Here is a 57671-nt window from a genome sequence, read left to right on the forward strand (position 1 = left end):
AGATGAGATTTCCCATAGCGCAAGCTAGTAAGATCCCTGAAAGATGATCAGGTTGATAGGTCAGAGGTGGAAGCGTGGCGACATGTGTAGCTGACTGATACTAATCGATCGAGGACTTAACCAAACTTTTAAAAGCGTAAGCTTTACTCAGCAAACAGTTATCTAGTTTTGAGAGAACAATCTCTTGTCTGGTGGCGATAGCGAAGAGGTCACACCCGTTCCCATACCGAACACGGAAGTTAAGCTCTTTAGCGCCGATGGTAGTTGGGACTTTGTCCCTGTGAGAGTAGGACGTTGCCAGGCCAATAAAAAGACTAGTCATTCAATGACTAGTCTTTTTTGTTTCTAAAAATTACAGAGTGAATTTAACTTTTAAATTATGTTACACTATAGTGGATTCATTTAATTTTTTATTATAAAAGTTCTTTTTGACGTTGTAAGAAACTTCTTTCAAACTGGAGGCTGCATTTTGGGTAAGAAATCAAAAAAAGTACTATACGAATTACAGGAAAATGAAACAATCGCAAGTTGTTTAGATCGGATGAAAAAAGATGGGTATATGCCCGTTCGACGCATGGAAAAGCCTATCTTTGAAGAAAAAGAAATAAATGGTAAAAAAGAGTATGTTCCGGTAAAGCAACAGATTATTTTCGAAGGGAAAAGTCTCTAAATACGAACATTTTAATGATAAAAATAGTAAATATTCGATTTTTAGGTTGACTTTTTTCCGGTTTGGCTGTTATTATTAAGTTGTCAATTGAGATATCCGAAACCTCATATAATAGTGGGAATATGGCCCACGAGTTTCTACCCGATGACCGTAAATCATTGGACTATGAGGAGAGTACAATTACTAAATAGGTAAACATGATTCCTTTTCAAAAGGAATGTTGATACATGAAACCTAGGGTAGTTGTGGCTTTCCTTTAGTGAGCCATAACTTTACCCTAGGTTTTTTTATAACGTGAAAAAGGAGCTTTTATTCATGAATGTAAAAGTTGCTGTTGTGATGGGCAGTCAGTCAGACTGGAGTACTATGAAATATGCGTGTGACATTTTAGATGAATTAAATATTGAATATGAAAAGAAAGTTGTATCAGCACATCGAACGCCGGATTATATGTTTGAGTACGCTGAAACTGCTAAAGAACGAGGGATTAAAGTTATTATTGCTGGCGCTGGTGGCGCTGCTCACTTACCTGGTATGATTGCTGCAAAAACAATTTTACCTGTAATAGGTGTACCGGTTAAATCAAGTAACTTAAACGGTTTAGATTCACTTTTATCGATTGTTCAAATGCCAGGCGGCGTACCGGTAGCTACAGTAGCTATTGGAAAAGCTGGTTCTACGAACGCTGGCCTGCTAGCAGCACAAATCTTAGCAACACAGGATCCAACGTTAAGTGATCAACTTGAAAATCGTAGAGAGTCTATTAAATCATCTGTGTTAGAAAGTAGTGATCAACTTGTCTAATTTACTTATACCTCCTGGTAAAACAATTGGAATCGTAGGCGGTGGACAGCTAGGAAGAATGATTGCACTATCTGCTAAAGAAATGGGTTATTACATTGCAGTGCTTGAACCAACAGAAGATTCTCCTTGCGGTCAAGTAGCAGATATTAAAGTCATTGGCAACTATGATGATAGAAAAGCGGTTGAACAGCTTGCTGAAGTGTCAGATGTCATCACCTATGAATTTGAAAACGTTGATGTTGAGATGATGAAATGGCTAGAAACAAAATGCTACGTGCCACAAGGCAGTCATTTACTAGCCATCACACAAAATCGTCGTTTAGAAAAAGAAATGATTACAAAGCTTAATCTAGACGTTCCTGATTACTCAATCGTTACGACTGAAGAAGAACTTTTAAAAGCTGTCGAAACAATTGGTTATCCATGTGTTGTAAAAACTTGCCGAGGCGGATATGACGGTAAAGGGCAAGTTCTAGTGAAAAATGAGAATAATATTCGTGAAGCAGCTGAGCTATTAGCACAGTCGGAATGCATTGTAGAACAATGGATGAACTTAGATAAAGAAGTATCAGTTATTGTACACCGCAATGCAAAAGGCGAAACGGTATGTTTACCAGTAGCTGAGAACATTCATAAGCATCATATTTTGCACCAAACGATTGTTCCGGCACGTATTACAGCAGATCAAGAAGCGAAAGCTCTTCAATATGCGCAAGAAATAGCAAAAGGATTAGATTTAGTTGGTACATTAGCAGTTGAAATGTTCCTAACTGAAGAAGGTCAGCTTTATATAAATGAAATGGCACCTAGACCTCATAATTCAGGTCATTATTCAATCAATGCTTGTGATCTTTCTCAATTTCAGCAGCATGTAAGAGCCATTTGTAACTGGACCCTAGCACAGCCGACTTTATTAAAACCTGCTGTTATGGTTAACCTATTAGGGGAACATATTGAGAACACAATGGCAAAAATCGAATGTTTAGATGATATGCACTTGCATTTGTACGGAAAAAAAGTTGCAAAAGAGAAGAGAAAAATGGGACATATCACGGTATTAGCTGATAAGATAGATGAGGCGATAGAAAAAGCCGAATCTCTAGGAATTTGGGAAAGAACGGAGGACGTAACAACATGATTGAACGTTATACAAGACCAGAAATGGCAGCTATTTGGACAGAAGAAAATAAATTTAAAGCTTGGTTAGAAGTTGAAATTCTAGCTTGCGAAGCATGGTCAGAATTAGGACATATTCCGAAAGAAGATGTAAAGTTAATTCGTCAAAATGCATCTTTTGATATTAACCGCATCAATGAAATTGAACTAGAAACGCGTCATGACGTAGTAGCTTTCACTCGTGCAGTATCTGAAACGCTTGGTGAAGAGCGCAAGTGGGTACACTACGGTTTGACTTCAACTGACGTAGTTGATACAGCTCTATCTTATTTATTAAAGCAAGCTAATGAAATCTTGCTAAGTGACGTAGAGCGCTTTGTAGAAGTACTAAAGGAAAAAGCTCAAGAACATAAGTATACGGTTATGATGGGACGTACGCACGGTGTACACGCTGAGCCAACGACATTTGGTTTGAAAATGGGATTATGGTACGAAGAAATGAAGCGTAACCTAGAGCGTTTAAAACGTGCTGCAGCTGAAGTGGAATTCGGTAAAATGTCAGGAGCAGTTGGAACGTTCGCTAACATCGATCCTTTTGTTGAAAAATACGTATGTGAGAAGTTAGGAATTTCACCAGCACCAATCTCTACGCAAACATTACAGCGTGACCGTCATGCACACTATATGTCAGTACTAGCGTTAATTGCGACATCTATTGAGAAATTTGCAGTAGAAGTTCGCGGTCTTCAAAAGAGTGAAACACGTGAGGTTGAAGAGTACTTTGCAAAAGGTCAAAAAGGATCATCTGCAATGCCTCATAAACGTAATCCAATCGGTTCTGAGAACGTAACGGGACTTGCTCGCTTAATTCGCGGCTATATGGTTACAGCTTATGATAATGTACCGCTTTGGCATGAGCGTGACATCTCTCATTCATCGGCAGAGCGTGTCATCTTACCTGATGCAACGATTGCTTTAAATTACATGTTAAATCGTTTTGCAAACATTGTTAAAAACTTAACAGTATTCCCTGACAATATGAAGCGCAACATGGATCGTACACTAGGATTAATTTACTCACAGCGTGTACTGTTAACACTAATCAATAAAGGCATGGTACGCGAAGAAGCATACGACTTAGTACAGCCAAAAGCAATGGAAGCATGGGAAACGCAAGTTCCTTTCCGTTCTTTAATTGAAGGCGAAGAGCGCATTACTCGCCACTTATCACCAGAAGAGATTGAAGATTGCTTCGATCATAAGCACCATTTAAAAAATGTAGATATGATCTTTGACCGTTTAGGTCTTTAATAAAAAAGGCAAGGCACGTCCTTGCCTTTATCTAAGAAAGTGTATCTGAATATTCTGTATGTAGAGGTGACAGCATGGAAAAGCAAGAGTTACTTTATGAAGGAAAAGCGAAAAAAATTTACGCTACTGATGAGCAAGATGTATTGTGGGTTGCTTATAAAAATGAAGCTACAGCATTCAACGGTCAGAAAAAAGCGGAGATTAGCGGAAAAGCACAGTTGAACAATCAAATTAGTAGTTTACTATTTTCAATGTTACATGAGCAAGGGATTACAACTCACTTTGTGAAGCAACTTTCAGATCATGAACAAGCGGTTAAGAAAGTAGAAATTGTCCCGCTTGAAGTTGTTGTACGAAATGCTACAGCAGGAAGCCTTGCGAAGCGAATTGGCGTAGAAGAAGGTATTCGTTTTGAACAGCCAATCGTTGAACTTTATTACAAAGACGATGCGCTTGGTGATCCATTAATTCTTGCAGAACATGCGATTTTCCTTAAGGCTGCAACTCAAGAAGAGATTGATAGTTTAAAGGCACAAGCACTTCAAATCAACGAAATATTATCGAAATTTTTCAAAGATAAAGATATTTTCTTAGTAGATTTTAAATTAGAATTCGGCCGTACTTCTCAAGGCGACATTATTTTAGCGGATGAAATTTCACCTGACACTTGCCGCTTCTGGGATGTTCATACGAACGAAAAATTAGATAAAGATGTATTCCGCAGAGATTTAGGCGGTTTAACAGAAGCATACGAAAAAATCTTACAGCGAATCGGAGGATAACCCAACCATGTATAAAGTAAAAGTATTTGTCACATTAAGAGAAAGTGTATTAGACCCTCAAGGAGTAGCCGTTAAAAATTCATTGCACCGTATGTCTTATGAAGAAGTAGAAGAAGTACGCATCGGTAAATTTTTAGAGCTAACAATCGACAGCACAGATTCATTAGATGAACGCGTAAAAGAAATGTGTGAAAAGCTTTTAGTTAATACAGTAATTGAAGATTACCGTTACGAGGTTGAGGAGGTTGTCGTACAGTGAAATTTGCTGTAATTGTTTTTCCAGGATCAAACTGTGACGTCGATATGTATCATGCTATCAAAGATGAGCTTGGTGAAGAAGTAGATTACGTTTGGCACGATACAGAATCATTAGATCAATATGATGGTATCTTGCTTCCAGGTGGTTTCTCATATGGAGATTACCTTCGTTCAGGTGCTATCGCTCGTTTCTCAAATGTAATGGACGCTGTAAAAAAAGCAGCAAGCCAAGGAAAGCCAGTACTAGGTGTATGTAATGGATTCCAAATTTTATTAGAAGCAGGATTACTGCCAGGTGCTATGCGCCGTAATGAAAACTTAAAATTCATCTGTAAAACAGTGAATTTGAAAGTAGCTAATAACGAAACAATGTTTACAAATGCTTATGGCAAAGATGAAGTAATTGCTATTCCAGTGGCACACGGTGAAGGCAACTACTATTGTGATGAACACACGTTACAAAAATTGATTGAAAACAACCAGATTCTTTTCCAATACGCAGGTGATAATCCAAACGGAAGTCTTCAAGATATTGCAGGGATTACGAACGAAACAGGCAACGTATTAGGAATGATGCCTCACCCAGAAAGAGCGGTAAGCGATCTTTTAGGAAGCGCGGACGGACTTAAATTATTTCAATCAATCGTAAAGCAGTGGAGGGAACAAAATGTCGTTACTTCTTGAACCAAATGTAGAGCAAATTAAAGAACAAAAGTTATATCGAGACATGGGATTAACAGACGAAGAGTTTGCGAATGTAGAGCAACTGCTTGGTCGTACTCCTAATTATACAGAAACAGGCTTATTCTCTGTTATGTGGTCAGAGCACTGCAGTTATAAAAACTCTAAGCCTGTACTGAAAAAATTCCCTATCACGGGTGAAAAAGTATTACAAGGTCCTGGTGAAGGAGCTGGTATCGTTGATATTGGTGACAACCAAGCCGTTGTATTTAAAATCGAAAGTCATAACCATCCATCAGCGATTGAACCTTATCAAGGAGCAGCAACTGGTGTAGGTGGTATCATTCGTGACGTCTTTTCAATGGGAGCAAGACCGATTGCACTTTTAAACTCTTTGCGTTTTGGTGAATTAACATCTCCAAAGGTTCGTCATTTGTTTGAGGAAGTAGTAGCGGGAATCGCAGGTTACGGTAACTGTGTAGGAATCCCAACAGTAGGCGGAGAAATTCAGTTTGAAGCTTCATATGAAGGAAATCCGCTTGTTAACGCTATGTGTGTGGGTTTAATTAATCACGAAGACATTCAAAAAGGTCAAGCTAAAGGCGTTGGCAACACGGTTATGTACGTAGGAGCAAAAACAGGCCGCGACGGCATCCACGGCGCAACATTTGCTTCTGAAGAACTATCTGATCAGTCAGATGAAAAACGTCCTGCTGTACAAGTAGGAGATCCATTTATGGAAAAACTTCTTCTTGAAGCTTGCTTAGAACTTATCAAGTGTGACGCTTTAGTCGGTATTCAAGATATGGGTGCTGCGGGCTTAACAAGTTCTTCAGCAGAGATGGCAAGTAAAGCGGGTTCTGGTATTGAAATGAACCTTGATCTTGTACCTCAGCGTGAAACAGGTATGACACCATATGAAATGATGCTTTCAGAATCTCAAGAGCGCATGCTTATCGTTGTTGAAAAAGGCCGTGAAAATGAAATCGTAGAAATCGTAGAAAAATACGGATTAGAAGCTGTTTCAGTTGGTCATGTAACCGACGATAAGCGCCTTCGTTTAACTCACAACGGAGAAGTAGTAGCAGATGTTCCTGTAGATGCATTAGCAGAAGATGCACCGGTATACCACAAGCCATCTCAAGAACCAGCATACTATCGTGAGTTCCAAGAGCAGTCAGCATATGCTCCTACTGTTGAAAATCACAGTGATATGTTAGTAACACTTTTAAAACAGCCTACTATTGCAAACAAAGAGTGGGTTTACAACCAATATGACTATCAAGTACGTACAAACACAGTTGTATCTCCTGGATCTGATGCGGCGGTTGTTCGTGTACGTGATACAAATAAAGCATTAGCGATGACAACAGACTGTAACTCTCGCTATTTATACCTAGACCCAGAAGTAGGCGGCCGTATTGCAGTAGCAGAAGCTGCTCGTAACCTTGTATGTTCAGGTGCCCAGCCTCTTGCAATTACAGACTGCTTAAACTTCGGTAACCCTGAAAAACCAGAAATCTTCTGGCAAATTGAAAAAGCAACAGACGGTATGAGCGACGCTTGCCGTGAGCTATCGACTCCGGTTATCGGCGGTAACGTATCTCTTTACAATGAAACAAAAGGTGAAGCAATTTACCCAACTCCTGTTATCGGAATGGTTGGTTTGATCGACGATCTCAACCATATTACAACTCAATATGCGAAGCAAAAAGATGACTTAATCTATGTGATTGGTAAAGCTGAAGCAGAATTCGCAGGTACTGAGCTTCAAAAAGTACTAGAAAACGGTACGGTATTTGGGCATTCACCTAAATTAGATTTAGCAGTTGAAAAAACACGTCAAGATCAGCTTCTTCAAGCAATTCGTGAAGGTGCAGTTCAATCTGCTCACGATATTGCAGAAGGAGGATTCGCGGTAGCCCTAGCTGAAAAAGTGATGAACGGCAGCGGATTAGGTGTGGACGTAACGGTAGACGGCGAAGCAACAGCAGAGCTATTCAGTGAAACACAATCGCGTTTTATCGTAACGGTTTCTCCAGAGAATAAAGAAAAATTCGAAATGCTTGTACAAGATGTAACATTAGTAGGACGCGTAACAGAAGACGCAACATTAACTGTTAAACATCAAGAAAATGTTCTTGTTCAATTATCAGTTGAAGAATTAACTACTGCTTGGAAAGGAGCGCTTCCATGCTTGCTGAAATCAAAGGCTTAAACGAAGAATGTGGCGTATTCGGTGTATGGGGACATGAAAATGCAAGCCAGATTGCTTATTACGGTTTGCATAGCTTGCAGCACCGCGGACAAGAAGGCGCTGGTATTGCTGTAACAGACGGAGAAAAAGTGACAGTAATGAAAGGTGTCGGTCTTGTTAACGAAGTATTTGGCCACGGAGAGTTAGAGCAACTAAACGGTAAAGCAGCAATTGGACACGTTCGTTATGCAACAGCTGGAGGCGGAGGGTTTGAAAATGTTCAACCCCTTCACTTCCGCTCTCATAGCGGAAGCCTTGCGTTAGCTCATAATGGAAACTTGGTTAATGCAAATGCATTAAAGCATCAGCTGGAAAACCAAGGGAGTATTTTTCAATCAACATCGGATACAGAAGTACTTGCTCATTTAATTAAACGAAGCGGCTATGAAGATATGAAAGATAAAGTAAAAAATGCTTTATCAATGGTTAAAGGCGCATACGCATTCGTTATCTTAACAGAAGATACGATGATGGTTGCACTTGACCCTCACGGATTGCGTCCGTTATCAATTGGACGATTAGGTGATGCTTATGTAGTAGCTTCTGAAACATGTGCGTTCGATATCGTTGGAGCAGTTCATGAGCGTGATGTAGAGCCGGGTGAATTACTCATTATTAACGATGAAGGTATTCAATCAGAACGTTTCACATTAAATGTAAACCGCGCAATTTGCAGTATGGAATATATTTATTTCTCAAGACCAGATAGTAATATTGATGGAATCAATGTTCACTCTGCTCGTAAAAACCTTGGGAAACAACTTGCAGTTGAGTCACCGATTGAGGCAGACGTTGTAACAGGCGTTCCTGATTCAAGTATTTCAGCAGCGATCGGTTTTGCAGAACAGTCAGGAATTCCATACGAATTAGGTTTAATTAAGAATCGATACGTAGGCCGTACATTCATTCAGCCTTCACAAGAATTGCGTGAACAAGGTGTAAAAATGAAGCTGTCTCCTGTACGTAAAATTGTAGAGGGTAAACGTGTTGTCATGGTAGATGATTCTATCGTTCGCGGCACAACAAGCCGTCGCATTGTTCGTATGCTTCGAGAAGCAGGAGCAACTGAAGTACATGTACGCATCAGTTCACCCCCTATCAAAAATCCATGTTTTTATGGAATTGACACGTCGTCATCCTCTGAGCTAATTGCTGCTACGCGCTCTGTTGAAGAAATTCGTGAATTGATTGAAGCTGATTCACTTGTTTTCTTAAGCAACGAAGGGTTAGTAGATGCAATCGGCAGACAGTATGAAGGCAACGGCGGACAGTGTATGGCATGTTTCACTGGAAAGTATCCAACTGAAATTTATCCAGATACTGTACACCCTCATGAAAAGGTAACTTGTTAGTTTTAACGTAAAAAAGGAGTGACAACATGTCATATTCATATAAACAAGCTGGAGTTGACTTAGAAGCAGGATATGAAGCTGTTTCACGTATTAAAAAGCACGTAGAACGCACTGCTCGTGCAGGTATTATGGGAACAGTCGGCGGCTTTGGCGGAATGTTCGATTTATCTACATTGAATTTAAAAGAGCCTGTTCTTGTTTCTGGTACAGATGGAGTAGGAACAAAATTGAAACTTGCTTTTCAGATGGATAAGCATGACACAATCGGTGTGGATGCAGTGGCCATGTGTGTAAACGACGTTTTAGCACAAGGAGCAGAGCCTCTTTACTTCTTAGATTATATTGCTTGCGGGAAAGCAGTTCCTGAAAAAATTGAATCGATTGTAAAAGGAATTGCAGACGGCTGTGAACAATCCAACTGTGCGTTAATTGGCGGAGAAACAGCTGAAATGCCAGGTTTATACGAAGAAGATGAATATGATCTTGCAGGGTTTACAGTAGGAGCAGTAGAAAAGTCAGAAATTATTACTGGAGATGAGATTAAAGCTGGACAGCTGTTAATCGGTATTTCATCTAGCGGTATCCACAGCAATGGCTACTCTCTTGTACGTAAAATCGTTGATGATCAAGGATTAAATCTTCAAGAAACTTACGCTGGTTTTAACGAAAAGCTTGGAGTTGAGTTATTAACACCAACAAAAATATACGTGAAGCCGGTCCTAAAAGCATTACATGCAGCTAAGATTGCAGGTATGGCTCATATTACTGGAGGCGGATTTGTTGAAAATATCCCTCGTATGCTTCCTGAAGGTTTAGGTGTAGAAATCGATTACGGTTCTTGGCCAATTCCATACGTGTTTGATTTCCTTGAAGAGCAAGGCAAGCTAGACCGTAAAGAAATGTTCGAAGTATTTAACATGGGAATCGGATTTGTTTTAGCTGTTGAACCTGAAGATATGAATAAAGTCATTGAAGCAATTGAAAACGAAGGCGAAAAAGCATTTGTTATCGGACGTGTCAAAGAAGGAACAGGTGTTGAATTTGCTGGAGGGACGTTTGCATGATAAATATTGCAGTGTTTGCTTCTGGAAACGGCAGTAACTTTCAATCCGTCTACGAAGCGACTCAGTCAGGTCGATTAAAAGCAAATATCGCGCTTGTTGTTTGCAATAAACCCGATGCATACGTAATTGAACGAGCAAAAGCATGTGGAATACCATGCTTTGTTTGTTCGCCTAAAGACTATGAAAATAAAGCAGCGTATGAAGCAGCAATTCTTGCAGAGCTTACATCAGCTAAAGTAGAATTTCTTGTTTTAGCAGGATATATGCGATTAGTTGGTTCGACGTTGCTTAAGCCATACAAAAATCGTATTGTTAATATTCATCCGTCGCTTTTACCTGCATTTCCTGGGATTGATGCTATTGGTCAAGCTTTTGATGCAGGAGTAAAAGTGATTGGAATTACCGTGCATTTTGTAGATGAAGGAATGGATACAGGACCAATTATTGATCAGCAGGCTATTCGCATTGAAAAAGGCGATACAAGAGAAACAGTCGAGGCCCGCATTCATGAAATTGAACATCAATTTTATCCCGCGGTACTAAATGAATTATTTGAACAAGCCGCAGTTAAATAAATAGGATGTAACCTTGTCAAAAAAGTTTTAATCCTTTACTATGGTAGAGTAGTAGTGAAAGAAAGATTTTAAATGAGAGATCGGATCAGGAGGAGTTTACAAAATGACAGCAAAACGCGCACTTATTAGCGTATCTGATAAAGAAGGTATTGTTTCATTTGCACAAGAATTAAAGGACTTAGGAGTAGAAATTATTTCAACTGGCGGTACAAAACGTACACTAGAAGAAAACGGCATTGACGTTATCGGAATTTCTGAAGTAACTGATTTCCCAGAAATTTTAGACGGTCGTTTAAAAACATTGCATCCTAACGTTCACGGTGCTTTATTAGCGTTACGCGATAACGAAGAGCATCAAGCACAAATGAAAGAGCATAATATCTCGCCAATCGACTTTGTAGTTGTAAACTTATATCCATTTAAAAAGACAATTGAAAAAGAGGATGTAACGCTTGCTGAAGCGATTGAGAATATTGACATCGGTGGACCTACAATGCTTCGTTCAGCTGCGAAAAACTATCGTTCTGTCTCAGTTGTAGTAGATCCAAGCGATTACGCAACCGTAGTAGAAGAGTTAAAAGCTGATGGCAATGTTTCATTTGAAACCAATCAACGATTAGCAGCAAAAGTATTCCGTCATACGGCAGCTTATGATGCATTAATCGCTGAATACTTAACAAACATTACAGGTGAAACAACTCCTGAGAAATTAACAGTAACGTATGAGCGTGTTCAAGGCTTACGATACGGAGAAAATCCTCACCAACAAGCTTCTTTCTATAAAAAGCCGTTAACACAAAAAGGTTCTATTGCAACAGCTACGCAGCTGCATGGAAAAGAGTTATCATACAATAATATCAACGATGCAAATGCAGCTCTTCAAATCGTAAAAGAATTCAAAGAGCCGGCTATCGTAGCGATCAAACATATGAATCCTTGCGGTGTAGGTGTGGGTGAAACAATTGCTCAAGCTTATCAAAAAGCATACGAAGCGGATCCTACATCTATCTTTGGCGGTATCGTAGCAGCTAACCGTCCTATCGACCGTGAAACGGCTATTCAGTTAAAAGAAATTTTCTTAGAAATCATCATTGCGCCTGCGTTCGATCAAGAAGCATTAGATGTATTAACAGCTAAGAAAAACCTTCGTTTACTAACGATAGAGCTTGATGAAAAAGCAGAAAAAGAAGCTTTCTTAACATCTGTAAAAGGCGGCGTTCTTGTTCAGGATGAAGATGTGTTCGGATTTGATGATGCAACGATTACTGTTCCAACGAAACGCGAGCCAACAGAAAAAGAGTGGGCAGATTTAAAATTAGCATGGAAAGTTGTTAAAAATGTTAAGTCTAATGCTATTGTACTTGCAAAAGATGACATGACAATTGGCGTAGGGGCTGGTCAAATGAATCGTGTAGGCGCTGCAAAAATTGCGATTGAACAAGCTGGTGAAAAAGCACAAGGTTCAGCTTTAGGTTCAGATGCGTTCTTCCCAATGGGCGATACAGTAGAAGCAGCAGCTAAAGCAGGAATTACAGCGATTATTCAGCCAGGCGGATCAATTCGTGATGAAGAGTCAATTGCAAAAGCAGATGAATACGGCATTGCAATGGTATTTACAGGCGTAAGACATTTTAAACATTAATGAGGTGAAGAACGTGAATGTTTTAGTTATTGGAAAAGGCGGAAGAGAGCATACAATTGCATGGAAAGCTTCAAAAAGTCCACTTGTTAACGAAGTGTTTGTAGCACCAGGAAATCCGGGCATGAGAGATGTGGCAACGATTGTACCAATCGATGAAAGCAGCCAAGAAGAGCTTGTGCTATTTGCAAAAGAAAACAAGATTGGATTAACAATTGTTGGACCAGAAAATCCGCTAATTGAAGGCATTGTTGATCGATTTGAACAAGAAGGTCTTCCAGTCTTTGGACCGCGCAAACAAGCAGCGATGATTGAAGGAAGCAAAAGCTTTGCAAAAGAGCTCATGAAAAAGTATGATATTCCAACCGCAGCGTATGAAACATTTACGTCTTACGAGGAAGCAAAAGCATATGTGGAAAAGCAAGGCGCTCCAATTGTTATTAAAGCAGACGGCTTAGCGGCTGGTAAAGGTGTAACTGTTGCTTTAACAGTGGAAGAAGCTGTAGATACATTACGTGATTTTCTAGTTGACCAAAAATTTAAAGAAGCAAGTGCAAAAGTAGTTGTAGAAGAATTTTTGGATGGTGAAGAATTTTCATTAATGGCATTTGTACGCGGTACAAATGTATATCCAATGGTAATTGCACAAGATCATAAGCGTGCTTTTGACGGCGATCAAGGACCAAACACAGGAGGCATGGGAGCTTACTCTCCTGTTCCGCAAATCAGTGATGCAGAAGTACAAGAGGCTGTAGAAAACATCTTACTTCCAATGGCTAAAGGATTAGCTGAAGAAGGCTGTGAGTATACAGGAATTCTATATGCTGGTCTGATTCAAACACAAAAAGGACCAAAAGTTATTGAATTTAATGCGCGTTTTGGAGATCCGGAAACCCAGGTTGTACTGCCGCGTATGAAAAGCGATTTAGTCGATGTGCTTCTTCGCATTTTGAAAGAAGAAAAAGTAGAAATTGAATGGGATGATGAAGCAGCTATCGGAATCGTATTAGCAGCAGCAGGCTACCCAGAAGATTATCAAAAGGGTGCGCCAATTAACGGATTGGATGCGATTAGTGAAGACGCGCTTGTTTTCCACGCTGGTACAGCTTTAGAAAACGACACATACGTTTCAAACGGCGGCCGTGTTCTATTAGTAGGTGCTAAAGGAGCAACTCTTCAAGAAGCGCAGCAAGAAGTATACAAGCAAATGGCTCATATCGATGTAGAAAAAGGCTTTTTCTATCGTAAAGACATCGGCCATCGTGCATTAACAAAAGCAGCTTTAAAATAAAAAAGGAGAGCTCCGGCTCTCCTTTTTACCTTATGAAGGATTATACGTTTCTTCATTTCCATTTGGATGGTGTTCATGTTCATCATGTTTTTGACATGAATCATATGCGTACGTAAGAGGGCAAAAACGCGTGATGCCTTCTGCCACTTTTAAAGCTCCCATTAATCCTAAGAAGATGTATGAATCTTTGTACGGTCTGCGAGATAAACGAGATGTTGTCCAAGAAAGAAGGGTAAAGCCCAGTGTAAGTCGAATTAATGCGTTAACAATACCGATATTTGGTTTCATGTTTTATCACCTTTATTCATAAAATTAATAACAGTTTCTGAATGCGTTTACATCAAGGATATGTTACGATAAAAATACATAGTAAATTAGGGGGAATTTAGCATGCCGGAACAAAGATACCGCTGGAAAAGCAAACATATTAGACAGCAGCTCTTAGTATTAAACGGTCAAAAAGCACCAACTATTGTCTTAAAAGATGCAACATATTTGAACGCTCGAATGAAGCAGTGGAAAAAAGCACATATTTGGGTTTACCAAGATCGTATTGTATACGTCGGCTCAGAGATGCCTAAGCACACAGACGCTTCTACAGAGATTATAGACTGCAGTGAGAAATATGTGGTTCCTGGGTATATTGAGCCGCATGTTCACCCGTTTCAGTTATATAATCCCCAGACTTTTTCCCAATATGCAGCCAAGCACGGAACAACGACTTTATTTAATGACAATTTAATTCTCGCTTTACAGCTCGAACAAAAAACGGCGTTTTCATTGATTGAAGAAATGAAAACGTTACCACAATCGCTGTATTGGTGGTGCAGATTTGATTCGCAGACGGAAATTGATGAAGAGGCTGACATCTTCTCACATACGAACATTACTTCTTGGCTACAAAATGAAGCTGTCTTACAAGGAGGCGAACTGACAAGTTGGCCGAAGCTTTTAGACGGAGATGATTTAATGCTTCACTGGGTTCAAGAGACAAAACGGATGAGAAAGCACATTGAAGGACATTTTCCAGGGGCGTCAGCATTTACCTTGGCAAAAATGAAATTGCTCGGAGCAGACAGCGATCATGAGTCTATGACGGGGGAAGATGTTGTTGCTCGGTTAACACAAGGCTATGACGTTGCTTTGCGCCACTCTTCAATTCGGCCGGATTTGCCAAAATTGCTGCAGGAGTTAAAAGAGCTGCAGGTAGATTACTTTGACCATATTACGATGAATACAGACGGTTCTCCGCCTTCTTTTTACCAAAATGGCGTGTCAGATATGTTAATTACATTAGCTATTTCAGAAGGGGTTCCCGTGTTAGATGCTTATAATATGGTGTCTGTAAATATTGCTCGCTATTATAACATGGAACATTTGCACGGGCATGTAGCAACAGGCTGTGTGGCTAATATTAATATTTTAGAAGATCCTATGCGGCCTACTCCGGTCTCTGTGCTAGCAAAAGGAAAGTGGATGAAAAAAGAAGGCAAAGAACAAGCATTAGCCTCAGTAGAATTTCCTTGGGAAAAGTTTGGTTTTTCACCGTTAAAGTTGGACTTTGATTTAACGATGGACGATTTTCAATTTTCAATGCCAGTAGGCGTAAAAATGAAAAATGCTGTTATTATGGAGCCGTATTCAATTCACTTGAATGTGAGCGGAGATGTATTAGCCTCTGATCATGATGAAAGTTTTTTAGTGCTTGTGGACCGAGAAGGCAAGTGGCGGATCAATACGCTGTTAAAAGGATTTGCGACAAATGTATCGGGACTGGCAAGTTCATTTTCAAATACAGGTGATTTTATTTTAATTGGAAAATCGAAAAAAGATATGATGTGTGCATTTAAACGTATGAAAGAAATTGGAGGCGGTATTGTCATTACAGAAGATGAGAAAGTAGTATACGAACTGGATCTTCCATTAAAAGGAGTCATGTCGAATCTGCCGATGGAGGAATTAAGTAAACGAGAGGTAGAACTCAAAAAAGTGCTGGGTGAGCGAGGATACAAGCACGATGATCCTGTCTATTCACTGCTGTTCTTTTCGTCTACACATTTGCCCTATATTCGTATCACGCCAGTAGGAATTTATGATGTTATGAATAAAAAAGTACTTTTTCCGTCTATAATGCGTTAAAATATAAAAGTATCAAAGGAATTTGAAATTTGTATGAAATTGGCTGTCTTCATACAGAATGAATGTATGTGCAAATAAATATAGAAACTGTATTTTATAGATAGAAACAACCAGTAAAGAAAGCCAATGATAAAGGAGTTCGATACGATGCAAATCAACAAACTACGAGGAAAAGAATTAGATCAGCTATTTCAAGCGATTTTATCATTAGAAAACCTTGAAGAATGCTATCAATTTTTTGATGACCTATGTACAGTTAATGAAATTCAATCATTAGCACAGCGCTTAGAAGTAGCAAGAATGCTGAGAGAAGGCAACACGTACCATAAAATTGAGACGGAAACTGGAGCAAGCACAGCGACTATTTCCCGTGTTAAACGCTGCTTGAATTATGGAAGCGATGCGTATCAAATGGTGTTAGAACGCCTTCAAGAAGATTCAAATCAAAAGTAAAGCGTATGGCTGAAGCAGCCATACGCTTATTTTTTAATTAAAATTGAGTTGCTTCTTCAATGATATTTTTAAGTTCGCTAATTGCTACACGTTTTTGTTCCATTGTGTCGCGGTTACGGATTGTTACTTGATTGTCCTCTAATGAATCGAAATCGAATGTAATACAGAACGGCGTACCGATTTCATCATGGCGACGGTAACGTTTACCGATTGAACCAGCATCATCATAGTCAATCATAAAGTATTTTGCTAAATCTTCAAAGACAGCGCGAGCTTCGTTAGAAAGCTTTTTAGAAAGTGGCAATACAGCAGCTTTAAATGGTGCTAAAGCAGGGTGAAGCTGCATAACTGTACGAGAAGAGCCATCTTCTAACGTTTCTTCTTCATATGCATCAATCATATAAGCTAATGTTACACGGTCAGCGCCTAAAGAAGGCTCGATGCAGTAAGGTACATAGCGTTCGTTTGTTTCTTGATCAACATATTGGAAGTCTTCTCCAGAGTGTTCCATATGCTGCTTTAAGTCATAGTCTGTACGAGAAGCTACGCCCCATAGTTCTCCCCAGCCGAATGGGAACTTGTATTCAAAGTCTGTTGTTGCATTACTGTAGTGAGAAAGTTCATCATCATCATGATCGCGAAGACGAACGTTTTCTTCTTTCATACCAAGAGAAAGAAGCCATTTGTTACATGTTTCTTTCCAGTAGTTAAACCACTCTAATTCAGTGCCTGGTTTACAGAAGAATTCAAGTTCCATTTGTTCAAATTCACGCGTACGGAATGTGAAGTTACCAGGTGTAATTTCGTTACGGAAGCTTTTACCCACTTGGCCGATACCGAACGGAAGCTTTTTACGCATTGAGCGCTGAACGTTTTTAAAGTTTACGAAAATACCTTGAGCTGTTTCAGGACGAAGGTAAATTTCATTTGTTGATGTTTCAGTTACACCTTGGTGCGTTTTGAACATTAAGTTAAATTGACGAATTTCAGTGAAGTTAGCTGAACCACACTCAGGACATGTAATTTCATGTTCTTTAATTAAGTCAGCCATTGCATCAAATGAAAGGCCGTCTACGATCATTTCAATGCCTTTTTCTTGAAGTTTTTCTTCAATTAATTTATCGGCACGATGACGGGCTTTACAATCCTTACAGTCGATCATTGGGTCATTAAAGTTTCCTAAGTGACCAGAAGCTTCCCATGTTTTTGGATTCATTAAAATCGCAGCGTCTAAACCAACGTTGTATGGAGATTCTTGAATGAATTTTTTCCACCATGCTTTTTTAATATTGTTTTTTAATTCTACGCCAAGCGGGCCGTAATCCCATGTATTTGCAAGACCGCCGTAAATTTCAGATCCTTGAAATACAAAGCCGCGGTGTTTAGCGTGAGATACGATTTGATCCATTGTTTTTGACATTCTAATTCCTCCTGTAAATGGTAGTGATTCAAGCGAAACAAAAAGAGCGGGTACAAAAAAACTCTCGTCCCTGGGCATATCAACAATATGCCCAGGGACGAGAGTTTTTCCCGCGGTTCCACCCTGGTTGATACAAAATGTATCCACCTTCGTCTGTATATACTCCAGATTGCCTTTTCCTTAAACCATTCTCTAGGCTCCCACCGTCCCTAGTTCGCTTTGTGAAGAGGATTTAAGTACTATTGATCCTTCAGCGTATATCATATGAATTTTAGTAGCTATATATTAGCATATCCTATGCAGAGAAACAATAACCTTGTGCAAAATGGGCTTTTTTTGTGATGTTTTCTTCGGGGATTTGAGGATAAAACCATATCTTTTATACATATTTTTTGAAAACAAAAAACGTGATGAAAAGTTCGGTTTTCCTTTCATTTCACCCCCTTAGTTTTGTTATAATGAACAAATGGACAAGCGCGAACTTTTAAGTGTAAAGAAATGGAGGAACATATATGTATGATATTAAAGAGTGGAGACATGTCTTTAAATTAGATCCTAATAAAGAGATTTCAGATGCAGATTTAGAGAAAATTTGCGAATCCGGCACGGATGCGGTTCTTGTCGGAGGATCTGATGGAGTGACTCTAGACAATGTACTGCAGCTGTTAATGCGTATTCGCCGCTACACGGTGCCGTGTGCGCTTGAAGTATCAACAATTGACTCTGTAACACCTGGGTTTGATTCTTATTTTATTCCGACCGTTTTAAACAGCAAGGATCCAAAGTGGATTGTTGATTTACATCACGCAGCTATGAAGGAATACGGAGAGATCATGGACTGGGATGAAATTTTTGTAGAAGGATACTGCGTACTTAACCCCGAAGCAAAAGTAGCTGCGCTAACGGAAGCGAAAACAGATTTGGATGCAGAAGACGTTGTAGCGTATGCTCGTATGGCTGAACGCATGTTTCATTTGCCCGTTTTTTATCTAGAATACAGCGGAACGTATGGAGATCCTGAATTAGTGGCAGAAGTGAAAAATTCACTAAATGAGACGAAATTATTTTACGGCGGAGGTATTGAGACAAAAGAGCAAGCGAGTGAGATGGGAGAGCTAGCCGATACGGTTATTGTAGGAAATGTTATTTATACAAATTTATCGGAAGCGTTAAAAACTGTAAAAGCAGTAAAAAAGAATATTGCACAGTGAAAAATAAATAAAGTAGAATAGAGAATATATGTTCGATATAGGCGGTGAAAACGTGAATTTTTTAAGTGAAAAATTATTAACAGGATTAAACCCTCAGCAACAAGAGGCAGTTAAAACGACAGACGGACCACTATTACTTATGGCCGGTGCAGGAAGTGGGAAAACACGTGTATTAACGCATCGAATTGCGTTTTTAATGGCAGAAAAAGAAGTTGCACCTTGGAATATTTTAGCCATTACTTTTACAAACAAAGCAGCTCGTGAAATGAGAGAGCGTGTTTCAAATATCGTTGGCGGAGTGGCAGAAGATATCTGGATTTCAACGTTCCACTCGATGTGCGTGCGTATTTTACGAAGAGATATTGATCGTATTGGCTTTAATCGTAACTTTACGATTTTAGATTCAACGGATCAGCTGTCCGTTATTAAAAATATTTTAAAAGATCAAAACATCGATCCAAAAAAATTCGATCCGCGCTCGTTATTAGGAAGCATTAGTTCAGCTAAAAATGAACTAAAAGTAGCGGAAGAATTTGATAAAACAGCAGCGGGACCGTATGAAGAAGTTGTAAGCAAAGTCTACAAAGAGTATGAAAAGCGTTTAAAGAAAAACCAAGCGCTCGATTTTGATGATTTGATTATGACAACGATTCAGCTATTTAAACGAGTTCCTGAAGTGTTAACTTACTATCAGCGCAAGTTTCAATATATTCATGTGGACGAGTATCAAGATACAAACCATGCACAGTATATGCTGGTTCGCTTGCTAGCTGCAAGATTTGAAAATGTATGCGTAGTAGGGGATTCAGATCAGTCTATTTACCGCTGGCGCGGGGCTGATATTACAAATATCTTGTCATTTGAAAAAGATTACCCAAAAGCCAAAACTATTTTGCTTGAACAAAATTATCGTTCAACTAAAACGATTTTGGCTGCGGCAAACGGCGTCATTGCAAACAATATGAATCGTAAAGTGAAAAACTTATGGACGGAAAACGATGAAGGTCAGAAGATTTATCATTACCAAGCAATGAGTGAGCATGATGAGGCACAGTTTGTAGCACGTAAAATTAAAGAAGCAGTAGACAGCGGAAAGCGTAAATACAGTGATTTTGCCATTTTGTATCGTACAAATGCACAGTCTCGTGTGATGGAGGAAGTGCTGTTAAAATCCAATATTAATTATACAATTGTCGGCGGCATTAAGTTCTACGACCGCAAAGAGATTAAAGATTTGCTTGCGTACTTGCGCTTAATTGCCAACCAAGATGATGACATTAGCTTAGCTCGTATTGTGAACGTTCCAAAGCGCGGAGTGGGAGCTACTTCAGTCGATAAAGTGGCCAATTATGGAAACGTTCATGACATTTCTATTTTCAAAGCGCTGGATGAAGTAGAATTAATGGGGTTAACAGGCAAAGCAACAAAAGCCCTTCGTGATTTCCAATCGATGATTTCGAACTTAGCTCAAATGCAAGACTATATGTCTGTTACAGAGCTTGTGGAACAAGTATTAGAAAGAACAGGATACCGTGAAGCGCTTAAAGTGGAAAAAACAATTGAAGCACAAAGCCGTTTAGAGAATATTGATGAGTTTTTATCTGTCACAAAAACGTTTGAAGAAGCAAGTGAAGATAAAAGCTTAGTAGCATTTTTAACCGATTTAGCACTTGTTGCTGATATCGATAAGCTTGACGACGAGGAAGAAGAAGAGAACGAACAAGTGATTCTGATGACGCTTCACTCGGCAAAAGGTCTAGAGTTCCCGGTTGTTTTTCTAATGGGTATGGAAGAAGGTGTATTCCCTCATAGCCGATCATTATTCGAAGATAATGAAATGGAAGAGGAACGACGCTTAGCCTACGTAGGGATTACGCGTGCTGAACAAGAATTGTATTTATTAAATGCTCAAATGCGCACACTATTTGGTAAAACAAACGTTAATCCAAAATCCCGCTTCATTGGAGAAATCCCAAGCGAGCTTGTGGAATCTTTAAATGAAGCAATGCGCAAACCTGCTGCTGGTCGTTCAGGGGCTTCAGCTTCGCCTTTTGCAGCGCGCCGACAAGCGGCCGTGGCAAAAACGAAGCTTGTGTCAACAGGCAGTGAATCAATTGGATGGAGCGTTGGAGACAAGGCCGAGCATAAAAAATGGGGAATTGGTACAGTTGTAAGTGTAAAAGGAGAAGGAGATTCAAAAGAATTAGACATTGCTTTTCCTAGTCCTACAGGTGTAAAAAGACTGCTTGCTAAATTTGCCCCGGTTACGAAAGTGTAATCGTGAAAAGGAGCTAGAATATGGAGTTTGAGACAGCAAAATCACGCGTTCAAGAATTACGCGACTTATTAAATCAATATGGCTATGAATATTATGTGTTAGATCAGCCATCTGTTCCAGATGCAGAATACGATAAATTAATGAATGAGTTAATTGAGATAGAAGAATCATTTCCAGAATTAAAAACAGCTGACTCACCTACTCAGCGCATCGGCGGCCAAGTGCTCGATGCGTTTGAGAAGGTTCAGCATCAAACGTCTATGCTAAGTTTAGGAAATGCATTTAATGAAGAAGACCTTCGGGATTTTGATCGCCGAGTGCGCCAAGCCGTTGGAGATGAGTTTTCTTATGTATGCGAACTTAAAATTGACGGCCTTGCTGTATCTCTTCGCTATGAAGATGGATACTTAGTGCTGGGAGCTACGCGCGGAGACGGTACGACGGGTGAAAATATTACTGAAAACTTGAAAACAATTCGCTCTATTCCACTGCGAATTAAAGAACCATTATCAATGGAAGTTCGCGGAGAAGCATTTATGCCGAGAAAATCATTCGAAGCACTTAATGAAGCAAAAATGGAAAGGGATGAAGTTCCGTTTGCTAACCCGCGTAACGCAGCTGCAGGCTCACTGCGTCAGCTAGATCCTAAAATTGCGGCAAAACGTAATTTAGATATCTTTGTATATGCCATGACTGATACAGGAGAATTAGAAATCGACTCTCACAGCGAAAGTTTGAATTTACTCGATGAGCTTGGTTTTAAAACAAATAAGGAAAGACAGACGTGTGAAACCATTGATGATGTGATTGCTTACATCGAAAGCTGGCAAACGCAACGTCCAGAACTATCTTATGATATTGATGGCATTGTTGTAAAAGTAGATTCATTTGATCAGCAGGCTGAGCTTGGAACAACGGCCAAAAGTCCACGTTGGGCTATTGCTTATAAGTTTCCTGCTGAAGAAGTTGTAACCAAGCTTGTAGATATTGAACTGACGGTAGGCCGTACAGGTGTCATTACGCCAACAGCTATTTTGGAGCCTGTTCAAGTAGCAGGTACGACGGTACAGCGTGCGTCTCTTCACAATGAAGATTTGATTCGTGAAAAAGACATTCGGATCGGAGATTATGTCGTAGTAAAAAAAGCAGGAGATATTATTCCTGAGGTAGTGAATGTGATTGAGGAGAAGCGAACGGGAGAAGAGCAAGAGTTTACGATGCCTACTCACTGCCCGGAATGTGAAAGTGAACTGGTGCGTTTAGAAGGAGAAGTTGCGCTTCGCTGCATTAATCCAAGCTGTCCTGCTCAAATTCGTGAAGGACTTATTCATTTCGTGTCCCGCAATGCGATGAACATTGATGGACTTGGTGAAAAAGTTATATCGCAATTATTTCGCGAACAGTTAATTAAAGACGTAGCGGATATTTATACGCTTACAAAACAGCAGTTAATCGAGCTTGAGCGCATGGGTGAGAAATCTGCTGATAATTTGATTGCAGCCATCGAAGCATCGAAAGAAAATTCGCTTGAGCGTTTGCTTTTTGGTTTGGGCATTCGCCATGTCGGAGCAAAAGCTGCAAAGACGTTAGCTCAGCACTTTGAAACCATAGACAAGTTAACAAAAGCAACGTATGATGAATTAGTGGCAATTAATGAAATTGGTGCCAAAATGGCTGATGCTATTGTCGCTTACTTTACACAAGAAGAGGTTCAAGAACTTATACATGAATTAAAAGAGTATGGAGTAAACCTTACATACAAAGGACCCAAGCTTGTAAGTGTAGAAAATGTAGATTCTGTTTTTGCTGGTAAAACCGTTGTATTAACAGGTAAGCTTGAACAGTTATCTCGCAATGATGCAAAAGCACAAATTGAAGCACTTGGCGGTAAAGTCACAGGAAGCGTAAGTAAAAAGACAGACCTTGTTGTGGCAGGGGAAGAGGCTGGTTCCAAACTGACAAAAGCTAACGAGCTTGAAATTGAAGTATGGGATGAGGCAAGGCTACTTACGGAATTAAATAAATAAGAGGTGTGTGTAGTTGAAAAAGATATTGTTACTTTCTCTTGCGGTCATGCTTGTAACTTCAGCGTGTGCACCGAATCTTTCGGACGATAAAGAGACTGTTCAACAAACCAACAATAAGAAAGAAAAAGCAGTTATTCCGAAGTATAGTATTTCAGATGATTATTACCGAACAATTCTTCCATTTAAAGCGGGAGTGGCAAGAGGCTTAGTAGCAGCAAACTTAAACAACCGCTTGGATGCGCAAGAATTTGAAACAGGCTTAATGCGCTTATCGACAGATAGCTATTCTCCGAAAAAATATGTGTATCAAGAAGGCCAGTACCTTGATAAAGATACTATTCGCTCATGGTTAAGCCGTAAGCTGAGCGATAAACAGTTTAAAGATCTTCAAAGCAAAACAAAAGATGATACGGCGAAAAAGAAGCTTAAAAACAATGGATTAAACCCAATCGATACAGAAAAAGGCGATTTGAAAACTCGTAATGAAACAAGTCCAATGTACTTAGCGAACATTACTGAGCAAGACTACCTTATTCAAGACGGAGACGACAAGGTAAAACTTGGAGGCGTCACAATTGGCCTGGCGATGAATTCCGTTCATTATTATACAGAAGAAAATGGTTATGCTCGTGAAGTGAAGCTTACAAATAAAGAGATTGAAGCCCAAGGAAAGCAAATGGCAGATGAGATTGTTAAGCGTATGCGCAACATCAAAGGCTTAGAAAATGTGCCAGTTCGAGTAGCATTATTCAAACAAAGTGCTAAGTCCTCTTTAACACCGGGTAACTTTATAGCTGTCGGAAATGCAGGTTCAAATGATACGGCCGTTGGCAGCTGGGATAATTTAGACGAGCAATATTATTTATTCCCATCATCAGATGCAACAAAAGATCACCGAGATGATGCGATGAAATTTGATGAGTTTAAAGCGCAAATCGAAGACTATTTCCCGAACTTTACAAGCGTAGTAGGGAAAGGGTATTACAAAGATGGACAGCTTCAAAAAATGACGATTGATATTCCCGTACAATTTTACGGAAAAGGTGAAATTGTAGGATTTACTCAGTACGTTGCTGGTTTAATGCTTGATCATTTCCCTTCATATATGGAAACGAGTATCTCTATTAACTCAGTAAGCGGACCGGAAGCGCTCATTGTTAGAAAAGCAGATGAAGACAAGCCGTTCGTTCATATTTACGAAGAGTAAGCAAAAAAAGACACTGCTCAAGCAGTGTCTTTTTTCAATTCTATGAAATTGCCTCCTATGAAGAAATGGCGTGAGAATTTTGTCTCGTAAACTTAGCAAGATAATAAGCAGCAAATGCAAACGCATCTTGTTCGGTTGTCCGCTCTTCATACGGGCGCTTTTTATCCAGCTCAAATTCTTTCTGATAATAAGGGATGTGATCTTGAATATAGTGGCGCAGCTCGTGAAAGATCGTTTCAATAAGCGGAAGATAGTCATCAAATTTAAAAATAAATATAATGCCGACTTCTCGCCAGTAAACGCCTGATGCAAACTGCAGGTATTCTGCTTCTTCTTCTCCAAGAGCAGAGACAATTTTATTGGCTTCGCATGAATCACAAAAAATGATAGGAATATGAAAGGCTTTATTTAAACAAGCAAAAACATCTTTTTGCAAGGTGGGCAAATCCCACTTGAATTCTTCATCTAATACAAACCATCTTCCGCTTTGCTGATACACAGGGCGCTGGTGGATGACTGACTGTATAAGTATTTTATTCAATTTTTATAGCACCTCTTTTACGGTAAAGTAGTTATTCGTTTTCTTTACTTTCCCAAAGACTAGTGAAATTAAAACATGGTGGTGTGTTCATCTGAAGCATGTTTCTCTTTCTATCTATCTTTTCTAAAAAGAAGGTTATTTTATACCTATGCAAGAGAGAAATATTTTATGACGAAGGAAAAGTATGGAATGTTGTTTGAATGAAATAGATTTGGTATAAAATAGAAGTGATAAATGTAAGCCCTGTCTTGCCTGGCGGGGTTTTTAATATTTTAGGAACTAGTCTCAGAAATGTTGCCTGTTGCTAGTGAAGTTTGGTATTATCAGTATATTGTAGTGGGACGAATATTCGGAGGTGAAGGAACATGTCAAGAATTTCTGTTGATCAAGTAAAACACGTTGCAAACTTAGCGAGACTTGCGGTGACGGATGACGAAGCAGAACTATTTACAAAACAATTAGATGCTATTATTACATATGCAGAACAATTAGATGAGTTAGATACTACAAATGTAAAACCAACTTCTCACGTATTGGATATGAAAAACGTAATGCGTGAAGATAAGCCAGCTCAAGGTTTACCAATTGAAGACGTAGTAAAAAATGCGCCAGACCACAAGGATGGCTACATTCGAGTGCCAACTATTTTAGAATAAGGAAGGAGGCTTTACGATGTCTTTATTCGATCGTAAACTTTCAGAACTACATAGCCTTTTACACAAGAAAGAAGTACGTGTACAAGATTTAGTAGACGAATCATATAAACGTATTAATGAAGTAGATGATAAAGTAGGTGCGTTCTTAGCGCTTAATGAAGACAATGCTCGTGCTTATGCAAAAGAGCTAGATGAAGCACTACAAACAAAAGATGAATTTGGCCTATTATTTGGTATGCCAATCGGTGTAAAAGATAATATTGTCACAAAAGATTTGCGTACAACTTGCTCTAGTAAAATTCTAGCAAACTTTGATCCGATTTATGATGCAACAGTTGTTCAAAAATTGCAGGCAGCTGAAGCGGTAACAATCGGTAAATTAAATATGGATGAATTCGCAATGGGTTCTTCAACTGAAAACTCAGGTCTTCAGTTAACGCGCAACCCATGGAATTTAGATTACGTACCAGGTGGATCTAGCGGTGGTTCAGCTGCAGCTGTAGCAGCAGGAGAAGTTCCGTTTTCTTTAGGTTCTGATACAGGTGGTTCAATTCGTCAGCCAGCTGCTTATTGCGGTGTTGTCGGATTAAAACCAACGTATGGTCGCGTATCTCGTTACGGATTAGTGGCATTTGCATCTTCTTTAGATCAAATCGGACCAATCACAAATTCTGTTGAAGATAATGCATACTTACTTCAAGCAATTTCAGGCGTAGACCCAATGGATTCTACTTCTGCTAATGTTGATGTACCGGATTATGTATCTGCTTTAACAGGTGACGTAAAAGGTCTTAAAATTGCTGTTCCAAAAGAATACTTAGGCGAAGGTGTAGGCGAAGAAGCTCGCCAGTCTGTTTTAGATGCACTAAAAGTGTTAGAAGGACTAGGCGCAACTTGGGAAGAAGTATCACTTCCACACTCTAAATACGCATTAGCTACGTATTATCTATTATCTTCTTCTGAAGCGTCTGCTAACTTATCTCGTTTTGACGGCGTTCGCTACGGATATCGTACAGATAATGCTGAGAACTTAATCGAAATGTACAAGCAGTCTCGAAGCGAAGGCTTTGGAAACGAAGTAAAACGCCGTATCATGCTTGGAACATTTGCGTTAAGCTCTGGTTATTATGATGCTTACTACAAAAAAGCACAGCAAGTACGTACGTTAATCAAGCAAGACTTTGAGTCTGTATTTGAAAACTATGACGTTATCATTGGGCCAACTACGCCAACTCCATCATTCAAAATTGGTGAGAAAACAGATGATCCATTAACAATGTATGCAAACGATATTTTAACAATCCCAGTAAACCTTGCTGGAGTACCTGGTATTTCTGTGCCTTGCGGCTTATCAAATGGATTGCCATTAGGGTTACAAATTATCGGTAAGCATTTCGACGAAAGCACAATCTATCGTGTTGCTCATGCATTCGAACAAGCAACTGAGCATCATAAAGCGAAACCAGCACTGTAAGGGGTGAGATAAAGATGAACTTTGAAACGATTATTGGTCTTGAAGTACACGTTGAGCTTAAGACAAAATCTAAAATTTTCTCAGCAAGTCCAAACGCATTTGGTGCGGCTCCAAATGCTAACACAAGTGTAATTGACTTAGGTTATCCTGGCGTATTACCTGTGTTAAACAAAGAAGCAGTTGATTTTGCAATGAAAGCAGCGCTTGCGCTAAACTGTGAAATCGCAACAGATACAAAGTTTGACCGTAAAAACTATTTCTATCCGGATAACCCAAAAGCTTATCAAATCTCTCAATTTGATAAACCAATTGGCGAGAACGGTTGGATTGAAGTAGAAGTTAAAGGTGAAACGAAGCGTATTCGTATCAACCGACTTCATTTAGAAGAAGATGCTGGTAAGCTAACGCATACAGGCGATGGCTATTCACTAGTAGACTTCAACCGTCAAGGTACACCTCTAATTGAGATTGTATCAGAAGCAGATATGCGTTCTCCTGAAGAAGCATATGCTTATTTAGAAAAATTAAAATCAATTATTCAATATACAGGCGTATCTGATTGTAAAATGGAAGAAGGTTCACTTCGCTGTGATGCCAATATTTCTTTACGTCCAGTTGGACAAGAAGAGTTCGGTACAAAAGCTGAGTTAAAGAACTTAAACTCATTTAACTATGTGCGCCGCGGTCTTGAACACGAAGAAATTCGTCAAGAAAAAGTGTTATTGTCTGGTGGCTTAATCGAGCAAGAAACACGCCGTTTTGACGAGTCTACGGGCGAAACAATTCTAATGCGTGTAAAAGAAGGATCTGACGACTACCGCTACTTCCCAGAGCCTGACTTATTAGAATTACACATCGACGAAGAGTGGAAAGAACGTGTTCGTGCTTCGATTCCTGAACTTCCAGATGCTCGTAAAAAGCGCTATGTAGAAGAGCTTGGCTTACCTGCTTATGATGCAATGGTATTAACGCTAACAAAAGAAATGTCTGATTTCTTTGAAGCAACGCTTGCTGCGGGCGGAGATGCGAAGCTATCTTCTAACTGGTTAATGGGTGAAGTTTCTGCTTACTTAAACTCAAACCAAAAAGAACTTTCAGATGTAGCCTTAACACCTGAAGGTCTAGCTGGTATGATTCAATTAATTCAAGAAGGTACAATTTCGTCTAAAATTGCGAAAAAAGTATTCAAAGAATTAATTGAAAATGGCGGAGATGCAAAGAAAATTGTAAAAGAAAAAGGTCTTGTACAAATTTCTGATGATGCAACTTTACGTAAATTCGTAACAGATGCATTAGATGCAAACCCTCAATCTATTGAAGATTTCAAAAACGGTAAGGATCGTGCAATTGGCTTCTTAGTTGGTCAAATTATGAAAGCCTCAAAAGGCCAAGCGAACCCACCGATGGTTAATAAAATTCTTTTAGAAGAAATTAATAAACGCTAAATTTGATAACTAAATGTGAGGTGGATATCCATCTCACATTTATTATGAGTAAGGGCGATCGCGCTGAAGGTATGAATAAAAACCGAAACGTGAATATTGTATATCAAGGTTAATTTCTTTATAATATGTTTGTTCATGCCCCCTCTTGTTGATGATGTAATGTGAGGGGGCATTCTTTCACTGATAAAAGTAGGCAAAGATTTGTGACAAATTATCATTATTAGGATGATGAATATGAAAAGAGCGAGAATTATTTATAACCCGACATCGGGCCGTGAAATTTTTAAGAAAAACTTACCGGAAGTCTTGCAAAAGCTAGAGCAAGCAGGCTACGAAACATCTTGTCATGCTACAACTTGCGCTGGTGATGCAACAGAAGCTGCTAAAGTAGCAGTAGAACGTCGTTTTGACGTTGTAATTGCAGCCGGTGGAGACGGTACCATCAATGAAGTCGTAAACGGTATCGCTGGACAAGACTATCGTCCGCAACTAGGTATTATTCCTGTTGGAACAACCAACGACTTTGCTCGTGCCATTAATGTGCCACGTACGATTGAAGGCGCTATTGATGTCATTGTAGAAGGCGTAACAAAGCCAATTGACTTGGGCTGTGTAACAAACGACGGAGAAACGCATTACTTTGTAAATATCGCCGGAGGCGGCCGTTTAACTGAATTAACATATGAAGTGCCAAGCAAGTTAAAAACAATGCTTGGACAGCTAGCTTACTATTTAAAAGGCATGGAAATGCTTCCTTCTATTAAACCAACATCTGTTGAAATTGAGTATGACGGAAAATTCTTTGGCGGCGAGATTATGTTCTTCCTCGTTTCCTTAACGAACTCAGTCGGCGGTTTTGAAAAGCTGGCACCAGATTCTTCTTTAGATGACGGCATGTTTGATTTAATTATTTTAAAGAAAGCAAATTTAGCTGAATTTATTCGAATTGCGACACTTGCGCTGCGAGGAGAACACATCAATGATCCTCATATTATCTACACAAAAGCGAACCGTGTTAAAATTCATACAAATGATAAAATGCAGTTAAATCTAGATGGCGAGTACGGCGGATTATTGCCTGGGGAATTTGTAAACTTATATCGCCATGTAGAAATCTTTGTTCCAAAAGCAACAGCTGAATTGATGGAAAAAAATGAGATCGCCTAATTGCGATCTTTTTTCATGCTTTTCTTTGTTTGGCTTTGGCTCTTATGGTACAATCAGTTCAGCATTTTCAAATGACTAAAAGGATGTAACGATAAATGGAAAAATTAAAACCACCTGTAGAAAAAAATGAATATATAGATGTTGCGTTTGAAGATTTAACGCATGATGGAGCGGGTGTAGCGAAAGTGAACGGATTTCCTGTTTTCGTTCAAAATGCGCTGCCCGGCGAAAGCGGCCAAGTAAAAGTCATTAAAGTAAAAAAAGGCTATGCGTTTGGCAAGCTTATCAAGCACCATACAATTAGTGAACAGCGTGTTGAAGCACCCTGTCCGGTCTACAAGCAGTGCGGAGGCTGTCAGCTGCAGCATGTAAGCTATGAAGGACAGCTGCAATTTAAACAAAAGCAAGTAAAAGACGTCATGGCGCGAATTGGCCATTTACCTGACGTTCCGGTACATTCGACCCTAGGAATGAACGATCCTTGGCGCTATCGAAACAAAGCTCAAGTTCCCGTAGCAGAACGAGAAGGCGGTTTGATCGCTGGGTTTTATCAGCAGCGAAGCCACGACATCATTAACATGGATGCCTGTTTGATTCAGCAGCAGGCAAATGATGATGTTGTTCAAGTTGTCAAATCAATCTGTGAAAAGCATGGCGTTTCTGCTTATCAAGAACAAAAACATAAAGGCTCACTTCGTCATATCATGGCGCGCTACGGACTTGTAACGGGTGAAATCATGGTTGTCATTGTGACTCGTACAGCTGAGCTGCCAAACAAAAAGCGTATTATAGAAGACATTATCGAAGCCGTGCCGAACGTGAAATCAATTGTTCAAAACGTAAACAGCAAGCGCACAAACGTCATTTTAGGGAACCAAACGAACGTACTTTGGGGAGAAGAATATATTTACGATTATATCGGCGACGTTAAATTTGCCATTTCAGCAAAATCATTTTACCAAGTAAACCCTGAGCAAACGAAAGTGCTTTATGACAAAGCGCTTGAGTATGCAGATTTAACAGGAGAAGAAACGGTAATTGACGCCTACTGTGGAATCGGAACAATCTCGTTATTTCTCGCTCAAAAAGCGAAAAAAGTATATGGCGTTGAAATCGTGCCTGAAGCAATTGAAGATGCAAAGCGCAACGCTGAGCTAAACGGTATTCACAACGCTGAATTTGAAGTAGGCGAAGCAGAAGTCGTCATTCCAAACTGGTACAAACAAGGCATCAAAGCGGACGTCATCGTCGTAGATCCGCCGCGAAAAGGATGCGACGAAGCTCTTTTGAATACCATCATTGACATGAAGCCGAAAAAAGTTGTCTATGTTTCATGCGGACCAGCAACTCTCGCACGTGACCTAGCTATTTTAGAAAAAGGCGGATATGAGACGGTTGAAGTTCAGCCTGTTGATATGTTTCCGCATACGACGCATGTGGAGAATGTGGCTGTATTAAAATTAAAATAACTCTTCATCAAAGCTGCTATCTTAGTAAAGATAGCAGCTTTTTTGCTTAAACAAGTACGAAAAAAGTAAAGTCAGAATTTCTATACTAAAAGCATTAACTGCTTGTATGTCCGTTTTATTTTGCCGTTTGTCCACCCCACCAACACAGTAAATTTCTGAATATACTTTTTTTAAGGTTTTCAATATTTTAGGAATTATAATAAAGAAGCAAGAAATGAAAACATTATATTTGTGGTAAGAGGTGAAGGGACATCGTGTATAGAGCAATTGCTATTATAGCAGGTTCTGTGTTAATTGGATTTGCATACAATTGGTTTTTAATCCCCCATAAAGTGTTAAGCAGCGGCATTAGCGGTATTGCTATGATTATAGGAATTTTAACGCCTGCAAGCACGGGAACAATGAATTTTTTGTTAAATTTACCCCTTTTAATTATTGGTTTTATGAAGTTAGGAAAGCGGTTTGTTTTACATACGCTGCTGTCCGTTGTGGCTTTATCAATTGCTCTATACGTGATTCCCTTGAGAGCTGTTAGTACAGATCCTATTCTGTCAGCTGTTTTTGGAGGAGTTTTAACTGGAATTGGCGTAGGGTTTGTTTTTCGTCAGTCAGCTTCGACAGGTGGATTTGATATTATTGCGATGCTTCTTACGCATAAAAAAGAATTTCCGCTTGGCGCTATATTATCAGCGATGAATGCCGTGGTTGTGTTTGTTTCAGGTTTTTTTGTGAATTGGGACGCGGCTTTATATACGATGCTTTCGATTTTCGTCACAGGAAAAGTAGTGGATGCGATTCACACTCGCCATATTAAGCTCACATTAACCATTATTACGAGAAAAGGTGAAGAAATGAAGCAGCAGCTTCTTACGAATTTGGTGCGCGGCGTGACGTTAATGAACGGTGAAGGAGCTTATTCAAGAGAAGACCGTAAAATATTAATGACGGTGATTTCACGCTATGAGCTTGCAAACCTCAAGCAGTTAATTCAATCGGTGGATCCTGAAGCTTTCGTAAATATTACGGAAACGGTAGAAGTAATGGGGCTGTTTCGACGGGATGCCTATTAATATATTGGCTATTTCAGCGCCGATTTATGATAAATAGCCATTTTTATAGTATAAAAGTTATAAAAAAAGCCTTAAGAGTAGTTCTTGAGGCTTTTTTTGCGTAAAATATGAATAAGAAAATATCGTGTATGAAAAGTATAAAAAAGGGAATTTGATAGAGTACATAAAATATTAACATCAAAAAGGAGAGACTATATGACGGTAGAATATCAGTTAACGAAAAAGAAATATTACGAAACGTTTATGCAAGAAAATGAAAATCAGCCGCCTGTAAAAGTCCTTGGACAAGCTTATTACGAAGAGCAGCAAAAAGAGTGGTATGACTTATCGCTCGTTCGCTTAGCCCAGGGAGAAGTGTACTTCCATAATCAAGATTTTGAGTCTGCGATTTTTAAGTGGGAGAATGTAAATGGCGAGTTTAAGCTGTGGGCAAAGAAAAATACAGCCGACGCGCATTATGAATTGGGGTTGTCTACGCTAGCTGAAGAGCTTTACCTATCCATCGAAACGGATTCAAAAGTATTAAAAGCTGAAATAGCGCTAAAGCTATTTTCGCTTTATACGGACCATAACAATATTGAACGAGCTTATGAAGTCATTAACGAGCTGGTTGCTTCTCAGCCGGATTATCCAAACGTCACGGCGATTGCACGCAGATTTTATGAAGAGCAAGAAGACTTTAACAGCGCAGTGGAGCTTGCGGTAGATGAGTGTATTCGAACGGAATCGTTAAATTGGTTTGCGATATTAAAGACTTACGTAGATAAAGGATATACAGCAAACTTTATCCCTAACTATTTTTATCAAGTGATGATTGCATTTTACAAAGTGGATCAAGTGTATTTCAAACAGCTTGTCTCAGCTTTATGGAAACAATATAAGAGTCAGCCTCCTTATCTTGCTTGGATTAAAACCATCAATGATATTTTCTTGAATATTGAAGTGGGCCTCTATGATTATTGGCAAGAGATTTCAACTCTTTATCAAGAGACGTACACTGACTTAATGGAAAGTGATCATTCTGTAAAGGAATTGCATGAAGTCATTCCGAACGTATTAACAAACTGGCTTAAAATTACCAATAAGTCACGTGCGTTATTTCCGTCTGCGGCCGTGCTTTCATGGAATGAAAAGTTTCCGTCAACTATTGATACCATTACAATCGAAAATGCAGGCAGATTAATTTTTGAGGCGCGTAACGACATTGATGGTCTTGAATATCACTATAAGCTTTGCCATGGCATTATTAAATGGGCTAATGAAAATGGTTTAGAAGTGGGGCACACCTTTAAATGGTGGGTAGATTTCTTATTAGATGCTCATACGACACACTTATTAATTACAGGAACAAATGCTGCAACGTCTTCATTTGTTGGATCGATTACGGAAGAAAAGGTACCGCAAAATCACGAAACAACCTTTGTGTTCATTCATGATGAGGAAGAATCTATCCAGCAAATCGCTGATCAAGAAATCATTCCGATGGAAACGATTGACGGAGCGGAGCAATCTCCTCACCAGGCGCTTGTAGAAGTGAAAAAACCTTTTGCGTTCCTTGATAAGCATAATTGTTCATGCATTGTTACGCCAAGCTTTACAGAACAAGAGGCACGTGAGCAGGATGCATTTAAATATGCTCCTTTAGCAGATGGTTTACTGTTTGTGCTTGATGCAAAAGAATCGCTGCTTGATGAAGAAAGAGAATTATTGCTGGAGATCAAAGAGCATGCGCCAAATACGCCAGTTCATTTTGTTATCAACAATATGGACAGTCTTTATAATCAAGCAACGATTGAGCGAATTACAAAAGAATTTGAAGCAAGCATTGGAGCTGATTTCCCGGAGGCACATGTATTAGCCTATACGCCTCACTACGTATCGAGTCAGCACCACGGAGACTTGGCTCAGTTTATTAAAGCTAATTTTTATTACGATCCAAACGACGTTGGAGTAGAAGAGCGTGCGCGCAGACTGCTGTTCTTCATTCAAAGCATGCTAAAGAGCTTAGTGGAGAAGAGAAATCAAACAGAAAATCATTTGATTGAAAGCATTAAATGGAACGAAGATATGCTTGTGCGATTAAATGGCTTCTTGCATCGAGTAGATGACTTAGAACAAGAAAAAGCAAGTATTATTGTTTCGGCTTATCACGGAATCAAAGAGGATATTAGCAAAAAGCTAAAAAATAAAATTCCTCGTTTACTCAAAAAGTCTTCAGAATTAGTGAAGGAAGACAGTGATTTTAGTACGGTTCACATTGAGCTGAATAAACAAATGAATATGCGCGTGGAAGAGCACTTGCAGCAAGATGTCCTGCCCAAGTTCCGCATTTCTTTAAAGGACTGGATTGCTACATCAAATGAAGAGCTGATTGCGAGTCAAGTAGACATTGAAGAAGTAGCAGAGTCATTAAATAAGATGTACAATGAGCAAAAATTAACGTTAGCCTGCGATTTTAAAGTGCTGGACGACTGGCGCCGCGACGTTAATCGTATGGCTAATCGGGTTCAGCTTGATGAAGAAAATATTTTACTTCGCGTTAATCCAACGCAGCTCTTGTTAAAAGGAGCGGGAAAACTGTTTTCTTCCATTCTTCAAAACCAAACGCTGCTTTATAATCAATATAAAAAGTACATTGAAAGTCAAGACTATCAAGATATCACAGAATCAATGCTGACAAAGTTTTTTATGCAATTTAATTTATTTGAGAAAAATTTAGAAGTTGATATTGAACTATTCTTTGAAAAGCCAAAAGAGGTTTTAAAAGAAACGATTGAAGAAACACAGGCGCATATTAATGAAAATCAAGACGTGTTAAGTCATATGAAAGCCAATCCTGAAGCTTACTATGATCCTTTAACATTATTCCAGCTGAGCTTGCGTCAGTATGAGTTAATGGTTAAAGCTACAGAAGAAGTACACTACAACGTATAAAAGGTGGAGCAGGATGTATTTAACGATAAAAGAAGCAGCAGAGTATCTATCTTTTCCTGAAGAATATGTGCATAAATTGATTCAAGAAGGAAAAGTACGAGCTATATTTGATGGTGAAAACTACTTATTAAATAAAGAGCAGTTTAACACCCATTTAGAGCAAATGGAAAAGTACAAAAAACAAATTGAAGAATATCTAAGTGAGCCTATCCCTGAAGATATGGATGTAAAAGATGAAGATTGAAGGCAGAAGCAGAAAACAGATGTTTTCTGCTTTTTTCTTTTGGAATGAAAGTGTTAAAAAAGGTAAGATATGAAAGAAATGTCGAAAAAAGTTGGAATTTCGTTAAAGATGTAGTCTTTTTAGATGCTTTTTTTATATAATGAAAGTATGCTAAACAAAAAGGAGAAGGTTTATGCAACGATCAAGACAGTTAAGGCTGATTTTATTGCTTGCCCTGATTGTTGTCGCTTCGTTTTTAATTATTATTATTTCGAAAACACAAGGGATTATAAGTCAGCAAACGACAAAAAAAGTAGAAAACACAAGCGTTGCAATTCTCACCTCTGATGTACTGACAGATCAAAGCTGGGGCAGTCTAGCTTATAAAGGAAAAATCAACATCGAGCAGCAGTATCCTATTTCGGCTCAAGTTATTAGCGAAGTAAATACGAACCAAAAAATGAAGGAAGCTTCTGAAAAAGTTATTCAAAATGGAACAAAAGTCGTAATTGGACATGGAAGAGAATTTTCTACCGTTTTTACAGAACTCGCTCCTAAGTATCCTCATGTTCATTTCGTCACCATCCACGGTACTTCAACTTATAAAAACCAAACGGTATATACATTTGATCAAACAAAAATAGAGCACCTGGCAGGCACGGCAGCTGCCATGAAGACACAAACGAAAAAAATTGGATTACTCGATACATTTGCAAAAGAAAAAAATCCAGGATTTGAACAAGGCATAAAAGCGTACGATTCATCGATTGCTTTTTATTATCGAGTTGTAAACAGCCGAGACGATGGAGTAAAAGCAGTAAAGCTGCTCCGTGAGTTAAAAGATGAAGGCGTCGATATCGTTTATGCTAAAGGAAATGCGTATAATCAAGAAGTTATTCAAGAAGCGAAAGCACAAGGAATGTACGTAATAGGATATTTAGATGATCAGGCGTACATGGGTAGGTCTGTTATTTTAACCAGCGTGATCAACGATGTTCCTCAAGCTTACAACGTGATTATGAAAGACTATTTCAGTAAAAAAGGTCTTCCATCTGGAGAAGTCAAACTTGACGCCAGGGACGGTGTTTATAAGCTTGCGCCTTTTGGGCCGATGTACAGTAAACGGGAAAAACAAATTTTATATTCGAAAGTTAGAATGTCTACACAGCCGAAGTAACTATGAAAAAGAAAGAGATGATTATGAATCAATTATTTCGCAACATGTCATTCCGTAGCCAAATATTAACGATTCTTCTTTTGATTACATTCATGTTAAGCGGGTTCTCTTTAGTTTTAGTGCATGCCGTTGATAAAATGAATCATGTAAGCAACGAAATTAAAAATGAAGATGTTCCTCAAATGGTGTGGCTTTCTTATTGGGAAGAGCAGCTGAACATAAAAGAATACATTGTGAAAAATAATCTAAAGAACCCCACTGTCTCTTTGATAGAAGAATATCAATCATATGATACACGAGTTATCGAAAATAATGAAAGATATAAGCAGCCTGTGCCAAAATCGTTGATTCCACTGAAGGAAAAAATTGAGCTGCTGGATTTTAAGATTTCTAATAACGTACAAGGACTGCTGAAGTATGGAGATATAGAGGGAGCAAAAGAGTATCTTAAGGAAAATTATTTGCCGGATTTGCATCAGATAAAAAAAGATATTAATAGTTCAAAAGAAGAGACGGTTGATTCACTTGATATACTATCAGATACACTGTCTGTCATTATTAAAGATTCATTAATTTTACTATTAATTTTAACAGTAAGTGCTATTTTGGCTTCTCTTTATGTTTCTTATCGTATGAGTGCGAGCCTTACGAAACCAATTGAACAAATGATTGAAAAAGTGAATGACATTGCAGACGGAGAATACGGTCTTGTTCTTCAAGACACAAAGCAAATCGAGCTGAAGCAGCTTTCGGCTTCTATTAATCAAATGTCGGTTAGTTTAGAAGATTCATTTTGGAAAATCATTAAAGATAAAGCGTATCGCCAGCAGATCTTAAATTCACTGCCTGTTGGAATTATTACAGTGGAAGATGAGACAAATAGTATATTTGCCAATACCTCAGCAAAGCAGTTTTTAGATCTCGACGAAAAGGATATTTGCGGGTATATGGAAGAATGTCCGGAATATAATACTGAATTTTGGAGCATGTTGAATTCGGGAGAAATTCATGAAAATAAAAAAGTATTATTTGGAACGAAAGAGACGTGCTATTGCTTTTTAGCCTCTCAAACGCAGCTGTTTAACGAGCAGAACGAAAGCATCGGGAGAATTTTTTACTTCATTGATATATCGGATACTGAAGAATTAGAAAAGCGAATGCATCAGTCTGAGAAACTCGCTCTAGTTGGAGAAGTGGCAGCCGGAGCTGCTCATGAGATTCGTAATCCTCTTGCCGTGATTCATGGATTTATATCTCTTATGAATCAGTCTCTTTCTGATGAGGAGAAAAAGCGTTTTTACCTGCCTCTGCTTATGAAAGAGCTAGAGAGGATTAACTACATCATTGAAGAAATGCTGTTGTTATCAAAACCAGGGACTCCAGTGATGAAAAAGGTCAGCATGCAGGAGATTATTAATGAGCTATTGCCTTTGATTACTCACTCAAGCAAATTCACAGAAAAAGATAAGCTTATCTTCGATGTGAAACTGCAGCCGTATATATTAAAGGTAGATGAAAAACAAATCAAACAAGTTCTTCATAATTTAATTCGAAACAGTATGGAAGCCATGGATGGAGAAGGAGTCATTACAATCTACTCGCAAGTTCATGAAGATAGCTACTGTCTATACATTGAAGATACTGGAAAAGGAATTCCTTTGCATATGCAGCATTCTCTGTACCAGCCGTTTTCCACTTCAAAAGATAGCGGAACAGGTCTTGGTCTGCCCATTGCTCAGCGTATTCTAGAAAGCCACGGAGGACAGATTAAATTATTATCTACTTCTTCCCGCGGCACAGTTTTTGTTATTAAATTTCCTCTACATTAAGAAAACAGCCTCAAAAGGGCTGTTTTTTTAATGTGCTGTTAAAATAAGAGGACCGTTTTTCGTAATCGCAAGTGTATGTTCAAATTGAGCGGATAATTTACCGTCTGTTGTACGAGCCGTCCAACCGTTTTTATCCATTTTAGAATGCCATGTACCAGCGTTTACCATTGGCTCAATTGTAATAACCATACCTTCTTTTAAACGTGTACCTTTGCCAGCTTTTCCGTAGTGAAGAATTGTAGGCGCTTCGTGCATGGTATTTCCAATTCCGTGTCCTGTGAAGTCGCGTACCACAGAGAATTTTTCGCCTTCTACATAGCTTTGAATAGCGTGGCCAATGTCACCTGTGCGATTTCCTGGCTGTGCTTGCTCGATTCCTTTTAAAAGCGCTTCGTATGTAACATCTACTAGACGCTGCGCTTCGTCTGAAATGTCTCCAACGGTATGAGTCCATGCGGAATCTGCTAAGCCTCCGTTTAAATTTACAACCATATCAATGGTTACGATATCACCGTCTTTTAACGGTTTAGTTGTTGGAAAACCGTGGCAAATTTCATCATTTAAAGAAGCGCACGTTGCATATTGATATCCTTTGTATCCTTTTTGTTCCGGCGTTGCTCCGTGCTTTGCTAAGTACTCTTCAACAAATTTATCAATTTGCATTGTTGTTATGCCTGGTTTGATCATTTTAGCGATTTCTTTATGACAAGAAGCTAATAATTTACCTGCTTCGTGCATTAAATTAATTTCGCGTTCACTTTTTAATGTGATCATTGTTGTTCACTCCTTTTTTGATGTAACTTTACGAAAAAAGTTAAGCAGCGGTTATAGCGATGAAAGTAGACTATTCATCAGTTCATTCTTCTTTATTTGAAAATCCAAGAAATACAGAAGCCGTCTGCTATGGGGCGATATAAAATCATCCTTAATCATAACGCCCAATGGTAGGAAAATGCAAGATGCAGGCTTAAAAAGGAAGGGTTTGACGATGGGCATGTAGGGAAAACTGATAAATGAACATTGAATTGGAGCATTCTCTATAACAAATGCGGTATGATATAGTAAAATAAATGAAACAAAACAATTCTTTAGGAGGGGTATAGGAAAATGAGTGAACATGGAAAATTTATTGGATTTGCAGGTACATATACAAAAGCAGGCAGTGAAGGTGTCTATACATTTACGTTAGATACGAAGGCTAAAAAGATTGTAGAAGTAAAAGCCGTGGCTAAAATTGAAAATCCTACATACTTAAATGCAAGCAAAGACAACGAACATCTTTATACAGTTATTAAAGAAGGAGAAAAAGGCGGAGTAGCTGCTTTTAAGATTGATCCAAACACAGGGCAATTGAAATTTGTAAACAAACAGCTGCTAGACGGCGCGCCTCCTTGCTATGTTTCAGTGAATGAAGATAATACGCTTGTTTTATCTGCTAATTTTCATAAAGGGAGCGTTGAGACGTATTCTGTTAATGAAGAAACAGGAGAAATTGAATATGTAGCATCCGTAGTGGAACATCCTCATTCAGACCTCAAAAAAGGACAAAAAGGAAAACCACACGTACACTATGCCGATTTTACTCCTGGAGAAAAGCACGTGGCCGTTGTGGACTTAGGTATTGATGAAATCGTGACATATGAAGTGGAAGAGAATAAATTGAAGGAAGTCAACAGTCTTTCTACATCTGTTGGTTCGGGCCCTAGACATTTAACGTTCCACCCAAATGGCCGCTATGCCTATGCAATGACAGAATTCAGCTCTGAAGTTTTATTTTTAACTTATGACGAAAGTAAAGGAAGCTTTACTCAACAACAAGCTACTTTAGCGATCCCGGCTGATTTTACAGAAAATAATCAAGGGAGTGCGATCCACATTTCTTCAGATGGCCGCTTTGTCTATGCAGGAAACCGTGGACATAACTCGATTGCAACATTCAAAGTAGATCAGGATTCTGGACAGTTAACATTCGTAGAATGGACAGGCACTGAAGGCGACTGGCCGCGCGATTTTGTTTTGGATCCAACGGAACAATTTATTGTAGCGTCTAATCAAGAAACAGGAAATTTAGTACTGTTTGAAAGAGACCAAGAAAGTGGCAAGCTAACGCTTCTTCAATCTAATGTTACGGTTCCAGAAGCTGTGTGCGTAAAGTTCCTCCACTATAAGTAATAGATTTGAAAGCCAGACCTGATCAAAGAACAATCAGGTCTGGCTTTCAAATCTAAGCGGATGTCACTTCCCTTGCGGGGTTAGTGTCATCCGCATAGGTGAATCTTTGAGGGAATAGTCAGGTAGTGTGCGTTTTTTAGCATCATTTATAATCTATGTATACATGGAAGAAAAGCCCTTTTGGAGGGCTTTTTTTTCTGGGATTATAGTAGAATGAAGAGAGAACGCATGAAAGGCTGAGGTGATAAGTGTGGAAAATATATGTGAGTATCCAATTGTACAAGCTCCCATGGCAGGAGGAGTTTCGACGCCTAAACTAGCTGCAGCAGTATCTAATAGCGGAGGGCTAGGGTTTTTAGCTGCTGGATATAAAAGTGCGCGTGAATTGGAGCAGGAAATTATAGAGATGCACTCACTTACGAAAAAACCTTTTGGAGTGAATCTGTTCGTTCCGACAAATGAAAAAATAGCAGTTGATGCACTTGATTGTTACCAAAAAGAACTGTCAAAAGCAGCTGAATATTTGGAGTGTCAAGTTGGTATACCAAAGAATGATGATGATGAATGGAATGCCAAGCTCGACATCATTCAAAAACATCGAGTACCTGCTGTGAGCTTTACATTTGGGTGCCCGGATCGAGAGATTGTAGCAAGTTTAAAAGGAATTGGAAGCCGTGTTTTCGTTACGATTACAACACCTCAAGAAGCCGAAGTAGCTTTGAGAGCAGGAGCGGATGCGCTATGTTTGCAAGGCATTGAAGCCGGCGGCCATCGATCTACTTTTTTAGAGGGTTCGGTGGACTATCCGCTTATGAATTTGCTAAAAGAAGTTCGCTCAATCACTAAAAAGCCATTGATTGCTGCTGGAGGGTTGATGACGGGATCTGACATCAAACGTGTGTTACAAGAAGGAGCTTCTGCCGCTCAGTTAGGTACGGCTTTTATTTGTTGTTCAGAAAGCGGAGCGAGTGCTCTTCACAAAGAAAGCATTCTTCAAAAACGTTTTAATGAAACAGGTATCACACGAGCTTTCACAGGGAAACGTGCTAGAGGATTTGTGAATGCCTTTTTTATTTCCTATGATAAATCAGCACCATCCGCCTACCCTCATATTCATTACATGACAAAGCCTATTCGAGCAAAAGCTACACAAATGAAGAATCCAGAGTACGCTTCTTTGTGGGCAGGAACTGGATTTACGCTGGCAAAAGAACTGCCTGCACATCTTATTGTGGAAGAGCTTGTACAAGAACTAAATGAATGATGAGAATTACGCTGTTGCTTGCTTTAAGTGCAAGCAGCTTTACATAAAGAAGGTGGACTTATAGTGCAAAACAAATTTACGATTGGACAAATGGCCAGACTGCATGATATTCCGGTTAAAACACTTCGCTATTATGATGAAATTGGTCTATTTGAGCCTTACGAAGTTGATCCACAAACCGGATATCGTTACTATACGTTAGAACAATTTAAGAAATTAGACATCATTGTTTATTTAAAGCTGATGGGAGTTCCGTTAAAAGAAATTAAAAGAAAGATGGAGCACAGCAGCTTGGATGAATTTATTGAAACTTTAGCGGAATATCAGCAGGTAACAAAAGAAAAAATTCGTCACCTTCAAAGAGTGAATGCGCAGTTAACAACTCGAATGAAGGAATTAGAACAGACGAGACATATTAACCAAATAGGAGCCCCGTTCATCAAACACCTTTCTTCTCGTGAGGTTGTTCAAGTAAAAGCGGAGGTAGGCACGTTAGACGGGACTGAAAGTGTTCTGCGTGATTTAAAAAAGAAAATCAGCCATATTACCCCGATTATGATTGGGAAAGTAGGATTTATGCTATCGGTAGAAAACACGAAAAAACAACAATTTACAGATTACGATGGCATTTTTTTATTGGTGGAAAGTGATGTTTCTTTTCAGCATGAACTCGTTACGTTAATACCTGAAGGCGATTACGCATCTATTTATATGAGAGAAAAGAGAGATACCACAGGAGTCTATTACGATGCGTTACTGAACTTTATTAAAGCAGAAGGATACAAAGCAGAAGGTCCTTTCTTAATTCGGCGGATTGTAGATTCCTTTATTTCACATCATGAAGAAGAGCGGCTGACGGAAATTCAAATTCGAATTACGTCTTGACTATCCAGTAGCTGGAGGGTTTAAGATGAGACTATTGTAGAACTGCTGAAGGGAGAGACAACAATAGATGAATCAGCAAAGTATTTCCCAAGGAATGTCTTTAAGCCGAGGAAATCGCATTTTATTTATTTTAATTTTGGGTTCACTGAGCGCATTTGGACCGTTATCAATCGATATGTATTTGCCAGCGCTGCCGACGCTTGCGAAAGAATTGCATACTTCAGCTTCTTTAGCGCAGGTCAGTCTGACAGCTTGCTTATTGGGCTTAGCATTTGGGCAAGTGGTCGTGGGGCCATTCAGTGATATTCGCGGAAGGAAAAAGCCGCTTGTAGCAGCATTAATCACCTATGCAACTGCATCTGTTTTATGCGTGTTTGCACCGTCTATTTGGATTTTTATCGTTTTGCGATTTATTCAAGGTATGGCAGGAGCAGCAGGAATGGTTATTTCAAGAGCGAGCGTGCGGGACTTGTTTTCAGGTTCGGATTTAACAAAGTTTTTCTCTATGCTTATGCTTGTAAATGGGTTAGCTCCTATTTTGGCTCCGGTTGCTGGCGGACAGCTGCTGACGGTTATGTCGTGGCGCGGAGTCTTTGGTGTGCTAGCAGTGATTGGTGCACTAATGTTTTTTGCCGTTTTATTTTGTTTAAAAGAAACGCTTCCGCTCGAACGACGTAAAGAAGGCGGATTAACAGAAGTACTGAGTACATTTGGTGTATTGCTAAAAGATGGTGTCTTCGTGGGATATGCGCTGGCGCAAGGTTTTATTATGAGTGCCATGTTTGCTTATATTTCAGGTTCTACATTTGTCCTTCAAGACATTTATGGCCTGTCTCCGCAGATGTTCAGCTTTGTTTTTGCGATTAACGGTTTTGGGCTCATTATAGCTACTCAAGTGACAGGACGTTTAGCGGGTAAAGTAAAAGAAGCTACTCTTCTTATGTATGGATTGCTTCAAGCAGCGGTTGGAAGCGTGCTTTTAGTGGCCGTGATTGCTACTCACATGTCCGTTATTTTGGTTTGCATCTTGCTTTTCTTTGTAGTATCGAGCGTAGGAATTGTGAACACAACCGTTTTTTCACTCGCTATGGAAAATCAAGCTTCGAACGCGGGAAGTGCTTCAGCGCTTCTAGGGTTGCTTCCGTTTTTGCTCGGAGCAGCCGTAGCTCCTCTTGTTGGTCTTGGAGGAGGGCAAAATGCTCTGCCGATGGGCATTGTGATTATGGTTTGTGATTTATTAGCATTAGGTGTGTACATGACGTTAGTGAGAAGGAAAACTGGATCATAAAAAAGCTACTTGGCTTTCAACAGCCAAGTAGCTTTTTAAATTATTGAGCTTTGTGCTCGTGATTTTCAAACGGCATTGTAACGCCAAGCTTTTGAATTTCTTTTTTTGCATTTTCCAAAATGCTTTCAGCTTTCGCTTTTGTTTCAGCATCTACCCCGCTTAGAAAATCTTTCTTTTTAGCAGGGAAATTCACACCAAGTTCTTTTAACTTGGCTTCAGCTTGTTCCTTAGTCAGCGTGCCGTCGCGAAGCTGATCCATAATAGCTTTCGCTTTTTTCTTTGTAGCCGCATCTAAATTGTTAAAAGGACCGCCTTTATGTTCAGGAAAATTTACGCCAAGTTCTTCTAATTTGGCTTCAGCTTGTTCCTTAGTCAGCGTGCCGTCGCGGAGCTGATCCATAATAGCTTTCGCTTTTTTCTTTGTAGCGGTATCTAAATTGTTAAAAGGACCGCCTTTATGTTCAGGCAAGTTCACGCCAAGTTCCTTTAATTTGGCTTCAGCTTGTTCCTTAGTCAGCGTGCCGTCGCGGAGCTGATCCATAATAGCTTTTGCTTTTTTCTTTGTAGCCGCATCTAGATTGCTGAAGGGGCCGTCTTTGTGCTGAGGCAAGTTTATGCCGAGTTTCTGTAATTTTTCCTGTGCTTTTTTCATAATATCATCAACTTTTTGTTGTGTTGCATCATCTATATTTGTTGTACTGCCATTTGTTCGCTCTACAACTGTTGAAGAGCTTGTTTCATCTTTGCTTGCTGCAAATGCCGTGGAGTTTGCAGCGGCCATAACTCCTAGTGTTAAACCGCTTGCCATGATATAACCGAATAGTTTCTTTTTCATGCTGTTGTCACTCCTTAAAAGTTATAGGGGTGTGGTACAGAGCTGTCCACAATTGTTAATGTAACCACCAATAGTGAAAAAATGGTGAAAATAGATAAAAAACGAAAAAATATAGACGTTTGTTGAACACTACAGCTCTTCTATTGGATAACAAAATGAAATTCGATATGATTTTATCTAAACAGCAGCAAAAAAGAATGGAGACTTTATATAGATGAACATTCTTAAAAAATTGGGAATAGCTTTGATAGTTGCGATAGCGGTAAGCCTCGTATTTTTGTTTCGCGATGAGTTAAAGCCTGGTCCAACGCTAGAAGATTTTTCAGGAGCAACTGAGTTGCATCCTGTCGTAGAAGAAAAGAAAAATAAACTTGTTCAACAAGCAAGTGACCAAGGAATCTCAATTGTCATTACGGAAGGTTTCCGTTCAAAAGAAGAACAAGATAAGCTTTATGCAAAAGGCAGGACGGAAGAAGGTAATATTGTTACCTACTCAAAGGGCGGCCAGTCTTATCACAATTACGGATTAGCTATTGATTTTGCTATTCAGTTAAAAGACGGACAAGTTATTTGGGACATGGAATATGACGGTAATAATAACAATCAGTCTGATTGGATGGAGGTTGTAGATATCGCGAAAAATTTAGGATTCGAATGGGGAGGAGATTGGCAAGGTTTTAAAGACTATCCGCATTTTCAAATGAGTCCGGAAAATATAGAAGACCACACACGCTAATAAAGCGTGTGTTTTTTTAGAGGGATAATACAATTTCACTATATCTATGTCAGAACCTCTAACACGAATAGAAGCTTGTAGTTTCTTTTTTTATTAATTTACCGGTAAGGTAATTATATATATTAATATAGTAAAAATATAGACGGATAATTAGAAAGATGGGTGGTTAGAGAGAACTGCCCCATAAAAATGAAAGACAATTCGTATAAAGATATGCGTTAACTAATATAATCTACTGATTAAGCTTATACAAGTACCTTCAGCCTAGCGAACGTATGCTTACATATCGGCAAATGCCAACAAAGCCTTTTATTTTTCTAGCATATTTTATTTGAAGATAGTTCATTTTGATTACAAAAAAGAGATAATTTGTCAACTGTTGACTTTGCTTTAAGGGTAAGAATATAATTTTTAACATATTTTAAATATTTTAAAAATTTAAATATTTATTGTTGTTCGCAGATTAGGAGGGGGAAAATGATTGTTTTTGACGGAGTGAATAAATATTACGGTGATTTTCACGTATTAAAAGATATCAATTTAACAATTGAAAAAGGTGAGGTTGTCGTCGTAATTGGACCTTCGGGTTCAGGTAAAAGCACGATGCTGCGATGCATAAATTATTTAGAAACAATATCTAACGGACAGTTAACGGTAAATAATATATTGGTCGCAGATAAAAAAACAAATATTAATAAACTGCGCCGCAATATAGGTATGGTGTTTCAGCATTTTTATTTATATCCGCATAAAACAGTTTTAGAAAATATCACTTTAGCACCTATGAAAGTATTGGGACAGTCGTCAGAAGAAGCTAAGAAGACAGCCCTATACTATTTAAATAAAGTCGGAATCGGTGAAAAAGCTAACGCCTACCCGTCCCAACTGTCAGGCGGCCAGCAGCAGCGTGTAGCTATTGCGAGGGGACTTGCGATGAAACCAGAAATTATGCTTTTTGATGAGCCTACCTCTGCTCTTGATCCAGAAATGATTGGAGAAGTGCTGGATGTCATGAAAACATTGGCTAAAGAAGGAATGACCATGGTAGTTGTAACTCATGAAATGGGATTTGCGAAAGAAGTAGCGGACCGCATTGTATTTATGGATCAAGGAAAAATCTTAGAAGAGGCAACTCCGGCTGAGTTTTACGAAAACCCGCAAGAAGAAAGGGCACGTTTATTTCTTAGCCGTATTTTAAATCATTAATTGTTTAATAGGGGGAGTAATATGAAGAAATCAAAAACGTTTTTAAAGGCAGCTGTGCTTTCATTAGCAGCGGCTATGATGTTAGCAGCTTGTGGAGGGAAAAGTGAAGAAACGAGTGGATCATCAGCTAAAAAAGATGCGCTCACTGAAATCAAAGACCGAGGAAAAATCGTTATTGGAGTTAAAAATGATACGCGTTTGTTTGGCTTAAAGAATCCAAAGACGGGTGAAGTAGAAGGTTTTGATGTTGATATCTCTAAGCAGCTGGCTAAAGAGATTTTAGGCGATGAAAACAAGGTGGAATTTAAAGAAGTTACGTCCAAAACAAGGGTTCCTCTTCTTCAAAAAGGAGATATTGACGCTGTTGTTGCGACAATGACTATTACAGACGAACGTAAAAAAGAAGTAGATTTTACGGATGTATATTTCCAAGCCGGACAGTCTCTTCTTGTGAAAAAAGGCAGTAAAATTAAAAGCGTTGATGATTTGAAGAAAGGTACTAAAGTGTTGGCTGTTAAAGGATCAACTTCAGCTATTAATATTCGTGAAAAAGCACCAGAGACAACGGTATTAGAGTTTGAAAACTATGCAGAAGCATTTACAGCTTTAAAATCTAAGCAAGGAGATGCTTTAACAACTGATGATGCGATTCTTTATGGAATGGCTGATGAAGATCCTTCTTATGAATTGGTAGGAAAGCCGTTCACAGAAGAGCCTTATGGCATTGCTGTGAAAAAAGGAAACAAAGAGCTGGTAGATGCATTAAACGATGCGCTTAAAAAGATAAAAGACTCTGGAAAATATGATGAAATTCACGACAAGTGGATCAAACAATAAGCGTACAGTTTTCTTTTCTCAGGATGAGCAGCATTATGCTCATCCTGCTTGTTTAGTTGAAAGGAGGAAGAAAATTGTTGGATTTTTCAATTCTGACGAACAATATGGATCTTTATTTAGAAGGTTTTAAGTACACCATTATCGCCAGTCTGATTGCTTTAGTGGCCAGTTTTGTACTTGGTACAATCATTGCGGTAATGCGAATAGCCCCTCTCAAAATAGTAAATGTAATTGGTACGGTCTATGTAGAGTTCATTCGAAATATTCCCCTTGTGGTTATCGTCTTTTTTATTTTTATTGTGGCGGGAATCAGCGGTACAGCGGCCGGAGTGCTGGGACTAACTATTTATACGGCAGCTTTTATAGCCGAAGCCATACGAGCGGGAATTATGGCAGTTCCAAAAGGGCAGCTTGAAGCGGCACGTTCATCTGGCCTTACGTACGGTCAGGCGATGCGGTTCATTGTATTGCCTCAAGCCATTAAAATCGTCATTCCTCCTCTTGGGAATCAATTCATTAATTTAGTCAAAAACTCATCGGTGTTAGGGATTGTTGCTGGTTTTGATTTAATGTATCAGGCAGATCTTGTTTCTTCTCAAACTTACGTAGTGTTTGATGTGTATATTTTTGTGGCTCTGTTCTATTTAGTTCTAACGATTCCGTTAAGCTTAGGAGTTGGTTATCTTGAGAAACGTCTTGGTAAAATAAGCTGAAAGGAGTGAAAGTGATGGATTTTATGGGTGCTTATTCTCCTGATCACCTTTCCTTCTTAATGGAAGGATTTTGGGTCACTTTAAAAGTAGCATTCATTTCGATTGTATTAAGTTTTCTTATTGGAAGTATAGTAGGTATTTTAAGGTATGCCCGTATTCCAGTTCTGTCTCATGTACTTGCTTTTATCGTAGAAATTATCCGGAATTTGCCGCTGCTTTTAATCATCTTTTTTACATACTTTGCTTTACCTGAAATCGGAATTGATATGGAAATTACGTCAGCAGCGATTGTGGCCCTTACTGTATTTGAATCTGCTATGATTTCAGAGATTATCCGAAGCGGATTAAAATCAATTGAAAAAGGACAAATCGAAGCGGCGCGATCATCAGGTTTAAACTATTATCAAACGCTTCGTTTCGTTGTGCTGCCCCAAGCTTTGCGGAGAATGGTGCCTCCTTTAGTTAGTCAATTTATTTCCTTATTAAAAGATACGTCGCTTGCAGTAGTGATCGCACTTCCTGATTTGCTGCATAACGCTCAAATCATTTACGGACAGAAACAAAGCTACGTAGTCCCAATGTTTTTGATCATCGCGATGATGTATTTTATTGTAAACTATGCTTTATCTATCATTGCAAGAAGACTAGAAGTCAAAAGGGTGTAGATACTCTTTTGACTTTATTTTTGGAAAATAAATAACATTGACAATGTATTGATTCAACGCATAAAATGACTAAAGTAACAGTGGTAAAATCAGATCATTTTCATTCATCATAGAGAAGAAAAACAGTGTTGGTTCACCCCCTACTGAATATCCGGTAGGGGTTTTTGCGCAAGAAGTGATTTGGTTAAACTAACACGTAAAATGAACAGAAGGGACGGGCATCATGGAAAAACAAGATCAAAATTTAAAAAAAGGTCTGTTGCCTCGTCATGTGCAGCTCATTGCGCTTGCCGGTATGATTGGGACAGGCATTTTTAAAGGCAGTGCTGATACGCTAGGTATTGCAGGACCAAGTGTTGTACTGGCGTATTTATTTGGCGGTCTTATCTTATTTATTGTAATGACAGCATTGGCGGAGATGGCAATTGTCTATCCGAATATGAACGTACAAAATTTAGTGCATAAGGCATTCGGTACGCAAACCTCTTTTATTGTAGGGTGGCTGTACTGGGTGAACTGGATTGTCGTGACAGTTGTTGAACTGCTTGCGGGAGGAAGCTTTTTGAAGTTTTGGTTCCCTTCTGTACCTCTTTGGCTCTTAAGCTTTCTCTGTGCAGTGCTAATTGTAGGGATGAATTTATTTCAAGTGAAGTATTACGGAGAAATTGAGTTTTGGTTTGCCGGTATTAAAGTAATTGCTCTTACTGCTTTTATCATTTTGGGAGCTTTCATTTTATTCGGTGTGATTCCAAGTGATGTGCAAAACCCCTGGGCAAATTATACGGCTCATGGAGGCTTTTTTCCTCACGGCATGAGCGGTGTGCTGAGTGCCTTTTTAATTGTGATGTTCTCTTACGGCGGAGCTGAATTAATTGGTGTGGCCGTAACGGAAACAAAAGATGTGAAAAACGTGTTACCGAAAGTGATCAAAGGCACAGTATGGCGAGTGATTGGCTTTTACATCTTGCCTATTTTAATTATTTGCGGCCTTATGCCCTGGAATTCTGTATCAGGACAAGACAGTCCATTTGTCCAAGTGTTTAGTATCACCGGACTGCCGGGTGCGGCTCATATTATGAACTTCGTTTTATTAACGGCCGTTTTATCAGCAGCGAATTCAGGGATGTATGCAACTTCGCGTACGCTCTATGCTATGGCTCAAAGCGGAGAAGCATCAAAGCGCTTCTTAAAAGTTTCAAAAAACGGTATTCCGATTAATGGTTTAATGATTACGGCTGTTTGTATTTTAATGGGTGTGTTTTTAGCTTATAAAACACCGGATAATGTAATTAGTTATTTAATGACCATTCCGGGCTTCACGATTATTCTTATTTGGGTAAGCATTTGTTTAGCTCAATTAAAGCTGCGTAAAGGGTATAAAGAAAAGCCGTTTTTCGCATTAAAGTGTTTTCCTTATACAACGCTTTTTGCAACAGCAGCACTGCTTGTTATTTTTGTATCGTTTATGTTTAATAAAAACAATGTGATTGGATCAAGCGTATGTGCGGTTATCTTGGTCGTACTCCTCATTTTTTCATTTATTAATAAAAGTCGAAAAGAAAAAAAGTTTGAAGTATAGCAAAAAGGCAATATACTAGAAAGACGAGGGTAAAAGCTTGTCTTTCTTTTTTTTGTGGAAGTTTCTGTATCACGTTACATATTTCTAGATGAAATGTTTAGTTAAATAAATAAAGGATGAGGACTATAATGGAATCAAATAATGTATTTACAACAAACCCAAAGAAGAAATCAAAGCACTTAGCCGTGATTTCTTTGGCGATTATGGGAGTGGGCTTCGTTGCCACAATGCCTTTTGGTGATTCAATTTGGGGTCGGTTGCTTCAAGGTGGGTTCGAAGCTGGATTAGTCGGCGGATTAGCGGATTGGTTTGCCGTTACAGCTCTTTTTCGTCACCCTTTAGGCATTCCTATTCCACACACTGCGCTGCTTCCTAAAAACAGACAGCGTATTACAAGAGGGCTAGTCTCAACGCTTGAAAACGACTGGCTGTCAAAAGAAAGTATTCAAGAAAAAGTAAAAAGAATTGCATTTACAAAGCGTTTGCTTCCGATTGTTCGAAAAGGTGTTCATTCGGAAACAATTCAACAAAAAGGAACAGCACTGCTTGTTGATGCGATTAATCGTGTGGATACAGAGAAAGTCGTTCCTATTATTGAAAAAGAGCTCAAATCATCGCTTTCAGCAATAGAGTTAAAGCCTATTGTGCATTCGATTGTTGGAGAAGTGGTAAAAAATCAGTATGATGAAAAAGCGCTTGATGTTCTTTTAAATAAAGGAGAGAGCTGGATTAAAAAAGAAGAAACGCAGTATCAGCTCGGAAGTATTGCTAAAAATGCGCTTGATAATATTGAGCTTGATGGGATTTTACAATTTGCTCTCAAATCATTTCAAAGCATGATTAATGAAGAGAAGCTAGGGTCTATTTTGCAAAATTTATTGCTTTCTATTACAGGGCGTCTTCGTAACGAAGATGATGAATACCGCCTTGCTTTGGTCAATGGAATTAGAAAAGAGCTGCAAGGCTTGGAGCAGAATGAAGAACTTCTTGAAAAATTAGAAGCATGGAAACAAAAAACGATTCATGAATTAAATGTAACGAACAAATTAACAGAAATCGTCGATAAAATGAAAGCGAAAGTGACAGCATTCATTGAAAGCCCTGAATTTATGAAAAGCTACGCCGTTCCTTACGTAGAGAGCTGGCTGAATGCTCTTGAAGAGGATGCACAGCGTCAAGAAGCAATTGATACGGCTATTCAAAAGCAAATCATGAGCTTTGTAGAAGAGAATCATTCGAAAATTGGACAGCTTGTTCAAGAAAACTTAGATAAATTAGATGATGAAACACTTGTGGATATGATGGAAAACAATGTCGGAAAAGATTTGCAGTGGATTCGAGTGAACGGAGCTCTATGTGGATTCTTGATTGGTATTGTATTAACGGTTATTAAATTAGCGGTATAAAAAAAGAAGCACGCTCCTTTTGGAGTGTGCTTTTTCTATTAATCATCTAGTTCTACACTGATCACGCCGCCGTTTTTGGCATCTACTGAAACAGTTGCTTCACGTTTATCGGCTGTGTCAATTTCAATTTCATATACTAAACGGTTGTTTTCTTGATCTAGATCCGTTTCATTGACCGTTCCTTTAGCACTCTTTAAAGCTGTTTTTATCGCTTGATCTAATGAAATAGCAGGGGAAACGTTTTGAAGTTTCTCTTCTTTCTCATCTTCATCGTCTTTTTGCTCTTCATCAAATTCAATGATTTTACCGCTGCTGCTGTCAATGTCTACATCGTATTCTTTATTACCTTTTGTGATGTCTATTTCATATTGTTTAACGCCGTCATCTATGGCTAATTGGATATTTGTAATGTCGCCGCCATCTGTTTTTTGAAGGGCAATGTCTTTTGCCTTTGCTTCTTCAATCGTTGTGGTTTGCTTCTTATCATTGCTTTTGGACTGGTCTGTCATTGCATATGCGCTTGCACCTAATCCACCGACTAGTACTGCACTGGCTAAAACGGTTGTAATAACTTTCATATGTTATGGCCTCCTCGATTTGTTGTTAAGACTATCTTAGCCAATGAACTTTAAAGGAAAAGAAGAAGAAGTTTAAAATTTTCTTAGAAATAAATAAAAATGGATAAAAAAAGCACAGCTTTCCGCTGTACTCTTAATCATCGTCATTTTCATAGGTGATGGAATCTACATGTCCGGAGTAAGCATTGATCATCACTTTAGCTTCTCTTGTTTTAGACTGATCAATTTCGACTTCGTAGAAGGTTTGGTCTTCTTCCTCTTCTATTTCAACTGAGGAAAACGTTCCTTTTACTTTTTGTAAAGCAATGTCTCTTGCTTGTTCCATTGAAATGAGAGGCTCGTCGGATGTAGGAGAAACTGGTGGCTGCTCGCTCTTTTTTTGCTCTTCTTCTGTATCATTTTTAGTTTGAGTAGACGTTTGTTTCTCTATTTTTTGTTTGATTAATGACTGGACTTCTCCATTTTCTCCATTTACTGTGATGTGGTATGGAATATCATCTTTAAGCAAAGTGATTCGATAAATCGGTTCATCATTTTTTTGAGAAAAGCTTGCATTTTCAATAGTGCCGCCATATTTTTGCTGAATCATACTGCTGACGTCAGATTCGGATAAAATTGTATCAGGCCGATTCACTGCTTTTGCTATTCCGTAAAAGCAAGCTGAACCAACAGCAAGAAAAATAAGTATAAAAAGCACCGTTTTCTTCATACATTCACCTCCAGTATCTTAAAAAGTAGTATAGCAGGCAATTCTTAAAAATCTCTAAGAAAAGGCGAGAAATCAAAGAGGAAAGCAAACCGTCACTGATGTCCCTTTTCCTTCTTGGCTGCTAATCTCAATACGCCCGCTATGAGCTTCTACAATCTTTCGAGCAATGGATAATCCAAGTCCAGAACCACCGGTTTCTCGATTTCTTGCTTTATCTACGCGAAAAAAGCGTTCATACACGTTTGATAAGTCTTCTTTTGGAATACCAATTCCTTGATCTGTGACCGTAATCATAAAGCTTTCGCTTCTTGTTATGGTTACCTCTACCGCTTTTTCACTATATTTAATGGCATTATCTAAGAGGATGTATAGCAGTTGCTTTAAGCGTTTTTCATCCGCTGTTACGACGGGATGATCCGTTTTTATATTTAAATAAATGGTTCGTTCAAAAGCTTGTTCTAGATGCTTGATTGTTTGGTTACAGACGGCCGCCGCATCTACGTGTTCCATGTGAATCTCCCACTGAGACTCATCTTTCGCAAGCACCAGCATTTGAGACGTAAGCTGTTTCATGCGTAAAGACTCAGAGTGAATGGCTTCGATGGCTTCTTCTAAAATATCTGGACGCTTCATTCCCCATCGTTTTAGCATATTGGCATAGCTTTCTACAACGGTCAGGGGTGTTTTTAATTCATGAGAAGCATCGGATACGAACTGCTCTTGCTTTTTATAGTTTTCCTCTAATAAATCCATCATATTATTGAAGGTGTTGGCCATTTGATCTAACTCATCTTTAGAAGGAGCAGAGAGGTCAATTTTTTTGAATGTGCGAGACACTTGAATTTCTTCCATAGTATGAATAAGAGATTTGATAGGCCGCAAAATAATTTTACTTAAAAGCCGTCCAGCAAATATAGTTGGAATTAATATAACAAGAGAGGCAATGAGCAAGATAAATTTTAATGTCTGCAGAGATTGTTCCACATCTGCCAGTTGTTCCGTGACTTCCAAAGAAACAACTTCACCGTTCGTCCAAATGACAGGGGTGTGTGAAATCGCGTATAGATGGCCGTCATCTTCTTTGATGCTTGTTTGTTCATTTGAATAATAGGAATAAGGTAAGTCCTGAAGCTCTTTCGTTTGATCCGTAACGGATACAACTAAAGGACTGCCGGATTTGGGTAAAATACGAATCATTCCGTTAGGAGGCAAATAGGCACGAAGCAAGTTGGCTTGTTTAACCGTCGCACTCGTTTGCTTTAGCCCATTTGTTACATTGCTTGTTTCTGCTTGCAAACGTTCAATTGCATTGTCTTCCATGGTCTTCTTGAAAATGAAGTAAATCGAACTGTTTGCAATCACTAGCAGAATAAAAAGCAGCGCAGTTGATGTAAGAATAATCTTTGTTTGTAGTTTCATAAGCTACTCCTTAAGCATATAGCCAACGCCGCGCACTGTTTGAATGTAAGGAGTTGAAAATGAAGCATCAATCTTTTTACGTAAATAACGAATGTATACGTATACAATATTTGTGTCTCCGTAATAATCAAATCCCCAAACGTTTGTAAGAAGCTGTTCAAAGCTCAGCACTTGATTTTTGTTTTGAAGCATATAGACAAGCAAATCATATTCTTTAGGAGTCAGCTCAATAGCTTCATTTTCACGCGTAACTTCTCGCGTTTTTTCGTTGACGACTAAATTGCCTAGTTGAAGAGTGGCCGTTTCTTGTTCAGCAGGCGATGTTGATACAGGATGGCGAAGCCATACGCGAATGCGTGCAAAAAGCTCTTCAATTTGAAAAGGCTTTGTAATATAGTCGTTTGCTCCTAAATCTAGTCCGCTTACCTTATCAGGAAGGGCGTCTCGAGCTGTTAATAAGATAACGGGCGTTTGATCATCATTTGCTCGAATGCGACGAAGTACTTCGAGTCCGCTCAGTTCAGGAAGCATCACATCTAAAAGCAGCAAATCCCAATCGTGTTCTTGAAACTCTGCCAATCCTTCTGTTCCCGTGTAAGCCATGCCCGTTTCGTACCCTTCATGTTCAAGCTCGAGCTGAATTAAACGAGCAATTTTGCGCTCATCTTCTACAATTAAAATTCTGCCTTTACTCAACAAAAATTCCCCCTTGTGTCTATGTATAGTTGCGTACATTATAGCACGGAGAGATTGGAGGTGTATAAAAACAGCCGGAGGTTAGTCCGGCTGTTGATCTGCTGAAAGAGGAAGGTGCAAGATAATGGCAGTGCCTTCGTGAAGAGTAGATCTTACTTCGATATGGCCTTTATGAAGTTCACAAATAGCTTTTGCGATGCTCATGCCAAGTCCAGCACCTTCTGTTTTTTCCGTTGTATTTGTGCCGCGGTAATAGCGGTCAAATAAATTTTTCTGCGTTTCTTCATCCATTCCAATTCCATCATCTTGAATCGTAATCAAGACGCGGTCACTTTTTATCGCGGTCGAAATTGTAATGGTAGTGTTCTTAGGGTTATGTTTAATAGCATTAAAAATTAAATTATCAAGCATTCGTTCAAACCAGCGCGGGTCAGCTTGAATAAAAGGTTGAAGATGAGCGGGCACATAAGAGAAGTGAACATTTTCAATGGTTCTATCGTTAACGAATTTTAAAACAATATGCTGAAGTAGTTGATGAACGTCTACTTTTTTTGTTTCTAAAACAACCACGTTATTTTTAAGCTTAAAGGCCAATGAAAAATCCTCTACAAGCTCCACCATGTATTCACTTTTATCACGGAGTGTTTGGCCAATTTCTTTTAACTCTTCTTCGTTCCAATTGTAATGGCCGCTTTCAAGCATATGCCCATATCCTTGAATCGTCGAAAGAGGTGTGCGCAAATCATGTGATATTCCCGTCATCCATTCTTCGCGAGTAGTTTCTAGCTGCTTTCGTTCTTTTTCAGCTAAGCTAAGCTGCTCCGCCATCTCATAAAAAGCGGTGATTACTTCTGAATACAGACGATATTGAAAGCGTACTTTTCCATTCTTCCGAAAGACGCGCTTCCGCTCTTTTTGTGTTAGCACTTCTGAATAGTTTCCGCTTCCCATGCGCCCAAGCCAGCTGGTGAAGAGAAGTAAGGGTCCGCCGTAGCGAAAAGCGTTCCAGATGGAGAAAGCGATGGTGGCTATAAGAACGGAAACAGCCACGATGATGGAGATCATCCAAGCTTTTCGAATAATAGATTCATCGGTTATACTGTGGTAATTATTAGGAGTGTAAAAAACCCATGAAATTTTCTTCTTTGGATCATGGAATACAGTAGCTGTTGAATCATATTTATCTTGTTCAATTTTTCGAGAAATAATTTCTAAAGGATCGTAACGTGTTTTTTCTTTAGACATTCTAATTGAAGCTAAGATATCACCTTTCTCATTTAAAATTTGAAGCGAAGCATCTTTTTCTTTTAACGCCTTTTTGATAAGAGGGATATCGCTTTTGGGAGGCACACTTTGTTTATTGTATTCAGCATACAAAGCATATAGCTGGTCTTTTAAATCACTTTTATAGCCCAAAATATAATAAGTAGGTGTAGTCAAAAAGGTATCAAGTTCTGTTACTACATTATAGCCTTTAAATTTTTTGGTTTTATCCATTTCTAATAACTCTGAAAGACCGTAGTGCTTAGGTAAGTCTTTTGGGGAGTTAATTTCTCCAATTACTTTTCCTTGTTTGTTCAGTACTTGGTACCATAGTCCTTCTTGTTTAAGTTGTTTTGCTAAATCATCTGAAACGGTTGCTTTTCCACCTTCAACTGTTGTATCCCCCGTTAACACGCTAAGTGATCCAGAGGGTAAGTCTCTTTTTATATCTTGCTTTGAAAGGTAATAAGCTAGAAACATTAAAGCGCAAAAAAGAACGCAGCAAACACATGCAATAATCGCAATAAACTGAAATGAAAAATGAAAGGTCAACCTTCTTTTAATGGATTTCATAGCGCTTTTCCGTTCACTAATTTATACCCAAGCCCTCGTACCGTAACTAAATGTTTTGGGTTGCTAGGATTATCTTCAATTCGTTCTCGAATTCTTCGAATATGCACGGTTACTGTATTATCGTCTACAAACTGATTATATCCCCAGACGGCTTCAAGAAGCTGTGATTTAGAAAGAACAATATTCATATTTTTACAAAAGTGAAGAAGCAATAAAAACACTTGTGCGGGGCAAGAAACCGTTTGACCGTCCACAATGAGTTCTCCTGCCGATTCATCTACAGTAAAACGATCAAACTCATAGCGATTTGACGATTGTGGTTCCGTT

At 38.9% G+C, this 57671-nt stretch carries 51 protein-coding genes, 2 rRNA genes and 1 riboswitch (1 of these 54 running past the window's edge); of the genes, 42 read left to right on the forward strand and 11 right to left on the reverse strand.

Annotated features, from left to right (window positions below; translation table 11 throughout):
- From AC0KUU_RS25555 to purD, 15 genes are all read left to right on the forward strand, one after another.
- Positions 1-124: ribosomal RNA gene (locus tag AC0KUU_RS25555) — 23S ribosomal RNA — on the forward strand; the annotation flags it as partial.
- Between the two features lie 63 nt (positions 125-187).
- A 5S ribosomal RNA gene (gene rrf, locus AC0KUU_RS25560) occupies positions 188-303 on the forward strand.
- Positions 304-469: 166 nt separating this feature from the next.
- Entirely contained in the window at positions 470-670 is a 201-nt protein-coding gene (locus AC0KUU_RS25565; protein WP_043975822.1) for an NETI motif-containing protein, read from the forward strand.
- A gap of 84 nt (positions 671-754) precedes the next feature.
- A riboswitch (purine riboswitch) is annotated at positions 755-856 on the forward strand.
- A gap of 129 nt (positions 857-985) precedes the next feature.
- Positions 986-1474 carry a 5-(carboxyamino)imidazole ribonucleotide mutase gene (gene purE, locus AC0KUU_RS25570; protein WP_013055034.1) on the forward strand — a complete coding sequence of 163 codons (489 nt, stop codon included), beginning with the start codon at positions 986-988 and terminating at the stop codon, positions 1472-1474.
- Positions 1467-2612, forward strand: a complete 1146-nt coding sequence (gene purK / locus AC0KUU_RS25575; RefSeq protein ID WP_043975820.1) for a 5-(carboxyamino)imidazole ribonucleotide synthase — start codon at positions 1467-1469, stop codon at positions 2610-2612. Before purE ends, purK begins: the two co-directional genes overlap by 8 nt.
- Positions 2609-3901 carry an adenylosuccinate lyase gene (gene purB / locus AC0KUU_RS25580; protein ID WP_043975818.1) on the forward strand — a complete coding sequence of 431 codons (1293 nt, stop codon included), beginning with the start codon at positions 2609-2611 and terminating at the stop codon, positions 3899-3901. Before purK ends, purB begins: the two co-directional genes overlap by 4 nt.
- A 74-nt stretch (positions 3902-3975) precedes the next feature.
- Positions 3976-4683: a phosphoribosylaminoimidazolesuccinocarboxamide synthase gene (gene purC / locus AC0KUU_RS25585; RefSeq protein ID WP_013055037.1), complete on the forward strand. Its 708-nt coding sequence runs from the start codon at positions 3976-3978 to the stop codon at positions 4681-4683.
- A gap of 7 nt (positions 4684-4690) precedes the next feature.
- A complete protein-coding gene (gene purS, locus AC0KUU_RS25590; RefSeq protein WP_013055038.1) occupies positions 4691-4942 on the forward strand; it encodes a phosphoribosylformylglycinamidine synthase subunit PurS in 252 nt (83 codons plus the stop codon).
- On the forward strand, positions 4939-5625 hold the full coding sequence (gene purQ, locus AC0KUU_RS25595; RefSeq protein WP_013055039.1) for a phosphoribosylformylglycinamidine synthase subunit PurQ: 687 nt from the start codon (positions 4939-4941) through the stop codon (positions 5623-5625). The genes purS and purQ overlap by 4 nt, the downstream gene beginning before the upstream one ends.
- Positions 5609-7840 (forward strand): phosphoribosylformylglycinamidine synthase subunit PurL, encoded by a 2232-nt coding sequence (gene purL / locus AC0KUU_RS25600; RefSeq protein ID WP_028410200.1) that lies wholly within the window; start codon positions 5609-5611, stop codon positions 7838-7840. The genes purQ and purL overlap by 17 nt, the downstream gene beginning before the upstream one ends.
- Positions 7816-9231, forward strand: coding sequence for an amidophosphoribosyltransferase (gene purF, locus AC0KUU_RS25605; RefSeq protein WP_013055041.1), 1416 nt, complete (start codon positions 7816-7818; stop codon positions 9229-9231). The genes purL and purF overlap by 25 nt, the downstream gene beginning before the upstream one ends.
- Positions 9232-9257: 26 nt before the next feature.
- Complete coding sequence (gene purM, locus AC0KUU_RS25610; RefSeq protein WP_013081441.1) at positions 9258-10295, forward strand: phosphoribosylformylglycinamidine cyclo-ligase; 1038 nt, start codon at positions 9258-9260, stop codon at positions 10293-10295.
- On the forward strand, positions 10292-10870 hold the full coding sequence (purN, locus tag AC0KUU_RS25615) for a phosphoribosylglycinamide formyltransferase (protein ID WP_043975812.1): 579 nt from the start codon (positions 10292-10294) through the stop codon (positions 10868-10870). Before purM ends, purN begins: the two co-directional genes overlap by 4 nt.
- Before the next feature lie 103 nt (positions 10871-10973).
- Positions 10974-12512 carry a bifunctional phosphoribosylaminoimidazolecarboxamide formyltransferase/IMP cyclohydrolase gene (purH, locus tag AC0KUU_RS25620; RefSeq protein WP_013081443.1) on the forward strand — a complete coding sequence of 513 codons (1539 nt, stop codon included), beginning with the start codon at positions 10974-10976 and terminating at the stop codon, positions 12510-12512.
- A gap of 13 nt (positions 12513-12525) precedes the next feature.
- Positions 12526-13800, forward strand: a complete 1275-nt coding sequence (purD, locus tag AC0KUU_RS25625) for a phosphoribosylamine--glycine ligase (protein ID WP_025752919.1) — start codon at positions 12526-12528, stop codon at positions 13798-13800.
- A 30-nt stretch (positions 13801-13830) separates the two neighbouring features.
- Here purD and AC0KUU_RS25630 read toward each other — a convergent pair whose 3' ends face one another.
- Positions 13831-14088, reverse strand: coding sequence for a YgaP family membrane protein (locus AC0KUU_RS25630; RefSeq protein WP_016762773.1), 258 nt, complete (start codon positions 14086-14088; stop codon positions 13831-13833).
- Between the two features lie 102 nt (positions 14089-14190).
- On the opposite strand from AC0KUU_RS25630, the gene AC0KUU_RS25635 reads away from it, so the two are divergent.
- Positions 14191-15939 (forward strand): adenine deaminase C-terminal domain-containing protein, encoded by a 1749-nt coding sequence (locus tag AC0KUU_RS25635; protein WP_025752917.1) that lies wholly within the window; start codon positions 14191-14193, stop codon positions 15937-15939.
- A gap of 147 nt (positions 15940-16086) precedes the next feature.
- Positions 16087-16392, forward strand: coding sequence for a YerC/YecD family TrpR-related protein (locus AC0KUU_RS25640; RefSeq protein WP_013081447.1), 306 nt, complete (start codon positions 16087-16089; stop codon positions 16390-16392).
- Positions 16393-16429: 37 nt separating this feature from the next.
- Here AC0KUU_RS25640 and AC0KUU_RS25645 read toward each other — a convergent pair whose 3' ends face one another.
- Positions 16430-17812, reverse strand: coding sequence for a glycine--tRNA ligase (locus tag AC0KUU_RS25645; protein WP_043975810.1), 1383 nt, complete (start codon positions 17810-17812; stop codon positions 16430-16432).
- A gap of 512 nt (positions 17813-18324) precedes the next feature.
- On the opposite strand from AC0KUU_RS25645, the gene pcrB reads away from it, so the two are divergent.
- The 4 genes from pcrB to AC0KUU_RS25665 are packed head-to-tail and all read left to right on the forward strand — an operon-like array spanning position 18325 to position 24535.
- Entirely contained in the window at positions 18325-19023 is a 699-nt protein-coding gene (gene pcrB / locus AC0KUU_RS25650; RefSeq protein ID WP_016762776.1) for a heptaprenylglyceryl phosphate synthase, read from the forward strand.
- A gap of 28 nt (positions 19024-19051) precedes the next feature.
- Positions 19052-21301: a DNA helicase PcrA gene (pcrA, locus tag AC0KUU_RS25655; protein ID WP_013081449.1), complete on the forward strand. Its 2250-nt coding sequence runs from the start codon at positions 19052-19054 to the stop codon at positions 21299-21301.
- A gap of 20 nt (positions 21302-21321) precedes the next feature.
- Positions 21322-23328: an NAD-dependent DNA ligase LigA gene (gene ligA / locus AC0KUU_RS25660; protein ID WP_043975807.1), complete on the forward strand. Its 2007-nt coding sequence runs from the start codon at positions 21322-21324 to the stop codon at positions 23326-23328.
- A gap of 13 nt (positions 23329-23341) precedes the next feature.
- The gene (locus tag AC0KUU_RS25665; RefSeq protein WP_014461929.1) at positions 23342-24535 is read left to right on the forward strand and encodes a CamS family sex pheromone protein; all 1194 of its coding nucleotides are present in this window, start codon (positions 23342-23344) and stop codon (positions 24533-24535) included.
- A 55-nt stretch (positions 24536-24590) separates the two neighbouring features.
- Here AC0KUU_RS25665 and AC0KUU_RS25670 read toward each other — a convergent pair whose 3' ends face one another.
- Positions 24591-25076, reverse strand: a complete 486-nt coding sequence (locus AC0KUU_RS25670) for a DUF3920 family protein (protein WP_043975804.1) — start codon at positions 25074-25076, stop codon at positions 24591-24593.
- A gap of 365 nt (positions 25077-25441) precedes the next feature.
- Here AC0KUU_RS25670 and gatC point away from each other — a divergent pair, with 365 nt between their 5' ends.
- From gatC to AC0KUU_RS25720, 10 genes are all read left to right on the forward strand, one after another.
- Positions 25442-25732: an Asp-tRNA(Asn)/Glu-tRNA(Gln) amidotransferase subunit GatC gene (gatC, locus tag AC0KUU_RS25675; protein ID WP_322551671.1), complete on the forward strand. Its 291-nt coding sequence runs from the start codon at positions 25442-25444 to the stop codon at positions 25730-25732.
- A gap of 16 nt (positions 25733-25748) precedes the next feature.
- On the forward strand, positions 25749-27206 hold the full coding sequence (gene gatA / locus AC0KUU_RS25680) for an Asp-tRNA(Asn)/Glu-tRNA(Gln) amidotransferase subunit GatA (RefSeq protein ID WP_013055056.1): 1458 nt from the start codon (positions 25749-25751) through the stop codon (positions 27204-27206).
- Between the two features lie 14 nt (positions 27207-27220).
- Complete coding sequence (gene gatB / locus AC0KUU_RS25685) at positions 27221-28651, forward strand: Asp-tRNA(Asn)/Glu-tRNA(Gln) amidotransferase subunit GatB (RefSeq protein WP_013055057.1); 1431 nt, start codon at positions 27221-27223, stop codon at positions 28649-28651.
- A 234-nt stretch (positions 28652-28885) separates the two neighbouring features.
- On the forward strand, positions 28886-29818 hold the full coding sequence (locus AC0KUU_RS25690) for a diacylglycerol kinase (RefSeq protein WP_016762783.1): 933 nt from the start codon (positions 28886-28888) through the stop codon (positions 29816-29818).
- A gap of 95 nt (positions 29819-29913) precedes the next feature.
- On the forward strand, positions 29914-31287 hold the full coding sequence (gene rlmD, locus AC0KUU_RS25695; protein ID WP_322551672.1) for a 23S rRNA (uracil(1939)-C(5))-methyltransferase RlmD: 1374 nt from the start codon (positions 29914-29916) through the stop codon (positions 31285-31287).
- A 254-nt stretch (positions 31288-31541) separates the two neighbouring features.
- Positions 31542-32357: a YitT family protein gene (locus tag AC0KUU_RS25700; RefSeq protein WP_013055060.1), complete on the forward strand. Its 816-nt coding sequence runs from the start codon at positions 31542-31544 to the stop codon at positions 32355-32357.
- Positions 32358-32552: 195 nt separating this feature from the next.
- Positions 32553-35291, forward strand: a complete 2739-nt coding sequence (locus AC0KUU_RS25705; RefSeq protein WP_043975799.1) for a GTPase domain-containing protein — start codon at positions 32553-32555, stop codon at positions 35289-35291.
- A 13-nt stretch (positions 35292-35304) separates the two neighbouring features.
- On the forward strand, positions 35305-35535 hold the full coding sequence (locus AC0KUU_RS25710; protein ID WP_043975797.1) for an excisionase family DNA-binding protein: 231 nt from the start codon (positions 35305-35307) through the stop codon (positions 35533-35535).
- A 172-nt stretch (positions 35536-35707) separates the two neighbouring features.
- On the forward strand, positions 35708-36691 hold the full coding sequence (locus AC0KUU_RS25715) for a BMP family ABC transporter substrate-binding protein (protein WP_097824735.1): 984 nt from the start codon (positions 35708-35710) through the stop codon (positions 36689-36691).
- A gap of 23 nt (positions 36692-36714) precedes the next feature.
- On the forward strand, positions 36715-38520 hold the full coding sequence (locus AC0KUU_RS25720) for an ATP-binding protein (protein ID WP_043975793.1): 1806 nt from the start codon (positions 36715-36717) through the stop codon (positions 38518-38520).
- Positions 38521-38547: 27 nt separating this feature from the next.
- On the opposite strand, the gene map is transcribed toward AC0KUU_RS25720, so the two are convergent.
- Positions 38548-39294 carry a type I methionyl aminopeptidase gene (map, locus tag AC0KUU_RS25725; protein ID WP_025752900.1) on the reverse strand — a complete coding sequence of 249 codons (747 nt, stop codon included), beginning with the start codon at positions 39292-39294 and terminating at the stop codon, positions 38548-38550.
- Between the two features lie 333 nt (positions 39295-39627).
- Between map and AC0KUU_RS25730 the strand changes: the two genes are divergently transcribed.
- From AC0KUU_RS25730 to AC0KUU_RS25745, 4 genes are all read left to right on the forward strand, one after another.
- Positions 39628-40692 carry a lactonase family protein gene (locus tag AC0KUU_RS25730; RefSeq protein ID WP_025752899.1) on the forward strand — a complete coding sequence of 355 codons (1065 nt, stop codon included), beginning with the start codon at positions 39628-39630 and terminating at the stop codon, positions 40690-40692.
- 250 nt (positions 40693-40942) lie between these two features.
- Positions 40943-41956 carry a nitronate monooxygenase gene (locus AC0KUU_RS25735; RefSeq protein ID WP_080781545.1) on the forward strand — a complete coding sequence of 338 codons (1014 nt, stop codon included), beginning with the start codon at positions 40943-40945 and terminating at the stop codon, positions 41954-41956.
- 63 nt (positions 41957-42019) lie between these two features.
- A complete protein-coding gene (locus AC0KUU_RS25740; RefSeq protein ID WP_043975788.1) occupies positions 42020-42841 on the forward strand; it encodes a MerR family transcriptional regulator in 822 nt (273 codons plus the stop codon).
- A 67-nt stretch (positions 42842-42908) separates the two neighbouring features.
- The gene (locus AC0KUU_RS25745) at positions 42909-44129 is read left to right on the forward strand and encodes a multidrug effflux MFS transporter (protein WP_043975786.1); all 1221 of its coding nucleotides are present in this window, start codon (positions 42909-42911) and stop codon (positions 44127-44129) included.
- 40 nt (positions 44130-44169) lie between these two features.
- Here the strand turns inward: AC0KUU_RS25745 and AC0KUU_RS25750 are convergent, their stop codons facing one another.
- A complete protein-coding gene (locus AC0KUU_RS25750; protein ID WP_237075105.1) occupies positions 44170-44964 on the reverse strand; it encodes a hypothetical protein in 795 nt (264 codons plus the stop codon).
- A 214-nt stretch (positions 44965-45178) separates the two neighbouring features.
- Between AC0KUU_RS25750 and AC0KUU_RS25755 the strand changes: the two genes are divergently transcribed.
- The 7 genes from AC0KUU_RS25755 to AC0KUU_RS25785 all read left to right on the forward strand — a co-directional run bounded on the left by AC0KUU_RS25755 (position 45179) and on the right by AC0KUU_RS25785 (position 52106).
- On the forward strand, positions 45179-45700 hold the full coding sequence (locus AC0KUU_RS25755; protein ID WP_043975782.1) for a M15 family metallopeptidase: 522 nt from the start codon (positions 45179-45181) through the stop codon (positions 45698-45700).
- Between the two features lie 477 nt (positions 45701-46177).
- On the forward strand, positions 46178-46906 hold the full coding sequence (locus AC0KUU_RS25760; protein WP_043975780.1) for an amino acid ABC transporter ATP-binding protein: 729 nt from the start codon (positions 46178-46180) through the stop codon (positions 46904-46906).
- A gap of 21 nt (positions 46907-46927) precedes the next feature.
- Entirely contained in the window at positions 46928-47743 is an 816-nt protein-coding gene (locus AC0KUU_RS25765) for a transporter substrate-binding domain-containing protein (RefSeq protein ID WP_013055073.1), read from the forward strand.
- A 74-nt stretch (positions 47744-47817) separates the two neighbouring features.
- Entirely contained in the window at positions 47818-48456 is a 639-nt protein-coding gene (locus tag AC0KUU_RS25770) for an amino acid ABC transporter permease (protein WP_043975778.1), read from the forward strand.
- A 14-nt stretch (positions 48457-48470) separates the two neighbouring features.
- Positions 48471-49121, forward strand: a complete 651-nt coding sequence (locus AC0KUU_RS25775) for an amino acid ABC transporter permease (protein ID WP_013081471.1) — start codon at positions 48471-48473, stop codon at positions 49119-49121.
- Between the two features lie 223 nt (positions 49122-49344).
- Positions 49345-50700, forward strand: a complete 1356-nt coding sequence (locus AC0KUU_RS25780; protein ID WP_043975776.1) for an amino acid permease — start codon at positions 49345-49347, stop codon at positions 50698-50700.
- Between the two features lie 128 nt (positions 50701-50828).
- Positions 50829-52106 (forward strand): DUF445 domain-containing protein, encoded by a 1278-nt coding sequence (locus AC0KUU_RS25785; protein ID WP_043975774.1) that lies wholly within the window; start codon positions 50829-50831, stop codon positions 52104-52106.
- A 38-nt stretch (positions 52107-52144) separates the two neighbouring features.
- Here AC0KUU_RS25785 and AC0KUU_RS25790 read toward each other — a convergent pair whose 3' ends face one another.
- From AC0KUU_RS25790 to AC0KUU_RS25815, 6 genes are all read right to left on the reverse strand, one after another.
- Complete coding sequence (locus tag AC0KUU_RS25790) at positions 52145-52684, reverse strand: PepSY domain-containing protein (RefSeq protein ID WP_043975773.1); 540 nt, start codon at positions 52682-52684, stop codon at positions 52145-52147.
- A 133-nt stretch (positions 52685-52817) separates the two neighbouring features.
- Positions 52818-53393 carry a PepSY domain-containing protein gene (locus AC0KUU_RS25795; protein ID WP_043975771.1) on the reverse strand — a complete coding sequence of 192 codons (576 nt, stop codon included), beginning with the start codon at positions 53391-53393 and terminating at the stop codon, positions 52818-52820.
- A gap of 72 nt (positions 53394-53465) precedes the next feature.
- Positions 53466-54812: a HAMP domain-containing sensor histidine kinase gene (locus AC0KUU_RS25800; RefSeq protein WP_043975768.1), complete on the reverse strand. Its 1347-nt coding sequence runs from the start codon at positions 54810-54812 to the stop codon at positions 53466-53468.
- A gap of 3 nt (positions 54813-54815) precedes the next feature.
- Positions 54816-55547, reverse strand: a complete 732-nt coding sequence (locus AC0KUU_RS25805; protein ID WP_322551673.1) for a response regulator transcription factor — start codon at positions 55545-55547, stop codon at positions 54816-54818.
- A 42-nt stretch (positions 55548-55589) separates the two neighbouring features.
- On the reverse strand, positions 55590-57344 hold the full coding sequence (locus AC0KUU_RS25810; protein ID WP_043975764.1) for a sensor histidine kinase: 1755 nt from the start codon (positions 57342-57344) through the stop codon (positions 55590-55592).
- Positions 57341-57671, reverse strand: partial view of a response regulator transcription factor gene (locus AC0KUU_RS25815; protein ID WP_043975761.1) — the 3' end only. The gene runs 395 nt beyond the window's last position; 331 of the gene's 726 nt are visible here — the last part of the coding sequence; its start codon lies beyond the right edge, outside the window; it ends in the stop codon at positions 57341-57343. Before AC0KUU_RS25815 ends, AC0KUU_RS25810 begins: the two co-directional genes overlap by 4 nt.

This window comes from Priestia sp. ST2, assembly GCF_055810735.1.

Coding starts and splice junctions, on each gene's coding strand:
- purE (WP_013055034.1), top strand. CDS start 986: ATGAATGTAAAAGTTGCTGTTGTGATGGGCAGTCAGTCAGACTGGAGT.
- purB (WP_043975818.1), top strand. CDS start 2,609: ATGATTGAACGTTATACAAGACCAGAAATGGCAGCTATTTGGACAGAA.
- purC (WP_013055037.1), top strand. CDS start 3,976: ATGGAAAAGCAAGAGTTACTTTATGAAGGAAAAGCGAAAAAAATTTAC.
- purS (WP_013055038.1), top strand. CDS start 4,691: ATGTATAAAGTAAAAGTATTTGTCACATTAAGAGAAAGTGTATTAGAC.
- purL (WP_028410200.1), top strand. CDS start 5,609: ATGTCGTTACTTCTTGAACCAAATGTAGAGCAAATTAAAGAACAAAAG.
- purF (WP_013055041.1), top strand. CDS start 7,816: ATGCTTGCTGAAATCAAAGGCTTAAACGAAGAATGTGGCGTATTCGGT.
- purM (WP_013081441.1), top strand. CDS start 9,258: ATGTCATATTCATATAAACAAGCTGGAGTTGACTTAGAAGCAGGATAT.
- purN (WP_043975812.1), top strand. CDS start 10,292: ATGATAAATATTGCAGTGTTTGCTTCTGGAAACGGCAGTAACTTTCAA.
- purH (WP_013081443.1), top strand. CDS start 10,974: ATGACAGCAAAACGCGCACTTATTAGCGTATCTGATAAAGAAGGTATT.
- AC0KUU_RS25630 (WP_016762773.1), bottom strand. CDS start 14,088: ATGAAACCAAATATCGGTATTGTTAACGCATTAATTCGACTTACACTG.
- AC0KUU_RS25635 (WP_025752917.1), top strand. CDS start 14,191: ATGCCGGAACAAAGATACCGCTGGAAAAGCAAACATATTAGACAGCAG.
- AC0KUU_RS25640 (WP_013081447.1), top strand. CDS start 16,087: ATGCAAATCAACAAACTACGAGGAAAAGAATTAGATCAGCTATTTCAA.
- AC0KUU_RS25645 (WP_043975810.1), bottom strand. CDS start 17,812: ATGTCAAAAACAATGGATCAAATCGTATCTCACGCTAAACACCGCGGC.
- pcrB (WP_016762776.1), top strand. CDS start 18,325: ATGTATGATATTAAAGAGTGGAGACATGTCTTTAAATTAGATCCTAAT.
- pcrA (WP_013081449.1), top strand. CDS start 19,052: ATGTTCGATATAGGCGGTGAAAACGTGAATTTTTTAAGTGAAAAATTA.
- ligA (WP_043975807.1), top strand. CDS start 21,322: ATGGAGTTTGAGACAGCAAAATCACGCGTTCAAGAATTACGCGACTTA.
- gatC (WP_322551671.1), top strand. CDS start 25,442: ATGTCAAGAATTTCTGTTGATCAAGTAAAACACGTTGCAAACTTAGCG.
- gatA (WP_013055056.1), top strand. CDS start 25,749: ATGTCTTTATTCGATCGTAAACTTTCAGAACTACATAGCCTTTTACAC.
- gatB (WP_013055057.1), top strand. CDS start 27,221: ATGAACTTTGAAACGATTATTGGTCTTGAAGTACACGTTGAGCTTAAG.
- AC0KUU_RS25690 (WP_016762783.1), top strand. CDS start 28,886: ATGAAAAGAGCGAGAATTATTTATAACCCGACATCGGGCCGTGAAATT.
- rlmD (WP_322551672.1), top strand. CDS start 29,914: ATGGAAAAATTAAAACCACCTGTAGAAAAAAATGAATATATAGATGTT.
- AC0KUU_RS25705 (WP_043975799.1), top strand. CDS start 32,553: ATGACGGTAGAATATCAGTTAACGAAAAAGAAATATTACGAAACGTTT.
- AC0KUU_RS25710 (WP_043975797.1), top strand. CDS start 35,305: ATGTATTTAACGATAAAAGAAGCAGCAGAGTATCTATCTTTTCCTGAA.
- AC0KUU_RS25715 (WP_097824735.1), top strand. CDS start 35,708: ATGCAACGATCAAGACAGTTAAGGCTGATTTTATTGCTTGCCCTGATT.
- AC0KUU_RS25720 (WP_043975793.1), top strand. CDS start 36,715: ATGAATCAATTATTTCGCAACATGTCATTCCGTAGCCAAATATTAACG.
- map (WP_025752900.1), bottom strand. CDS start 39,294: ATGATCACATTAAAAAGTGAACGCGAAATTAATTTAATGCACGAAGCA.
- AC0KUU_RS25730 (WP_025752899.1), top strand. CDS start 39,628: ATGAGTGAACATGGAAAATTTATTGGATTTGCAGGTACATATACAAAA.
- AC0KUU_RS25745 (WP_043975786.1), top strand. CDS start 42,909: ATGAATCAGCAAAGTATTTCCCAAGGAATGTCTTTAAGCCGAGGAAAT.
- AC0KUU_RS25750 (WP_237075105.1), bottom strand. CDS start 44,964: ATGAAAAAGAAACTATTCGGTTATATCATGGCAAGCGGTTTAACACTA.
- AC0KUU_RS25755 (WP_043975782.1), top strand. CDS start 45,179: ATGAACATTCTTAAAAAATTGGGAATAGCTTTGATAGTTGCGATAGCG.
- AC0KUU_RS25760 (WP_043975780.1), top strand. CDS start 46,178: ATGATTGTTTTTGACGGAGTGAATAAATATTACGGTGATTTTCACGTA.
- AC0KUU_RS25765 (WP_013055073.1), top strand. CDS start 46,928: ATGAAGAAATCAAAAACGTTTTTAAAGGCAGCTGTGCTTTCATTAGCA.
- AC0KUU_RS25775 (WP_013081471.1), top strand. CDS start 48,471: ATGGATTTTATGGGTGCTTATTCTCCTGATCACCTTTCCTTCTTAATG.
- AC0KUU_RS25780 (WP_043975776.1), top strand. CDS start 49,345: ATGGAAAAACAAGATCAAAATTTAAAAAAAGGTCTGTTGCCTCGTCAT.
- AC0KUU_RS25785 (WP_043975774.1), top strand. CDS start 50,829: ATGGAATCAAATAATGTATTTACAACAAACCCAAAGAAGAAATCAAAG.
- AC0KUU_RS25790 (WP_043975773.1), bottom strand. CDS start 52,684: ATGAAAGTTATTACAACCGTTTTAGCCAGTGCAGTACTAGTCGGTGGA.
- AC0KUU_RS25795 (WP_043975771.1), bottom strand. CDS start 53,393: ATGAAGAAAACGGTGCTTTTTATACTTATTTTTCTTGCTGTTGGTTCA.
- AC0KUU_RS25800 (WP_043975768.1), bottom strand. CDS start 54,812: ATGAAACTACAAACAAAGATTATTCTTACATCAACTGCGCTGCTTTTT.
- AC0KUU_RS25805 (WP_322551673.1), bottom strand. CDS start 55,547: ATGTACGCAACTATACATAGACACAAGGGGGAATTTTTGTTGAGTAAA.
- AC0KUU_RS25810 (WP_043975764.1), bottom strand. CDS start 57,344: ATGAAATCCATTAAAAGAAGGTTGACCTTTCATTTTTCATTTCAGTTT.